Here is a 57,671-nt window from a genome sequence, read left to right as displayed (position 1 = left end):
AATTGCAGCAGCGGTCGTCCGACCTCGGTCGTCGACTTAGTGACCCGTCGCTGCATCGAGCGCGGAAGCGGCATTCGGCTCAACCGCGGTCACTTTCCATACGCAGATTATGAGCCTATGGCGTTCTGGGGCGTCCCTGTCAAATTGAATGAAGCGCGTAACGCTTCACGGGCACGATAGTTTCGCAATGTGACCATTCATGCGCTGAGCTTTGCTCAGAATTCCGACTGCTCTGTGGCGCCTCTACGGCGCTTCAACGACGCTCGACGCTGCCTCGTTTCGCAACGGCTGCAGCAAGTATTCATGCGGCCATTTTATTCAAATTCGGAACGCCAGCGAACGAAGTCTAGCGATCGTACTTTATCGTCAGGCCGATTTGACTTCTGTCCTCGCGCTTAACGCCGTTGACCTCTGCAGGCTCGAGAAAGGCATCGTTCGAAAAAAATAGCGGAATTCCGACGGGGTTCTGAACGGAACTGTCCTTTGCTCGGAAGCTAAGCATTACTTCCTCCGCCACCGTCATATTGTTCATTCTGACTGTAACGGTTTTCCAGTCCGAAAGGTTTGTTGTCGAAAATGCCCCCTCGCCAAGTTTGGCCCATGCGTCGCCCTTTCGGCCGAGCGCTTCCCAATAAACATCATAAGGGGTTGGTTTGTTTCCCCAAGTCGCGACCTGGAATGAAACCGACCTTACAAATGGGTACATGGCGCGAAAACGCTGGCTGATGACTGAAGCTGATGTTACGGGCAGCGCGGTAACGAATGTTCCAGAATAAATAGGAAGCTGCATATGCGCGACCGAGCGATAAGGACCGATCTCTAGCCGAATGAGATCAGCTCTTCTCGCCAGGAAATAGTCCAGATTTGGATACGCTTGCTCACGCGTTTCGGCTGGCTGAATTTCAGTAGAATAATTTTCTGCAAGCCAGTCGTCGTAACTTCCGTATGCGGTGTAAACTTTAATTCCACGGACGTAGCTTACTGTTGTCAAGACAAAGAGAACAGCTAGCGCCGCTCCGTGCCAACGTGCGAACTTTACTTCACTGCGCGCAAATTTCGCGGCATAGTAGAAAACAAGTCCGTAGAGTAGGAATGCCGCGAAAATGCTGTAGCGGCTGGAGGCCGCCGTGCTGATAGCATCGTCACCATGCGCTCGACCCCACGCAGTGACAATGGCGCAAGCTCCGGAAAATGCGGCGAAAGTAATGAATACCCTTGCTTCAGGCCGTGTATGCAGTTCGGTCAGCGACCGCCAAGCGGTGATGCCGCCGGCACAGATGAGGAGTGCGCCACAAATGCCGTTTAGGAAATTGTTATTTGGAGGAGCGATTGTGGCGGAAAACCAGAGAAGACTTCCCAAAGGATTGCCGATGTATACAAGCAGGAAGGCGATAAAGTCGAAGACTGCAGGCCTCGGTCCGTTTGAGAGGGGCACGCCTGGCAAATACAGAATGTAACAAGCGATAAGATTGATGATCCAGAATACGCACCATCTGTCCAGCGCGAATTTGTTTGGTGTCGTCGCCTGATGGAGTAAGATCATGATTGGAAACACGAAAAGACCTTGGCTGTTCGAGTAGGTCGCGACCCAAGTTAGGGTGGCGGCAAATACGTTTGCTGACGCCGACTTCGGCGCGAGAGAGACAATAAGAAGAGCGCTCACAATGCCAAAATGGGCCAATGTCGCGATCAACATTAAAGACCAGACGTGATTGTTTGCTCCGACTGGAGAACATGCCAACGCGCTGACCAAGAGAGCGGCGGTCAATAATGCGATCTCTGACCGACCTGCCAACACCTTCCACAGTGCAAAAAGGAGCGCCAGGAGAGAGCCATAGACGGTCATATATATGTATATGAACTCGGACCGTATATCCCAATTCGTGAGAGCGGCGTTTGCGACGAATATCAGCCGGGGAAACAGTGGCCGCGCCTGATTTTGCGGCTCAATCAAGCTGTGGAACGTCAACGTTCCATCGAAATATTGAACGACCTGTCTGGCGGTCTCGAGATGGTCCCAGAATGGAAAAGTTATTGCGCCATACTGGATCATTAAAAGAAGATACATCGGTGGTAGAAAAATGCCGACCTTGAGGGTTGCGATTATTGCTGATCGACGTGTCACTTTGCTTCCCTAAAGACTACGATGGCTCTTCACTCTCGGATTGATGAGACTGACGGATTATCGGTTGAGCTGAACTTCTGATCTGGCACGCATCGAACATCACTCGACGTGAGATATTACGCCATGTTGGCCAGCTGTATTAACGCGAAAACTCGACGTTAGACCAATAGGTGTGGTCGTATGCTGGGTCAGTTTCTGGCTTCGGCGCGGTTTCGAAAACGAGGTCGATGGGCGAACTGCCGGTTGTTGCTCCGAGGTCGATGTCAGTCAATGGAAGTGTGATTTTGTGAAGCCCGCGGTCCGGGTGGACTATGGCTGGATTCAGGAGTGCGGACCAAATCGGCTTTCGCTTCAGGTCGCCGGCATTGCCGGTTAAGCGCGCATAAAGGCCCAGAAGATTGTTGGTGTTCACAAATAGCCAGCTCCGAGACCCCAGCGAGTAAGGGAGTAGTGTCTGATCGATCAGCATTATTCCCAAGCAGCACAACGCAGATACAGCAAGCCCGAAGCGGCGGCGGATGGTTTGGCGACGTAGCTGAGCATTCCATGATAAGGCAAATAGTATGACGAAGTTGATGAATAGCACCTGCAAGAGCATATTACCGCCGAATGCATATCGGAGGCCGATATACTCAATGCCGAGCACGAAAAGCCCTGCGAGGCACAGGCTTGCTGATTGGCTGCGATATCGAATGGCCTCGCCGAATATCCAGATCGGCGGTAGGGCGATTGCGACATAAAAAAGAGCAATTTGGCGCAAGTTAAAAGGCTCTAGCCAGCCCTTCGGCATCGCATCACCATATCCGGAAGACACTTCCAGTGAGCGCGAAACCCAGAGGGGAAAATTTTCTGGCCGCTGACCAATCAGGCACCATGCGAGCCCGAGGCAAGAGTTGTTGGGTGACCTTCGCGACAGTGGCTTCTTCGATGGGGGAATGCATCTTTTCCAGGGCCTATCACCAATCAAGCTAGCTCGGATGTCGCTCCGGCAAGTTTAGAATTTTCTCGGGAATATCAAGAGGATTCGAGATCCTCAAAGCGATGTCGCAAAGTTTTCCGGCATGATGCCGAAAACAAGCTTTAGCGTAGCACGCATAAAGGTCTTTTGCTATAGATGCACGGGAGGATAGGCGTGGCCTGCTCATGCAATGCGCCTATCTGCTCTGGTTCCATTGCTGACCTGACGGTGCAGGGGGATGGCTTTTTTGGGTTCGATTCCGAAGCCTGGTTGTCTCGCTGAAAGTCCATCTGCTACACAGGAATTGCGCGATTTGTCTAATATTTAATAGATGAAAGAGTTGCCGCGCGGGACGCCTGCTCTCCGCGCGCAGCAATCGCAGTCTTGACATCAAAGTCGAAGCCGCTGTGTCGCTTGTTGACAGCCAGCGGAAATGTTGCGGGCCATATTGATGATAGAGATTTGGCAATGATTCGAAGTGGCGATCTGTTTGAGGACAGCCTGATTTTGTCCGCTCCCAAAATGGCCGTCGTCTTTGATGCCGAATGCACGTTGTCAAAAGGCCTCGATTTACACTGGTGTTAGGTGCGGAATGCGGATAATTCTAACTTTGAAATAGCACCGGTCGTTACCTCGTATGCCTCTCGACTTTCCAGCTGTGCCACCCGCGACGGTTCTTCCGGCTCGCGCGAGACATCATAGCGCGACACTCGATGTAAAGGAGCCGACGGGCACACTTGACGTGAACGTTGCGTTCGTCGCTTCCATCGTGGCTTTTGCTATTTGCGCAGTTACGTTCGCTATTCTGTACATACTGACCCAGTATCCCGTGAGACCCTTCACGGCTTATGATGGTACTCCATTTCCTGGTTATAGCGTAGCACGTCAGTACCTCACTCATAAGGTTGTCGTTGGTTTCATCGCGCTACTCTGTCTTTTCATAATCTTGGCTCCAAGCGGTACTCTCCGTTTTGAGAGACTTACAGCGTCGACGAAGGCAGCTATCCTAGCTGCATTGACGTTCGTTGCAGCCCTTTTTCTGGCTGTGACCGTTTGGCATTTTGCTCGCATTCCTCCGTGGAATGCGCCGATGTTATGGGCAAAGCATTACGCGTTGCACGCGGTGATCTCGCCATTTCAGTCTGGCGTAGCCGGAATTGTTTTCGCTTCCTATCTTATGACCTGCGCCAAAGTAGGCGCGATAAAAAACTCAAAACTTATATGGGGTGCAATTCTTGTATATGCCGGCGTGCTCGTCGCTCCAGGCATGATTTTGCCGATACGGCTCGACAGCCTGCCGCCTGGCGAGATCGAAAGTTCTTTCTTCCACTACTCGGCTCTTTTCAACACTAAAACAATGTTGGCGGGTGGCCAGCAACCTACAGACCTCGGTTATGGCATCGGTTGGAATGTGTTCTTTGCCGCGATAGAGAGAATGTGTGGTAAGTTGTCATGGGCCGACGATATTCGTTTTGTACAAGCGGGAAATGCCGCATACGCGGCCTTAAGTATTCTGACGTTATTTGTCTGGCTTCGAAGCCGTCCGTTGATTGCCTTGGCGACGTCGCTTTTGGTGCTTCCTTGGGTGCATACGCTGCATGCGGGAATATTTTTCCCAAATCAAACGGGCTTTCGATTTATCTTCTTTCCGGCTGTCTTGCTCGCCATCGGTTTGATGCGAAGCACTCCATTGCCGGTGCTCACATGGGCATTGGGTGTTTTCTGTGGACTTTCAGCGCTCTGGAATTTTGAGACCGCCATCGCCCTGTCAGGTGGGCTGATCGTCTATCTCTTTGTTCGACTTTCTTCATTGTCGCTGCGAACGATTGCGCTAACGACAACTTTGTTTCTCGTCGGTGTTCTGACGGCAGCAATTCTTTTCCAGCTAATTGTGGGTTTGGTCTTTGGCTTCGTGATCCCGCCCGAAGTGTTCACCAAGTTTGCCCTTGGTCGTGCAAGTGCGATCAGATACTTTGGTCAGAATCTGACTCCTAATCCGGTCATGATCGTGAGTTTCGCCTTGTCGTCGTGGTTTCTTGTTTACGGCGCAGGGGTTCGAAGTCGCCGACCGGTGTCGATCGAAATAGCTGAAGGCATGGCGTTGGCGACGATTCTGATTCTATGGGCTGCCTATTACTTAGTGCAGCCAGATGAATGGAATTGTTGGAGCTACTTCTTGCCTCTGTCCCTTCTGGCGGTAACCGCGTGGCAAGTTCTAACGCCAGCCAGAGGTTCTCGACTCTCATTCGGAGTCGGACTGGCTGCGATTCTATCCATTGGCATGGCGATCGGGCCGGTCATCTACCGAAATCAACTGTTTGCGATCGCGGCGATCCATTCTTTTATCGGAACAGATGGCCCGCCTGCTTCGGCGCATATTTCCGGAGTTTACATCAACCCAATCGATCGAGAACGGATAGAAACTAGGCTTTCGGAGCTCGGCGACGTCTCAAAGAACAGCATAATTTTCAGTGGGGACACTTATCTCCTTGCCAAATTCACCAACAGATCTCTCAATTTTTGGCTCATCGATCCGGCTTATGTCCTGCAGACGGATGTTGAGTTCGAGGAGTTGATGAGGCAGGTCAAAGCCCAGCGGCCTGATGAAATTCTTTTCGATAAAGCCGAAAGCCAGGCTCTCGATAACCCACATCGTCGGTATTTTGCGTTAATGCGAGCATCGCTGGAAAGTGACTATACCACGTCTGACGAGCGAAAAGGATGGACCCAGTTACGGCGCAAGGACTTGTAAGACATGGTCTCGGACCTGGTCGAAGTCTAGAACGCTCCAACGCTGCGATGGCTCCGAAGTCGAAAGCGTTGCAGTCAGTACTGGGCGAGACAGGCGGTGAGGAGAAGCATTCGGTAATGGAGCCAAATGCAGTCCCATTTCGTTGCATTTATTCGCTCGCATTGAACGTTGATTCCGGGGGGCTAAACAGGCAAGTTGCTGAGCCTATGAATTGGAGGCTCGGCGCCTCCGCGAGCCAGTGAAGCAAAAAAGTGACATCAGATTTTATTCCGTTCAATCGGCCGTACGTGACGGGCAATGAGCTCGACTATGTCGCTGAAGCGCATCGTAACCGTCATCTCTCCGGCGACGGCCCCTTTACTAGACAGTGTCACGATTGGATAGAAAAGCGAACCGGTTGCGCCAAAGCGCTGCTGACGCACTCGTGCACGGCTGCGCTCGACCTCGCTGCGCTGTTATTAAATTTTGCATGCGGCGACGAAGTTATTATGCCGTCATATACGTTTGTATCGACTGCAAACGCGGTCGTGTTGCGCGGTGCAGTGCCGGTGTTCGTCGACATCCGGGAAGACACGCTAAATCTGGATGAAAGTTTGATCGAGGCGGCGATTACGCCGCGTACGCGTGCGATTGTCCCGGTACATTACGCAGGTGTGTCGTGCGATATGGATTCGATCATCGCGATCGCCGAGCGTCATGATCTGCGAATTATTGAGGACGCGGCACAGGGCGTGTTGGCAGGCTACAAGGGCCGTGCGCTCGGCGCCATCGGAGATCTCGGCAGTTTTAGTTTTCATGAAACCAAGAATATTATCTCGGGTGAGGGGGGAAGCCTTCTTGTGCGAGATTCCAACCTGGTGGCGCAGGCTGAAATCATTCGTGAAAAGGGTACCGATCGGGCCAGCTTCTTTCGTGGCGAGGTAGATAAGTATACTTGGCGAGATGTCGGATCCTCACTTCTACCGAGCGAAATTATTGCTGCTTTCTTGTGGGCACAGCTCGAGCAGGCGCAACGCATTACCGAGGAGCGTCTAGCGATCTGGCGACGTTATCATGAAATGCTGGCGCCACTGGAAGCGCAAGGCCTGTTGCGTCGTCCGATCGTGCCGGCCGATTGCCAGCACAATGGACACCTGTACTACATTCTTCTCGCACCGGAGATCGATCGTCATTCTGTCCTCAACGAACTCAGAAAAAATGAGATCAACGCGGTGTTTCATTACGTCCCGCTGCATTCTTCTCCGGGTGGCAAGCGCTTTGGACGTGCGCATGGAGATCTACCGCTGACCACGTCGCTCTCGCAGCGGCTGGTCAGGCTACCGATGTGGCTCGGCTTGAGCGCGGCGCAGCAGCAGCGGGTCACCGATGTATTGGGAGCGATCCTGCGGCAGAAGGCGCGATGATTGCTGCGACCACGATGACACTATGCGGTCCCGTCGCTAAACGACCGATCATCTGTGCAGAAAACATCTGCCTGAATAGATCGACACGATGTCGCAAGGCTCAATCTCGCGAGCCCAAGAAGGTTGTGCGTGCCCATGGTTGATCTCCGATCGGAACAAATACAACGCCTAGGCGCTTCCAGGACATGGCGGACTCAAATATGCCGGAGACGACTGCTAGGGACTGCCGAGCGCTCGGTTCCCCGTGGTGCGACGACCGAAAAATCCGGTTGATCCTCTAAAACCAGTGCGCCGGCGCCGAGCACGCACTGTTTCCCGATGTCGACGTGATCGCGGATCGTGACATTAACGCCGACGAAACTTCCCTGTCCGATGCGGACGCCGCCGGACACCACTACTTGGGAAGCAAGAAAAACGTCGTCCTCGATGATTGAGTGATGACCGATATGGTTGCCGCTCCAGAGCGTTACGTTGGCGTCAATTTCGGCGAAGGGCTGAATGGTATTGTCTTCCAGAATCAAACAATTCTCTTTGAGATCGAATCCAGGAAACACTGTCGCGCGGCGGCTCATATAGGAGACGAGGAGATAGCCTTTGGCGCGTGCTGATGCGACCTTCTCGGCGCGAAGAGCGTTGATTTTCGCGTAGCTAACGGCCACGAAAAATCCGTAGTCCTCCGGCGGAAACTTCTCACTGATTTGCTCGAACGCCACCACAGGGCGTCCGCGAAATTCCTTTTTCTTCAGATAAGCGTCATCCACCGTGAAACCGGCTACTTCGAAGTCGGAGTCTTGATCGAAATAAAAATCCGCCAACTCCGCGATTTCGCCAGTCCCAAAGACGATGATCCGCTTCGTTTTCAATTGATTTGATCCTTACCGGCCAACGGCCTTCCTGGGTCGTGTGTTGTACGCCGAAGTGATAAGGCCATCTCGAGGCTTGACAGCTCTCCGTCCCTTGCACGGACACGAAGCTACAGACCCGTCAGACGTCTCGCAAGGAGCACGTTTTCCTATGTGGCCGAAACACCTCAAAGGAGCACCCTTGGCACCGGCAGCGGTGTCACCAGCATGCCCTTGTAGCCCTTGGCGCGCAGCTTCGGCGCCAATTCATCGGCGATGTGCCAGGACAGGATGATGGCGCAGTCGGGCTGGTCCTCGAACATGCGGCTTTCCTCGACCACCGGGATCAGTGTGCCCGGCATGCATTTACCGATCTTCAGCGAGCCCTCGATCTCGCAGACATAGTCGATGATCGCGGAGTCGAGACCGACATAATTCACCAGCGTCGACGCGCGCGATGGCGCGCTGATGCCGCAAATGCGACCGCCCTTTTCCTTGACCTCGCGAATCAGCGCATGAAGCCGTTCCTTTGAGAGCATCACGTCTTGGCGGAAGCTGGCGAGGCGTTTGCGCATTGCGTCGCCGGTGGGCTCGCTGGCAAGCAACTCCCGCACGCTGGCCTGCACCGGTCGCGTGCCCTTGCGCGCGGCATAGACCCGGATCGATCCACCATGGGTCGGAATCTTGCGGGCGTGAAACACCTCCAGGCCATGCATGCCGAGTAGATGGGCGAGGCTACCGACGGTGTAGTGCCGCAGATGCTCGTGATAGACGGTGTCGTATTGCAGGTCGTCGAGCAGCCCGATCAAGTAATGCGATTCCGAAATGAATACGCCGTCGGGCGCCAGCATTTCCAGTATGCCTTCGACGATCGCATGCACGTCCTCGATATGGGCGAAGCAATTGGCCGCGGTGATCACTTTTGCGGCGCCATACTTCTCCTTCACTTCGCGTCCGACTTTCTTCGAGAAGTAGCGCTGGATGGTCGGAATGCCGCGCTCATTGGCAATCTTCGAGACATCGGTCGGCTCGATGCCAAGAATGCGGTGGCCGCCCTTCTGGAAGTTCGAGATCAGTGTGCCGTCATTGGAGCCAATGTCGATCACCAGGTCGTCCTTGGTGAGGCCGAGCAACTTCGAGGACTCGGCATAGAGGTCGGCGAAGTTCTCGCGCAGGATCCGCGTCATGCCGCTGGTGTAGGGATATTCTGGCGGGAAGATGATGACAGGGTCGACGGCGACGCCGAGCTGCACCAATTCGCAGCTCGAGCAATACATTAGGTTGGTTGGAAACCAGATCTGCTGCTTCTGGACCGCGCCAATCGCGACCATCTGGTTCACCGGCGGCATGTAGCCAAGCGACAGCACCGTCTCCAGGGGCTCATGGCCACAGATCTGGCAGCACTCGACAGGAACACTTCCACCGCTACCGGCGCCTCGCGCAATTTTGGTTGGGAACATGGGAAATCTCCAGAGGGGCGATGGGATTAATGTTTGGGCGCCAGATTGTCGTTGGCCCAGTACCAGTCGACGGTCGGACCGAGACCCTGTGCCAGCGGGACGTTCGGCTGGTAGCCGAGCTTGGTGAGTTTCGCGATATCCGGACACCGGCGCTCGGTGCCGCCGGCCGGCCCGGGCTTTTCGATCAGCTCGATCTCACGGCCGCCATGCGTCGCCACGCGGCTGGCGAGATCGGCGATCGTGATCTCCTCGGTGGTACCGATATGATAGATGCCTAGATGTTCACCCTTGTCGCGCATCACGAGTACGCCGGCGACCAGATCGTCGACATGGCAGAAGCTGCGGGTCTGCTGGCCGTTGCCCTGCATCTCGAACGGCAATTTGCCGACTGGACGCTTAGCTGCGACGTCTTTAACCCGCTTTGCGAATTGTGGAACCACATGCTCCCAGCCCATGTCGGGGCCATAGATATTGTGCGGACGGAAGATCAGCACGCGGTCGAAGAACTTGCGGCCGTAATTGAGCGCCATCAACTCGCTAATGATCTTGCCGCCGCCGTAGGAATAGCGCGGATTGGTTGCGTCGGGCACGATCAGCGGCGCGCTTTCGTCAGTCGGCACGTGCGGCGGCGTCTGATACACTTCCGAGCTTGACGCCAGCAGTAGCGAGCGAACGTTTTCGCTGCGGCAGGCATCAATCACGTTGATCATGCCCTTAACGCCAACATCGAGCACCAGTTCGGGAGCGCTGTAGAAAAACTCAGTGCCGTTGACGAAGGCGAGGTGGTGCACCTCGTCCACGCCGCGCACCGCGCGAGCTACCACCGAGGCGTCGCGGATGTCGCCGCTGATGAATTCGATGTCGCCTTCGACGTCCTTTAGACGCCGCGGCGCTCCGCGCGAATTGTCGTCGAGCACGCGGACAGCATGACCATCTCTCACCAGTGCCTTGACCAGTGCAGAGCCAATGAAGCCGCTGCCGCCGGTGACGAGAATAGAACTCACGCCTGCTTCTCCATGACTTCTGGGCCTGTATCGAGCCAACCGCGGGTGTTATTTGCACGCCGAGCGGTGTCGAGCAAGGTTTGAACGCGGTAGCCTTCGGCAAAACCGGGGCGGGCCGACTGGCCACTCAGGATGGCATCAAGGAAGTCTGCGGCGAGACGGGATACCGGTGCGATCCGACCGTCGGCAGGAAAATCGCGATCCAGGGGATCGGTGATCTCGATCGGAGCCAGGGCCCTCTCAGGGCGCCGAGCCACGCGGAGTTCGAAGCCGCGCATATAGTCCGGGGTTTCGTTGATCAGCGTCAGTGTGCCGTCCTCGCCGTAGAATTCCAGCCGGTGGCCGGAGCCGAGATAGGAGGCGCAGCTCACGGCGAGGCTGCCGGATGCCCCAGAGCCAAACGCCATGCTGACTGCGGCGTTGGTTTCCATCGCCGGCTCGTCAGGCAAGCCTGTCAGCCTGGCGGACAGTCCGGTGATCGGGCCGCATAGCCATTCGAGGTAATGAAAGCTGTGGCTGACGAAGTTTCCCAGCGCGCCGCCGCCAACCTCGCCCATTGCCTTCCAGTTCTTGATCCGCATGCGGGTACCATAATTCTCGACGTTCCAGTTTACGGTGACGTGGCGCAGCCGGCCGATGGCGCCTTCATCCAGCAGCACCCTGGCCTTGCGCCATGCCAGGATCGCGGAAAAATTGAAATCGACCATGGTGGCGCGGCCGCTGGTTGCCGCCTTCTGTGCCATGGCCATGGCGCCCGCCACGTCGGCGGCCATCGGTTTCTCGGCGAAAACCGGCTTGCCCAGTTCGAGCGCACGGATTGCAATTGCCGGCTGCAGGCTCGGCGGTGCCGCGATGGTGACGGCATCCACGTCCGGGTGCTCGACGAGCTCAATCCAACTGCCCAATGCCAGCGGGATGCTGGCGGCCTGCGCCAGCTCCGCGGCGCGTGCGGCGTCGGTTCCGGCAAGCGCGATCACCTCGCAACGCGGATCAAGCCGGAAGGCGGGAAGATGGACGAGGCGACCGTAGTTGCAGCCGACAATTCCGATTCGGATCACGAAGCCTCCTGATGTTTTGCCGGCGTAGCTAGATTGACTGCCAATCTGGTCGGCATGAGGACGGTCGAGGGACGTGGGCGATCGTCTATTTGAGCGAGATGAAGGATCGGAGCTCCGCCAGCAATAGTGCGCCGAGATGCAATTGCTGAATGAATTCGCCTGACTTGATCATGTCAACGAGCTCAGACGGGGTCGCCAATACGACAGTAAGACCCGGCTCTGGCGTAAAATCGGCGATGCGCTCGCCGGTCTGCAAAAAATAGGAATGGATGCGGTTACTTAGACGTCCCGAGCAGGGTGCTGCGATTCCCAATGGGTAGATCGCGCGAGTCGGATAGCCAGTTTCCTCTAGCAGCTCGCGCTTGCAGCCCTCGGCCGGATCCTCCTCGAGCTCGGCCAGCCCGGCCGGCAGCTCCCAGGTAAACGTCTCGAGCGCGGGACGATACTGTCGCACCAGTGGAAAGCGTCCGTCCGGCGTCAGCGCGACGATGGCGAGGTAATCGAGCTGGGCGACCGCATGATAGACCTCCGTCGGTTCGTCGGGCGCGAACTCGACCTCTCGCGCAACGATATCAACCCAAGGCGAGATCGTGGTGGTCTGCCGGGATTTGATCTTCGGCCATGGCTCGTTCATCCGACGCACCCCTTAGATCTGCCGGGATTTCATCGGAACGGTCTGTGGCGAACGGCGCAGGAAGGTCGTTGCGAAGGCATAACGAAACCAGCGCAGATAGTGCGGAAGCCATTTCATCACGCGAAACCGGCTCGTGCCGCGCTGGCGCTCGAACCAGACCGCCGGGACCTCGCCGATGCGCCATCCTAGCCGATGGGCTTTCACCAGCAGCTCGATGCTGTAGCAAAAGCCCTGGTCTGATTCGATTTCAATTTGCTCGATCACGCGGCGCGAGAACATTCGAAAACCGCTGGTCGGATCCCTGGTCGGTAGGGCCGCAACTCGGTTTAGCGTGAAAGCCGCCGTTCTTACCAGCGTGGCTTTCAGCCAAGGGCAGCCCTCCATTTTGCCGCCGGGAAGGAAGCGGCTGGCGCATACTACATCGCATCCATCGCGTACCATCGCGGCCATACTGTCAATAATGCCGGCATTGAAATCGTCATCGGCGGGATAGGCCACGACGATCGGCGCCGTGCTGGAGGCGAATCCGGCCATTACCGCCCCATGCGCGCCGCGGACACGGTTGCGAATGAACGCGACTTCCAAACCCGCATGGACGCCCGGATTGCCGTGTATCGCGGGCAGCGTGTCGTCTTCGTCAAAATCGTAACAGATCAGCACGCGCGCGGGTGTCTTGACCTTGCAGGCTAACGCGCCGAGGGTCGGGAGGATGTTCGAGCCTTCGTTATAAACGGGAATGACGATATCAATTTGAGGTGTCATCGGCTCGGGCTCTTTGCTGCCGACGGGATGGCGGTCAGCCTTCCGAAAACTTGCGTCGATCGCGGCGATCTACAGAAGCAAATCGCCGGAAGGCCTGCGTGCTTAGCAAATCAAGTTCGCGTTCTCAAGCATTCCCCAGACATCAACGACGGGCTTTCCCTTCAGATCAGCGAACCTATAACTGTTGTGCGGTGTGCAGAGGATCAGAACGTCACTGCGCCCGACGACTTCGTCAAGCGGGAGAAGATCAGGATCGGCTGTCACAAACGGATCGGTGGTCAGAACAGCGTGCGCGTAGCCGTTCAGTACCTTCTTGAACTTGTAGCTCAGCGAGGAGCGAACGTCGTCGATTTCCGACTTGAACGCCATACCGAGCAAGCCAACCGTTATCTTGCTAAGGTCGTAACGACGGCGCAGATCGGCGACGATATGCAACGGCAAGCCTTCATTGACCAGCATCGCGGCGTTACCGAGGGTGAACTCGTTACGCGCAAAGGCAGTCAGCTGCATCGTGTCCTTCATCAGGCATGGTCCAGCCGAATATCCCGGCTTCGGAATGTTTTTGGCGCGCGGGTAGTTGTACTTCATCGCCTTGAGAATGCGCTGATAGTCGAGCCCTGCGGATTTGGCGATCAGGTAGAACTGATTGGTCACCGCGAACTCGATGTAGCGGTAGGCGTTGCCAAACAGTTTGGCGAATTCGGCTTCGATCGGGTCGAGAGTGACGATCTCAGGCGCGATAGTGCGGAACAGGCTTGACGCTTCTTCTGCGGCTTCGGGTGTAGTTCCGCTGACGATTTGCGGCATTCGGGCGAGTTCCTCGATGCCGTAGCCCTGCACGATTCGCTCGGGACAGAACGCGACCTTGAGGTTGCGATCCCTGCGTTTCAGATACTCGTTGATCCAGTCCGTGGTGCCGGGATAGAGCGTCGAACGCAGCACCAGAAGCTGGTTATTCTTTAGATACGGCAGCAGCACGTCGATGCAATGCTGGATAACGTGACGTTCCGGATTGAGAAATTCATCGACCGGCGTTCCGATGGTGACAATCACCGGGCCAGAGTTCGAGATCTCGCTCGGTTTACTGGTGAAGATTAAGCGATTCTCGCGCAGCGCAGCCTCCAGCAGTTTTTCGGCGCCGTGCTCGATGAAGGGAAGGCGGCCTGATTTGAGCGCGGAAAGGCTATCGAGGTTGAGGTCGTTAACGTTTACGGTCAGACCTTTGGCCGCGAACGACAAAACCAGCGGGATGCCCACATGTCCCGCGCCGCCAATGACCGTGAGGTCAGCGGTCTGGGTGTCGGTGGTGCGGATGGCAGTCGGAAGATCGACGACGGTCAAGGCTTTTCACCGTACGTTAGGACGAAGGAACGAAGGGGTCTCATGAAACGCGGCGCGAATGCTACGCGGTCGATGGCGTTATAGGCCGGCAATAGCCAACGAAGCTTGGACGACGCCAGATATCGATAGTTTAGGTCCGAAATATAGTCGGTGCCGACTTCGAAGCCTGAGCGCTGAAACACTGACGCAATCTGATGCGCGAGTACCGGTCGTTCGTTCTCCGTCACCCCGACGGAACTATAGAACGGCGAGGAGCGGTCGCGATACAGATACATGAACGGGTTCATCCGGTTGGGATCGAATGCCACGAACGAGCCGCCTGGCTTCAACGCGCGGAAGGCTTCGGCCGCGCAGAGCGTGGGATCGGGAAGGTGATGTACGAGCCCGCTGAGCAAGACGCCATCGAGACTCCCCGTCTCAAACGGCAAATGCTCGACGTCGCCTTCGAGAAACTCGACGTTCGGATATTTGGTCCGGCCGAGTCCAATGAGCTTCGGACTGATATCGAGACCCACCGGAACGTAGCCTTGCTGGCGCAATAGGTCAGTGAAAACGCCCGAGCCGCACCCGAGATCGGCGACCCGAGCGCCCGATTTCAACTTCGCCAGCCGTGTACAGGTCTCGATCAGTCGCATGTTGCTCTCTGGCGTGAAAACATCATAACTGTCGGCGGCAGCGTGGCCGTCGAAGAATTCGATTTCCTTTTGTTTATCTTGGGCGGCGCTGATCATGAGGTTGCCTTTAACACGAAGCTTTTGAACCAGCAACGAAACGAAATATGCATCTGCCGGATATTCGATCGCGGGACTTCCTGTTAATTTCCATGAGAATAACCGCCGCTTAAAGCACCCTACCAGCTATCGGCTTTGCTCGGGAACCCACCGTGCCCCTGGAGTGCTGGCTTCGGGCTAACGATCCATGCCAGTCCGCCAAGCGCACCAACCTGCGCCGAACAGCAGCGAGATATCGACATTTTCCGAGGCCATCGGCCCAGCATAGCCGAAGGCGAGTCATTACGAGGCTGACCGGCGGGATCAGTTCGAAGACCTCGAAAAACGCTACGCGCGCCGCTTCATCGCTGACTTTTCGTCCAAGAGCTCTTGCCCGGCAAATTTAAGTGGTGCGCATCGCAGGGGGAGCGTTGGCACACTACGCCAGCGGACTCACGTTCGCGGCGGTCCTGGTCATCAGATTCCATCGTCTCACCTCCATCTTTGGCATCGCGCCACGGAGTGAGACCTCCAGTGCAGCAGAACGCTACGCAAAGACGCTACACGCCGAGGCGCGACTACCGCGCATCTCGTTCATGTCGGTTCGCTTTCGGATTTCTGAAGCTTGCGGTCGAGCCCGTTGGACCGGATCGCTAGCGCTTACTTACGCATCAAAATCGCAGCCGTCAAACATAATTGGACGCGTGCGATCTGCATTCGGGGCTGAACAGGGTGACTAAGGTCCGATGGGCGCTGCGTGCTAACTTTCGCGTTGGAGCCGCCGCGTTCCCGCAGATCCAGGATCGATTTCCCGTCTCGATTTTGTGGGAATTTGACGGCCAAAGCCTTGTTTTCGGTGGTTTTTCCGTGTGCTCACCTTTATATGGGCGTGGCTTTTGTCGGATTTGCCCTGTTAATTCCCGCTCGAGCGAACCCGCCTCTTTACCGCTCGTCCGCGATCACCTTGCCGTCGTTCGGCAGCGCGCCGGGGCTGACCAGCTCGACCGTGCCACCCAGTTTCGTCACCGCGCGCAAGGTGCCGGCGATCTCCTCGCGTAGCGCGTCGCTCGACGTGCTCGTCTCCGCTCTCAGCGTCATCGCGTCGCTCTCGCCCTGTCGCCTGACGACCAGGCGCAATCTCCCGAGCGCGGGATGGCGCTTGCCGATCTCGGCAACCTGCTCGGGGCGGACGAACATGCCCTTGACCTTGGTGGTCTGGTCGGCGCGGCCCATCCATCCCTTGATGCGCATGTTGGTGCGGCCGCATTTGCTCGAGCCCGGCAACGCCGCGGTGAGGTCGCCGAGCGCAAGCCGGATCCAGGGATGGTGGGGATCGAGCGAGGTCACCACGATCTCGCCGACATCCCCGGGGGAGACGGGATCGCTGGTGCCGGGTTTGACGATCTCCATGATCAGATCCTCGTTCACGACCATGCCGTCGCGCGCCTCGGTCTCAAACGCGATGAGGCCGAGATCGGCGGTGCCGAAGGCCTGGTAGGCGTCGATGCCGCGCGCCTTGATCTCGGCCTGGAGTGAGGGCGGGAATGCCGCGCCGGAGACCAGCGCGCGCTTGATCGAGGAGGCATCGCGGCCCGCGGTCACTGCTGCATCAATCAGGATCTTCAGGAAATCGGGGGTGCCACTGTAGCCGACGGGACGGTAGGCCTCGATCAGCTCGAACTGCTGCTCGGCGTTGCCGGGGCCGGCGGGGATCACCGCGCAACCCAGTGCGCGCGCCGAGGCGTCGAAAATGAAGCCGCCAGGGGTGAGGTGGTAGCTGAAGGTGTTGAGCACGATGTCCTCGGGGCGGAACCCGGCCGCGAATAGTGCACGCGCGCCGCGCCAGGGATCGGTCTGCCGCCCCTCCGGCTCGAAGATCGGCCCCGGGGAGGTGAAGAGGCGGGCAAACGACCCCGGGGCCGCCGCCACGAAGCCACCGAAGGGCTGAGAGGCCTTGTGCAGGGCGGGCAGTTCCGACTTGCGCAGCACGGGAAGGCCCGCCAGCGCCGTCCTGGAGGTCACCGAGGCGGGATCGATGCCCTTCAGCCGCTCGGCATAGGCCGGCGCGCTCATCGCGCTGCGCAGGACGCCGGGCAGGCGGGCGAACAGCTCGGCCTCGCGCGCCGCTGGCTCGCGCGTCTCGAGGGCGTCGTAATGGGCGGTCATGGCAGATCTTTCATGGCAGGTCTTTTCGGGTTGGCATCCATTGCACGCCGCCGCTTGCATGGGTAACAGACGGCCATTGGCGGGGCGTGGAGAGAACGCAATGGCGGACGAGAGCATCATTCCGGCGGAAGAGGCGACCGACGTCGTCGCGCGCCTGAAGCGCCGGATGATCGAGGACGCGATCCCGCTGTGGTCGACCGTCGGCTGGGACCATGAAGCAGGCGGCTTCATCGACCGGCTGCATCGCGACGGCACGGCGGATACGGCCGCGCCGCGGCGGGTGATGGTGCAGGCCCGCCAGATCTATTGCTACGCCAAGGCGGCACAGATGGGCTGGTATCCCGAGGGGCGCGCCATCGCGCTGAAAGGGCTCGAGCACCTGCTGGCGAAGGCCAAGGCGCCGGATGGCAAGCCCGGCTACGTGCACCGGATGGCGCCGGACGGTTCGGTGCTGGACGCGCGGCGAGATGCCTACGACCACGCCTTCATCCTGTTTGCGCTGGCAGCCGTCTTTGCGCTCGACAAGGACGCGCAGATTCGTGCCGAGATCGACGCGCTGCTCGCCTTCCTCGACGGCCATCTGCGTTCGCCGCATGGCGGCGTGCACGAGAGCCTGCCGGTCTCGCTGCCGCGCCGGCAGAATCCGCACATGCACCTGTTCGAGGCGATGATCGCGTGTTTCGACGCGACCCACGATCTGTCGTTCCAGAATCGCGCCGGCGAATTCTTCGCGCTGTTCCTCGCCAATCTCTACGACAAGCGGAAGTGTGCGCTCGGCGAATATTTCGAGGAGGACTGGTCGAAGATCGAGCCGATCAGCGTCGAGCCCGGCCACCAGGCGGAATGGGTCTGGCTGCTGAAGGGATTTGAACGCATCACGGGCTGCCCAACCGGACAGCGGCGCGCAGAGCTGCTTGCGACTGCGCTGCGCTATCGCGACACGGCCACCGGCTGCCTCGTCGACGAGGGCGATGACACCGGCAACATCCGTCGCGCGACGCGCCGGCTGTGGCCGCAGACCGAGATCGCGAAGGCGTGGATCGCGCAGGCCGAGTCCGGCGAGGCGGGCGCGGCGGACGAGGCGCGCGCGGCACTGGTGCGGCTCGAACGGCATTACCTCAGCCATCCCGTGCGGGGCGGCTGGTACGACCAGTTCGACAGCGACGGCAAATCGCTGATCGACACCATTCCTGCGTCGTCGTTTTATCATGTTCTCTGCGCAGTCACGGAAGCGGAGCAGGTCCTCGGCTGAGAATTAAAGCCAGCGCTTGCGCCGCTTGAAGCTCTTGAGGTTTTTAAAACTCTTGCGCTGGTCGCCGGCGCCGCCGAGGTAGAACTCCTTGACGTCCTCGTTGTCGCGCAACTCGTCTGCGGTGCCGTCGAGCACGACCTTGCCCTGTTCCATGATGTAGCCGTGGCTTGCCACCGACAGCGCGGCGCGGGCGTTCTGCTCGACCAGCAGGATGGTGACGCCGAGGTCGCGGTTGATCTTCTGGATGATCGAGAACACCTCCTTCACCAGCAGCGGTGACAGGCCCATCGACGGCTCGTCCATCAAAATCATCTTCGGGCGCGCCATCAGCGCGCGGCCGATCGCGAGCATCTGCTGCTCGCCACCGGAGAGATAGCCGGCCAGTCCCGTGCGCTCCTTCAGGCGCGGGAAATAGTTGAAGACCATGTCGAGGTCGGCATCGACCTCGCGATCCCTGCGGGTGAAGGCGCCGAGCTTGAGGTTTTCCAGCGACGTCATATCGGAGACGATGCGCCGGCCCTCCATGACCTGGAAGATGCCGCGGCGGACGATCTTGTCGGGATCGATGCCGTTGATCCGCTCGCCCTCGAACAGGATCTCGCCGCGCGTGACCTCGCCGTCCTCGGTCTTGAGCAGCCCCGAGATCGCCTTCAGTGTGGTCGACTTGCCTGCACCATTGGCGCCGAGCAGCGCCACGATCGCGCCCTTGGGTACATCGAGGCTGAGGCCACGGAGCACCAGGATGACGTCGTCATAGACGACCTCGATGTTGCGCACGCCGAGGAGCGGCGGGGCGGGGACGATGCTTGCCGAGGGGCGCTCGATGTGAGCCGCTTCACTCATGGTCAGTTACTTTCTCGGTGTCGTCACCCGCGAAGGCGGGTGACCCAGTATTCCAGAGACGCCGGACGTTCCACGAGGAGTCGCGGCGTACTGGATCCCCCGCTTTCGCGGGGGATGACAGTTATGCGTGTGGTCAAAGCCGGGCTCACCAGCCCAGCAATTCCGGCTTGCGCGGCAGCTCGACGGTCTTGACCTTCTCGAGCTTGATCGTGCCCTTGGCCATGAGGTCGTTGAGATCGCCGTCGGTCGCGCCCGAGATCTTGGTGCGATAGAGCTCGACCTTCAGCGTGCCGCGATGGTCCTTGTCGGTCCAGGTCGAGGGCGCGCAGACGCCTTCCATGCCAGCCGGCACCCAATCCTTCTTCTGATAGAAACCCTTCGCGACGTTGTCGCCGGTGGCGCCCCCGTTCTTGGTGGCCCAGTCGAGCGCCTCCTTCATGTAGAGCGCCGAGCAGACGGCGGCGATGTAGTGCACGGGGCGATAAACCTTGCCGGTGGGGTCGGACATCTTGGAGATCTCCATCACCGTCTTCATGCCGGGCGCATCGCCACCCCAGCTCACCGCGGTGCGCAAGGGGAAGATCACGCCGTCGGCGGCGTCGCCTGCGGTTTTGGCGGCGTTCTCGTCCATGCCCCAGACATTGCCCATGAACTGAATGTCGACGCCGGCGGTCTTGCAGGCCTTCATCACCGAGATGTTGGAAGCGGCGGTGTTGCCGAGATAGGCATAGTTGGCGCCCGAGGATTTCAGGCTCAGGCACTGGGCGCTGTAGTCACCCGGCGCGAGCGCGAACACCAGCGGCGGCAGCACCTCGAAGCCGAGCTCCTGCGCCATGGCTTCGCCGGCGGCCTTTGGCGCGTTCGGATAGGGATGGTTAGCGCCCATATGCACGAATTTCGGCTTGCCGGGCTTGCCCTTGGCCTTCCAATCCTCGGCCGCCCAGATCAGCATCGCGCGCAGCGAGTCTGAATAGCTCGGGCCGTAGAAGAAATTGTAGGGCGCGGGCTTGGCCTTGCCGCTGGTGCCTTCGGGATCGGTCAGGGCCGCGGCATAGGAGCCGGAGAGGTCGGGGATCTTGTCCTGGGCGAGGAAGCCGGTCAGGGCCTCGGTGTCAGCCGTGCCCCAGCCCATGATCGCCGCGACCTTGCTGTCCGGTGCCGACCACTTCTTGTAGAGCGCGATCGCGCGCGGCACCTGGTAGCCGTAATCGTTGGTGTCGACGCTGAGCTGCTTGCCGCCGATGCCGCCATTCTTGTTGACCCAGGCGAAGGCGTCGGCGACGGCCTGGCCGTAGGGCGTGCCGACGTCGGAGGTGCCGCCGGAATAATCGGCGAGATGCCCGATCGCGATCTGCGCCTGCGCGCTCGCGGAGAATGCCGCGATCACAAGCACGAGCGATGCGGTGCTCAAAAGGGATTTCGTCTTCATTGGTTGCTTCCTCCTGTTATTGTTTAAGTGACTTTGCCGCGCTCAGTGCGAGAACGGGTAGAGTTTCCAGTACGCCTTGATCTGCCGCCAGCGATGCGCGAGCCCGTCCGGCTCGAACATCAGGAATGCGATGATGATCACCCCGATCGCGATCTCGCGCAGGAAGGTGATGTTGTTGTTGAGCGAGAGCGCCTTGTCGATCGCGCCGCCCTTCAGGGAGAGGCTGATGAACTCCATCGACTCCGGCAGCAGTACCACGAAGGCGGTGCCCATCAGCGTGCCCATGATCGAGCCGGTGCCGCCGATGATGATCATGGCGAGGAACAGGATCGAGCGTTCGATGCCAAAACCTTCCTGCGAGACCACGAGTTGGTAATGCGCATAGAGCGCGCCGGCGATGCCGGCGAAGAAGGCGGCGAGCCCAAACGACAGCGTGCGGTATTTGGTGAGGTTGATGCCCATGATCTCCGCGGAGAGATAATGATCGCGGATCGCCACCAGCGCGCGGCCGTCGCGTGTGCGCATCAGATTGGTGACGAGGACGTAGCTCGCGACCACATAGGCCAGAACGACGTAGAAATATTGCCTGTCGCCGCGCAGAGCGAAGCCGAAGATCGAGAACGGCTCGGCGCTGGCCGGCACCGATCCGCCGGTGAACCACTCCGCGCGAGAAAAGAAGTCGAGCAGGATATATTGCGCGGCCAGCGTCGCGATGACGAGATAGAGCCCCTTCAGACGCGCCGCCGGAATGCCGAAGATCAGCCCGACCAGCGCGGTGACGACACCCGCGAGCGGGATCGCGAAGAACACCGGGATCGGCGCGTTGTTGGAGATGTAGGCCGAGGTGAAGGCGCCGAGCAGGAAGAAGGCGGCGTGGCCGATCGAGATCTGACCGGTGAAGCCGACCAGGATGTTCAGCCCCAGCGCCGCGATCGAGAAGATGCCGATCTGGATCAGAATACTGAGCCAGTAGCCGCCGAGGACTTGCGGCACGAGGCAGAGCGACAGCACGCCAAAAATCGCAAAGTTGCGGCTGGTCGTGGTCGGGAAGATCGTGGTGTCCGCGGCATAAGAGGTGCGGAAATCACCAGCAGGGATGAGGGCAGGACCGGCCATGGATCAGATCCGCTCGATGTCGTGGGTGCCGAACAGGCCGTAAGGCTTGATCATCAGCACGATGATGAGGACGTAGAACGGTGCGATCTCGTAGAGATTGCCCCAATGCAGGTATTCGCTGTCGACATATTGCGCGATATTCTCGAGCAGCCCGATGATGATGCCGCCGAGCACCGCTCCGCCGACGGAATCGAGCCCGCCGAGGATCGCCGCCGGGAACACCTTGATGCCGTAGGCGGCAAGGCCCGAGGACACGCCGTTCACCACGGCGACCACGACGCCCGCGACCGCGGAGACGGTGGCCGAGATCGCCCAGGCCATCGCAAACACGCTCTTCACGGAAATGCCGAGCGACTGCGCCACTTGCTGGTTGAACGCGGTGGCGCGCATCGCAAGCCCGTACTTCGAGGCGCGGAAGAACCAGGCCATGCCGATCATCATCGCGACCGAGACGACGAGGCTCATGACGTAGACGGTCTGGATCTGGAGGCCGAACAGGCCGACCGACTGGCTTTCGAACACGCGCGGGAACGGTTGCGGATTGACGCCGAACATCCATTTCAGCGTCGCCTGCAGCACGGTGGAGAGGCCGATCGTCACCATGATCACGGAGATGATGGGTTCGCCGATCATCGGCCGCAGGATCAGGACCTGGATCGCGATGCCGAACACGAACATGAACACCAGCGTCATCGGCATGCCGATCCAGAACGGCACCTGGTATTTGGCGAGCAGCGTCCAGCACACCCAGGCGCCGACCAGCAGCAGTTCACCTTGCGCGAAATTGACGACTTGCGTCGCCTTGTAGATCAGCACGAACGACATCGCGACCACGCCGTAGAGCGTGCCGACCACGAGGCCGTTGACCAGGAGCTGAATGAGGAAGGCGGTGTTCATGTGATACTATCCTTCCCCTCTCCGCGCCTGCGCAGGGAGAGGTGGATCGATTGCCGGCTCTGTATCGGAAGCGATTTCACTCAGCAGCCTCCGCCATAGGGCCATGTCCGGCCAGATCAACCACCCGCAGCGTGGTCCGCACCCGCTGCGTGGTGCCGTCCTGGAAGCGGATCACGGTGTCGACGGGGATGTCGGCGGTGCCGCGGTAGACGGCGTCGATGATGCCTTCGTATTTCTCGTTGATGACGCTGCGGCGCACCTTGCGCGTGCGGGTGAGCTCGCCGTCGTCGGCGTCGAGCTCCTTGTAGAGCAGCAGGAAGCGCGAGATGCGCTGCGCCGGCGGCAGCGTGGCATTGACGGTCTCGACTTCCTTGCGGAGCAGCGCATAGACCTCAGGCCGTGAGGCGAGATCGCTGTAGGTGGTGAACGAGAGCCGGTTCTTCTCCGCCCATTTCGAGATGATGGAGTAGCGGATGCAGATCATCGCCGCGAGCGCGTCGCGGCCAGCACCGAGCACGACCGCTTCGGCGATGTAGGGCGAAAACTTCAGCTTGTTCTCGATGAATTGCGGCGAGAAGCGCTCGCCGCGCGACGTCTCCGCGAGATCCTTGATGCGGTCGATGACGACGAGCTGGCGGTTCGCGTTGAAATAGCCGGCATCGCCCGACAGCATCCAGCCGTCGCGGATGTCGGCGACGCTCGCTTCCGGGTTCTTGTAATAGCCAAGGAACATGTTGGGGTGCCGCACCACGATCTCGCCGACGCCATGGACGTCGGCATTGTCGATGCGAATCTCGACGCTGTCCGCCATCGGCACGCCTGTCGTGTCAGGGTCGACCTTGCCCGCGGGATGCAGCGTGTAGGCCCCCAGCAGCTCGGTCTGGCCGTAGAGCGTGCGCAGCGGCACGCCCATGGCCTGGAAGAACTTGAAGGTATCGGGGCCGAGCGCTGCGCCGCCGGTGGCGGCCGAGCGCAGCCGCGTGAAGCCGAGCCGGTCGCGCAAGGCTCGGAACAGGATCGCGTCGGCAAAGCCGGAGCGCTTGCCCTGCTCGAGTGAAGCGAGACCGCTTTTCATGCCGACATCAAACAGGCGCTGCTTGAACGGCGTGGCGTCCATTACCTTGGCGCGAACGTCGGCGGCGATCGATTCCCAGACGCGCGGCGCGAACAACACGAACGTCGGTGCGATCTCGCGCAGATCGTTCATCATCGTATCCGGCTCTTCGACGAAGTTGATCTTCATCCGGCAGAGCAGGCCTTTGCCGAGCACATAGACCTGCTCCATGATCCAGGGCAGCGGCAACACCGAGACGTATTCGTCGTCGGGGCCCTTCGGGTCGAACGCGAGGTAGGTCGCGCAATGGCTGAGCACGCGACCGGCGGCGAGCATCGCGAGTTTTGGTTGAGATGTGGTGCCTGAGGTCGTGCAGAGGATCGCGACGTCCTCGCCCTTGGTGGCGTCGACCAGCTTGTCGTAAAGTTCCGGCTCGCGTGCGGCGCGGGCACGGCCGAGCTCGGCGAATTTCTCCGCCGACATCAGCCGCGGGTCGTCATATTTCCGCATGCCGCGCGGGTCGGAATAGATGATGTGCTTCAGCCGCGGCACGCGCTCGGCCAGCAGCAGCAGCTTGTCGACCTGCTCCTCGTCCTCGGCGAAGACGAGCTGGGCTTCACCGTAGTTGAGGAGATAGGAGGCCTCTTCGTCCAGCACGTCGCGATAGAGCCCGAGGCTCAATCCGCCGATCGCGTGGGTGGCGACTTCCGCCGCAACCCAGTCCGGCCGGTTGTCGCCGATGATGCCAACGACATCGCCGCGGCCGAGGCCGAGTTCGATCAGCCCGAGCGCGAAATCGCGCACGCGGGTCTGGTAATCGCTCCAGGTGAACGGGCGCCAGAGCCCGAGATCCTTTTCGCGCAGCGCGATCTCGTTGCCGTGCTCTTTTGCATTGAGCCGGAGCATCTTTGGATAGGTGTCGGCCTGGGCGACGCGGCCTGCATAATCCATCATGCCGCGCTCTCCTGCGCCGGCGGCGCATCGTCGGGATCGACCAGCACCTCGTCCTCCTCGCCGAGATAGGCGCGCCTGACGTGGGGATCGGCGAGCACGGCGGCGGGATCGCCTTCGGCGATCTTGCGGCCGAAATCCAGCACCATGACGCGATGGGAGATGTCCATCACCACGCCCATGTCGTGCTCGATCATCACCACCGTCATGCCGAACTCCTCGTTGAGATCGACGATGTAGCGGGCCATGTCCTCCTTCTCCTCGAAATTCATGCCGGCCATCGGCTCGTCGAGGAGGATGAGGCGCGGCTCCAGCGCCATGGCGCGCGCAAGCTCAACGCGCTTGCGCAGGCCGTAGGAGAGGGTGCCGGCTTGCGCTTTCCGTACCGATTGGAGGTCGAGGAAGTCGATGATCTCTTCCACCTTGCGGCGGTGCTCGAGTTCTTCCTTGCGCGCGCCGGTGAGCCAGTAGAGCGAGCCCGTGAGGAAATTGTTCTTCAAGAGGTGATGGCGGCCGACCATGATGTTGTCGAGCACGCTCATGTGGTGGAACAGCGCGAGGTTCTGGAAGGTGCGGCCGATGCCGAGCGTGGGACGCGCATTCGGCGTCAGGCCGGTGATGTCGCGGCCGCGGTAGAACAGCTGGCCTTCGGTCGGCTTGTAGCGGCCGGAAATGCAGTTCACGATCGAGGTCTTGCCGGCCCCGTTGGGGCCGATGATCGAGAACAGCTCGCCCTCATTGATGGCGAAGCTGACATCGGTCAGCGCGCGAACGCCGCCGAACCGCAAGGACACGCCGCGCACTTCGAGACTGGTAGCCACCAAACAAATCCCTCCCGGTGATGGCGCGTTCAGCGGCGCTCTTCGTCCGTTCCTCCCGGGCAATCCTAGTACGGTCGTGCCGGTGAGGCCATGCAGCACATGGTCCCGACCGGAGCCGCGCCACTTTCGTACCCGTTTGGGATCAAAAGCCGCATCACCCGAGGTGGCTCTCAATAGGGGAAAGCGCTATTTTGAAATGTCTCCGGCCTGACAATTCTGCGACAAAGTTTTGGGACGGCAGCGGCGTACGTCTTTCGTCGGATGGTGGCCGGAATGATCGTGCTGCAGTGCAGCAGAGAGGTGGAGTGACGAAACGGTGCGGCTGGCCTCTCGATCATGATTTCAGAGGATCAACTGAAGCGTGTGGCCGCCTGGTCGCGGGAGCTCACGCCAGCGGAGATCGAGATGGCCCGCGCCGGGATCACGGAGCGGTCCTACGGCACCGGTGAGACCGTGTTCATGCGCGGCGACAAATTCGACTATTGGGCTGGCATGGTGAGCGGCCTTGCCCGCATGGGCGGGGTTTCGCGCGACGGCAAGGAGACCAGCCTTGCGGGGCTTACGGCGGGCGCATGGTTCGGCGAAGGCAGCGTGCTCAAGAACGAGCCGCGCCGCTACGATGTGGTCGCGCTGCGCGACAGCCGGGTTGCGTTGATGGAGCGCTCCGCCTTCATGTGGCTGTTCGAGAACAGCGTCGGCTTCAACCGCTTCCTGGTGCGTCAGCTCAACGAGCGGCTCGGCCAGTTCATCGGCATGCTCGAGGTCAACCGCACGCTCGATGCGACTTCGCGTCTTGCCCGCAGCATCGCCTCGCTGTTCAATCCGATCCTCTATCCGGAATCGACCGCGCATCTGGAGATCACCCAGGAGGAGATCGGGGCGCTCTCCGGCATGTCCAGGCAGAACGCCAACCGCGCGCTGAACCGGCTGGAGAAGGAGGGACTGCTGCGTCTGGAATACGGCGGCGTCACAATTCTCAATGTTGAGCGGCTGCGCGGATACGGGGATTAGCGCGCATTGGCGGGCGCGTGTATCGGCCAGAGGTCGGCGCGCCAGCGGATGGCGATGGCCAGCATCGCGATGAATCCAGCGGCGGCGTAGAGCGACCCCGTCGCGGAAAAGCCGATGATATCGATCAGGCTACCGGCCGCGAGCAATCCGATCGGCAGGCCGTAGATCACCATCATGCGCACCCCCATCACGCGACCGCGAAGGTGTGCGCTGGCTGTCCGCATCAGGATCACGGCAGCAGAAATCATCGACATGCTCTGGGCGATGCCGGTGAGCAGGAGGCAGGCCATGGCCACCGGCATGGTCCTGATTTCGACGAACACGAGCAACATTGTGTACCACGCCAGCGTCGCGCCGATCAGGAGCCGGGCAATGCGCAGGCCGCTGACCAGACTGAGCGTGACGGAGCCGATCAGCGAGCCCAAGGCGAAGCTCGCCGAGAGATAACCGAGGCCGGTCTGGTCGGTATGAAAGATGTCGCGCGCGATGTAGGGCAACAATCCATTTGTCAGCGGAAATGCGGTGAGATTGGCCAGGAACGCAACGCAAAGCGCTGCCAGCATGGCCGGCCCGTTCCAGGAATACACGATGCCTTCCTTGAGATCGCGCAGCAGCCGCGAGCCCGAATGGCTCTCAACCGCGCGATGCTCGGCGGACTTCGCCGGTCGGGTCAGGCACAGCATCAGTATAGCGGCCACAAAATAAAGGCAGGCGATCACTGCATAGACTTTACCGATGCCGAAGGTCGCGAATAGTCCGGCTCCCGTCAGTGCCCCGGAGATGCGCGCGCTGTCCTGGGTCGTGCGTGACAGGCTGATCGCCCCCACCAGCAACTCGGCCGGCATGATGTCGGCGAGAAGCGCGCTACGAAGGCCGAGATCCGAGGAGCGGATCAGGCCCATGATCGTCACAATGATCATCACCTTGAGCGGCGCCAGATGACCGGTCATCGCCAGCACCATGATGGTCGAGGCAAGTACCGTATAGGTGAGACGCAGCACGACAAGAAGATCGCGGTGACCCATGCGATCACCGAGCATCCCGAGCACCGGAGCAATCAGCGTTCCGACATATTGCAGCGACGCGAGAACGGTGAGCAGCAGTACCGAGCCCGTCTCGACCAGGATGTACCAGCCGAGCACAAGCGTCTCGATCTCGAACGCCCAGGAGGTGAGCAGGTCGGACGGCCACTGGAAGCGGTAGTTGCGGATGCGGAATGGTGCGAGCGCAGAACGCCGCGCGGTTGTGCTCACAACGCGATGACTCGTGTCACGGCGATTCCTGCCCTTGTTGTTTCTTCTTGCTGTTCGGCAAACTAGCGCCGACGATCCGCGTGTCAATCACAGCTGCCGCGGGCCGCCCCTGCGCCCGGCACTTACCTCACTGCTGCTCTCGGCTTTCGCTCTGCGAGCGCCGCAGCCATCGCCGAGATCAGTGGACGCATGAAATAGGCGTCGTCCGCGGGCGAGATGTCGGTGCGCAGGCCGTGCGCGGCAAGCTCACCTGAGACTGCCGGTCCCACTGAGGCGATCAACGTGCGCTCGAATCCTGCGCGTAACTTCGCCTCGCTGCCATGGGCCCTGGCGGCCTCGATCAGGCGGCGGACCTGGCCGAGATTGGTCAACGCAACGGCATCGATTCGTCCCGCCGCCATCTCGTCGATGGCGGCGACGATGTTGGCGTCGGCTGCCTTGGAATCGTAGGCGTAAGGCAATACGGTATCGACCTCGGCACCTTGCGCGGCCAACGCACCAGTCAGCGCGCTGTGATCCTTGTCCGGATAAAGCTGTAGCCCGAGGCGGCGTCCCCTGAGGTCGAGCTTGCCCAGCATCTCGATCACGCCCTCGGTGGTCGGCTTCTCTGTGGTCTGCTGGGCCTCGAGCGAGACCTCGCGTAGCGCCTTGCCGGGCTTCGGCCCGCGCGTGAATTTTCGCGATTTGGCCAGCGCCGCGACAAAGCCCAGGTCGAGGCCGCGTGCGCGCGCGAGTTTCATGATCCGCCGCAGGCCTTCACCGGTCATCAGCACGAGGTCGTCAAGCGGCTTGTCGATGGCGCGGCGGATCCAGGCCTCGACCGGCGCGGGGTCTGGCGCGTCCTGGATGGTGAACATTGGGCACTGCACGACCTCGGCGCCTTGCTCGGCCAGGAGTTTTGAAAACTGCGCCTCCTCGCGGGTTTCCAGGATCAGGATGCGGGTGCCGGTCAAACGGTCGGCCATGGGCGTGCTCCGGTCAGTCAGAATCGCCCATTCATCCTGACTCCCTCGCCGGGATTGGCGCAAGGGAGGGGTGGTGCTAGAGCAGAGCGCAAATCGCGGGGTATTCCGCGCACCACTCCCCAAACCTTCATCATGAGCCATGCTCGATAATCAATACGTTCTGACCCTGTCCTGTCCGGATCGCCCCGGCATTGTCTCGGCGGTGTCGACCTTCCTGGCCCATAACGGACAGAACATTCTTGACGCCCAGCAGTTCGACGACGTCGAGACCAAGAAATTCTTCATGCGTGTGGTGTTCACCGCGGCCGATCTCGCCGTGGAACTGGCCGCGCTCCAGACCGGCTTTGCCGCGATCGCCGAGCGCTTCAGCATGGAGTGGCAGATGCGCGACCGCGCCGCGCATCGCAAGGTGATGCTGCTAGCGTCGAAGTCCGACCACTGCCTGGTCGATATCCTCTATCGCTGGCGCACCGGCGAGCTGCCGATGACCCTGGCCGCGATCGTCTCCAACCATCCGCGCGAGGTCTATGCCGGGCTCGATTTCGGCAGCATCCCGTTCCACTATCTGCCGGTCACCAAGGAGACCAAGCGCGAGCAGGAGGCGCAGATCCTCGACCTCGTCGGCAAGACCGAAACCGATCTCGTGGTGCTCGCCCGCTATATGCAGATCCTGTCCGACGATCTCTCGGTAAACTTGTCAGGGCGCTGCATCAACATCCATCACTCGTTCCTGCCGGGCTTCAAGGGCGCAAAGCCCTATCACCAGGCCCATGAGCGCGGCGTGAAGTTGATCGGCGCCACCGCCCATTACGTTACGCGCGACCTCGACGAAGGTCCGATCATCGACCAGGACGTCGAGCGCATCAGCCATCGCGACACGCCGGAAGATCTCGTCCGCAAGGGCCGCGACATCGAGCGCCGCGTGCTGGCGCGCGCCATCCGCTATCACCTCGACGACCGCGTCATCCTCAACGGCCGCAAGACCGTGGTGTTTGTGGATTGAGTTGCTCTAACTGTCCTCTCTTGCTGGGAGAGGTAACGCACCGGCCTAGCGCACCGCGTCGCCAGACGTCGATCCGGTCGCGCCCTTCTGCGCCTGTTCTTCCTTCTCGCGATCGACCGCCGGCATCAGCCGCTTCTGCTCCCGTTCCTTCATCCACGCGTCGTATTGCGGCGTGCCCGGTCGCGGTGGGGCGTCGGCGGGCAGGCCGCCGGCCCATTGCGGGACATAGTCGCCCATGCCGGCCGACAGCTTCTCGTTGACGGTGCCGCAGCCGGACAGCCCCGCGGCAAGCCCGACGAGAAGCAGGAGAGAATGGTAACGCATGGACATCGTGCGGGCGCCGGGTTCGGAGCGGGGGTGATCGGACGCCGGATAACCAGCGGGTCAGCAACGATAGCCTTCAACAAGGTAAAATTGGCTTATTCGAGGTGGGTATCAAAATACCAAATAGGATGAGCGGCGCGTTTGCCAATGTTCAAATTCTGCAAATGAAAGACGAAATCCTCCATCCACCCGCCGGGTCGCATTTCTAGACTGCGGCCATCGGCTCGCGACAATCTGGCTTGTCCGGCGAGGGGGCTTTTTCGTTGACAGGTCCATTTTATTTGTACAATCGTACAAATACAGCGACCGGGATCGAGGTGCTCGGGTTACCCCGGCGTAACCGCGACATCGCACTCCACGCTTGGTCATCGGGACGCGCGGCTTGCGCCGAATGGTCGCCAAACGTCCGATTGACAATGAGGGCGCGAAAGACGCCTTGTGACGCGCGAAATCGCTCGTGTGTGGGTTAAGGTGAGGCAAGGACCGGGCACTCGGTCCGGCGCACAAGAGGTCAGGAATGAAGGGGAGGGACATCTGATGTTCGAACGCAAACAGTTTACGCAAACGGTCTCTTGGGTGGCCGCGCTTGCTGCCATCGCGGGCCTTGCGGCCGTCGCACCGGCCAAGGCGGAAGACACCGTCAAGGTTGGCCTGATCCTGCCGATGACCGGCGGGCAGGCTTCGACCGGCAAGCAGATCGAGAACGCGATCAAGCTCTATATGCAGCAGAAGGGCGACACCGTCGCCGGCAAAAAGATCGAGATCATCCTCAAGGACGATGCGGCGATTCCGGACAAGACCAAGACCGCAGCGCAGGAACTGATCGTCAACGACAAGGTCAATTTCATCGCCGGCTTCGGCGTGACGCCGGCAGCGCTGGCCGCGGCGCCGCTGGCGACGCAAGCCAAGATTCCGGAAGTCGTAATGGCGGCCGGCACCTCCATCATCACCGAGCGCTCGCCCTATATCGTGCGCACCAGCTTCACGCTGGCGCAGTCCTCCACCATCATCGCCGACTGGGCGGTGAAGAATGGCATCAAAAAGGTGGCGACGCTCACCTCCGACTACGCGCCCGGCAATGACGCGCTGAACTTCTTCAAACAGAATTTCACCGCCGGTGGCGGCGAGGTGGTCGAAGAGGTCAAGACGCCGCTTGCCAATCCGGACTTCGCGCCGTTCCTGCAGCGTATGAAGGATGCCAAGCCCGACGCGATCTTCGTGTTCGTGCCGGCAGGTCAGGGCGGCAACTTCATGAAGCAGTATGCCGAGCGCGGCCTCGACAAGGCCGGCATCAAGGTGATCGGGCCGGGCGATGTCACCGACGACGATCTCCTCAACAACATGGGCGATGCCGTGCTCGGCACGGTCACCGCGCATCTCTATTCGGCGGCGCATCCCTCGCAGATGAACAAGGATTTCGTCGCGGCCTACAAGAAGGCCTACGGCACCCGCCCGGGCTTCATGGCGGTGAGCGGCTATGACGGCATCCACCTGATCTATGAGGCGCTGAAGAAGACGGGTGGCGACACCGACGGCACCAAGCTGATCGAAGCCATGAAGGGTCAGAAGTGGGAGAGCCCGCGCGGCCCGATCTCGATCGATCCGGAGACGCGCGACATTGTGCAGAACATCTACATCCGCAAGGTCGAGAAGGTCGACGGCGAGCTCTACAACGTCGAGTTCGCGACTTTCGAAGCCGTCAAGGATCTCGGCAAGACCAAGAAGTGACCCGCGCAAGCGGGTCATCCCGGAGCTCTTTCCTTACCTCTCCCGCTTGCGGGAGAGGTCGGCGCGAAGCGCCGGGTGAGGGCTTTCTCCTCACCGGGAGTCTCTCCTTGGAGACACCCTCACCCCAACCCTCTCCCGCAAGCGGGAGAGGGAGCGCAGCACGACCCTCGGCCAAACCTGAGATGATCCTCGACCTTCGATGACCTCAATCCTCACCAACCTGTTCGATGGCGTTGCTTATGGCATGCTGCTGTTCGTGCTGGCCTGCGGGCTCGCGGTCACGCTCGGCCTGATGAACTTCGTCAACCTCGCCCATGGCGCCTTCGCCATGGCCGGCGGCTATGTCTGCATGGTGCTGGTCAACCGGATGGGGTGGCCGTTCTTCGCCGCGCTGCCGCTCGCCTTCGTCTCCGCAGCAGCGATCGGCATCGTGCTGGAGCGCCTGCTCTATCGCCATCTTTACGCCCGCAGTCATCTCGACCAGGTGCTGTTCACGATCGGTCTGACCTTCATGTCGGTCGCGGCCGTCGACTACATCCAGGGCTCGTCGCGGGTTTTCATCAATCTGCCGGCCGCGCTGCAGGGCCAGTTCGACGTGTTCGGCGTCGGCATCGGCCGCTACCGGCTGATGATCATCGTGATCTGCGGCCTGCTCACTATTGGTCTGCAGATGGTGCTGGCCAAGACCCGCTTCGGCAGCCGCCTTCGCGCCGCCGTCGATGATCCCCGCGCCGCGAGCGGTCTCGGCATCAACGTGCCGCAGGTGTTCGCCTTCACCTTTGCTTTTGGATGCGGGCTCGCCGGTCTCGGCGGAGCGCTCAGCGCCGAGATCCTCGGCCTCGATCCGTATTTCCCGCTGAAATTCATGATCTACTTCCTGATCGTGGTGACCGTCGGCGGCTCGTCCTCGATCACTGGACCGTTCCTCGCCTCGCTCCTGCTCGGCATCGGCGACGTCGCCGGCAAATATTACGTGCCGAAGATGGGACCCTTCGTGATCTACACCATGATGATCGTGATCCTGATCTGGCGCCCGAACGGCCTGTTCGGCCGCACGGCTGCGCGTTGAGTTCGCCGATGAGCGCTTCTTCCGACGTCGGTTATCACGCCCAGCGGCAGGCGCGCTGGCACTATGGCGAGGCCGCCTTCTGGCTCGTCGTGCTGGCCTGCGGCTTCGCATTTCCCACGCGCTATCTGATCATGACCGACATCCTGCGGCTGGCGCTGTTTGCGATGTCGCTCGATCTCATCCTCGGCTATGCCGGTATCGTCTCGCTCGGCCACGCCGCCTTCTTCGGCGTCGGCGCCTATGCCGCGGGGTTGCTAGCGCTGCACGGCATCATCAACGAGCCGGTGCTGGCGTTGATTGCCGCAGGCCTCGCCGCGATGGTGCTTGGCTTCGCCACCAGCTTCCTGGTGATCCGCGGCGTCGACCTGACCCGGCTGATGGTGACGCTCGGCATCGCGCTGCTGCTGGAGGCGCTCGCCGAGCGCTTCTCCAACATCACCGGCGGCACCGACGGCCTGCAGGGTATCGAGATGCAGCCGATCCTCGGCGAGATCCCGTTCGACATGTTCGGCAAGGCCGGCTTCTTCTATTCACTGGCCGTTCTGTTCGTGCTGTTCCTTCTTGCCCGCCGCATCGTGCATTCGCCGTTCGGCCTGTCGCTGCGCGCGATCAAGAACAATCCGCTGCGTGCCGCTGCCATTGGCATCCCCGTCAATCGCCGCCTGATCGCGATCTATACGCTCGCGGCGTTCTATGCAGGCATCGCAGGCGCGCTGTTCACGCAGACCACGGCGATCGCCTCGCTCGACGTGTTTGCCTTCGACCGCTCCGCCGATCTGATGCTGGTGCTCGTCATCGGCGGCACCGGCTATCTCTATGGCGGGCTGATCGGCGCCGTGATCTTCCGCATGCTCCAGGAAGTGTTTTCCACCATCACCCCGCAATATTGGCAGTTCTGGATCGGCCTCGTGCTGGTCGTGATCGTTTTGGTTGGCCGCCAGCGCTTGCATCGGTGGGTGCTGTATGTGCCGAACCTGATCATCAAGCAGGTCGCCGGGCGAAAAGCCGCCGTCGCCGTGCCGGAGAGCGACGCATGACCATCGCGCTCGAAACCCAGAACCTCGAAAAGCAGTTCGGCGGCCTGCGCGTCACCCGCGACCTGTCCCTGAAGATCGAGCAGGGCGCCCGCCACGCGCTGATCGGTCCGAACGGCGCTGGCAAGACCACGGTGATCAATCAGCTCACGGGCGTGCTCAAGCCGAACTCGGGCCGCATCCTGCTCGAAGGCCAGGACATCACCGATCTGCCTGTGCACAAACGCGTGCTGCGCGGTCTCTCCCGCACGTTCCAGATCAACCAGCTTTATCCTGATCTCACCCCGCTCGAGACCATCGGCCTTGCCGTGTCCGAGCGCCTTGGCCATGGCGGCGACTGGTGGCGGCGGATGGGCACGCGGAGCGACGTCAATGACGAGATCGCCGATCTCCTGACGCGCTTCCATTTGCTCGACGTCATGAACGAGGAGACCGTGACGCTGCCTTACGGCAAGCAGCGCCTCCTCGAGATCGCGGTCGCGATCGCCGCCAGGCCGCGGGTGCTGCTGCTCGACGAGCCGGCCGCCGGCGTGCCGGAGAGCGAGCGCCACGATATTCTCGCGGTCGTAGGCAGCCTGCCGCGCGACGTGACCGTGCTGCTGATAGAGCACGACATGGACCTCGTGTTCTCCTTCGCCGACCGCATCTCGGTGCTGGTCTCCGGCGCGCTGCTGACCGAAGGCCCGCCCGACCAGGTCGCGCGCGATCCGCAGGTGAAGGCGGTCTACCTCGGCGAGGAGGCGGTCAATGTCTGACCTGCTCGCAATCGATTCACTTCGTGCCGGCTATGGCGAGGCCGTGGTGCTGCCCAACATGTCCCTGCGCCTTGCCGAGGGGCAGGTGCTGGCGCTGCTCGGACGTAACGGCACCGGCAAGACCACGCTGATCAATTCCATCGTCGGCGTCACCCGCCGCTTCTCCGGCAACGTCACCCTCGGCGGCACCGACGTCACGACCATGCGGCCGGACCAGCGGGCGCGCGCCGGCATTGGCTGGGTGCCGCAGGAGCGCAACATCTTCCGCTCGCTGACGGTGGAGGAGAACATGACCGCGGTGGCCCAGCCCGGTCCCTGGACCGTCGAGAAGGTCTACGAGATGTTTCCGCGGCTGAAGGAGCGGCGGAGCAACTTCGGCAACCAGCTCTCCGGCGGCGAGCAGCAGATGCTGGCGATCGGCCGCGCGCTGACCCTCAACCCAAAGGTCCTGCTGCTGGACGAACCGACCGAGGGCCTTGCCCCGATCATCGTCGACGAGCTTCTGAAGGCGATCGGCACCATCACCCGGGCCGGCGGCATCTGCTCGATCATCGTCGAGCAGAATGCGCAAAAGATTCTCGGGCTCGCCGACCGTGTTGTGATATTGGAGCGCGGAACGATCGTCCACGACGCCCCGAGCGCCGCGCTGAAGGCCGACCCGTCGGTCCTGGAGCGCCACCTCGGCGTCGCAGGGGCGGCGGCCCACTAGGTTTGTTTGACGCGTTTTCTTAACGCGAACCGGTACCCACTTCGCTTGAAAACGCTATAGAAAATTCTCGGGAGTTCAAGAATGCAGCGAACCAAAGCCCCCTTCCGCGCCGACGAGGTCGGTAGCCTCCTGCGCCCCGCCAAGATCAAGGAAGCCCGCGCCAGGCTCGAGAAGGGTGAGATCTCGGCCGACGATCTGCGCAAGATCGAGGACATGGAGATCGAGAAGGTCGTGCACAAGCAGGCCTCGGTCGGTCTGAAGCTCGCGACCGACGGCGAATTCCGCCGCTCCTGGTGGCATTTCGACTTCCTGGCCAAGCTCACGGGCTGCGAAATGTTTCACCCCGACACGGGCATCCAGTTCGCAGGCGTCGAGACGCGGCATGACGCGGTCCGGGTGATCGACAAGCTCGACTTCCCCGATGACCACCCGATGCTGGATCACTTCCGCTTCCTGAAGAAGTCCGCCGACCAGGCCCACGTCACCGCCAAGATGACGATCCCCTCGCCCGCCGTGCTGCACTTCCGTGGCGGTCGCAAGGCGATCTCCAAGGACGTCTATCCGGATCTCGACGCCTTCTACGAGGATCTCGGCAAGACCTACCGCAAGGCCGTGAAGGCGTTCTACGACGCCGGCTGCCGCTATCTGCAGTTCGACGACACCGTGTGGGCCTATCTCTGCTCGCCGGACGAATTGCAGAAGGCGCGCGAGCGCGGCGACAATCCGGAAGGCCTGCAGCAGATCTACGCGCGTATCATCAACTACGCGCTGGCCGAGAAGCCCGCGGACATGGTGGTGACCACGCATGTCTGTCGCGGCAATTTCCGCTCGACCTGGATTTCTTCGGGCGGCTACGAGCCGGTGGCCGAGACCATGCTGGCCGGCACCAATTACGACGGCTACTTCCTCGAATACGACAGCGACCGCGCGGGCGGCTTCGAGCCGCTGCGCTTCCTGCCCAAGGGCAACAAGGTCGTCGTGGTCGGCGTCATCACCTCGAAGTTCGGTGAGCTCGAGAAGAAGGACGACATCAAGCGTCGTCTGGAGGAAGCCTCGAAGTTCGCACCGCTGAAGCAGCTCGCGCTCTCGCCACAGTGCGGCTTCGCCTCGACGGAAGAGGGCAACATCCTCTCCGAGGAAGAGCAGTGGGCCAAGCTCAGCCTTGCGGTCGAGATCGCAAAGGAAGTGTGGGGGCAGTAGCCCACGCGGTCTGCCGTATGATTGACGAGTAGCTGGCGCCACATTCTCTCGGTGCCGTCAGCTATCCCGTTCGCATCATCGGCCCCAGCATCTCGTGGACATCATAGGTCATGACCGCGAGCAGGGCCGCGAGCGCAAGATACGCGCCGCCATATTCGAGCTTGGTCTGGAGCGGCACGCCGTAATAGGCGATATTCTCGGGCGCGTTCGGATCGTATCGCCACGCGCTAATCAGTTGCGGGGCCGCCAGGATCGCAACGATGAGCAGCATCGGGCTTGGCCGGTATAGCGTCAGCGCGACCAGGATCGGCACGCCAACGAACCAGATCCGCGGGCTGAGGACAGCCGTCACCCGGCCGCCGTCGAGCGGCGAGATCGGCAGCAGGTTGAACAGACTGAGGAACAGCCCGGCGTAGGAGATCGCGAGCAAGAGCCCGCTGTCTTCCGATCTCGCCCACAGGTACACCGCGAGCGCGGCGACCGTCCCGACAACCGGGCCTGCGATTGCGATATAGGCTTCCGTCTCCACGTCGACCGGCTTGTCCTTCAGTGCGATCCAGGCGCCGACGAACGGAATGAAGGCCGGCGCGCCCACGTCGAGGCCGCGTTGCCGCGCGGCAACGTAGTGGCCCATTTCGTGTGCGAACAGCAACGCAATGAAGCCCGCCGCATAACGCCAGCCCCATATTGACGCATAGACCGCCAGCGATAGCAGCATGCTGCCGCCGCTGGTGGCGAGCTTTCCCCATTTCAGGCCGGAGAACAGCAGCAGAAAGAGAGTCTTCATGCGGCGCCGCCGGCGGAATCGTCGCGCGGCTTACGGCGGAAGAATTTCACCACGCCTTTGCCGAACACGGCCGCACCGACGAAGATGACTTGGCGAATTTGAGCACGAAGGCGAGCAGCACGGCGAGCAGGCCGAGCTTCTTGGCGGCGACGCCGCCGACCAGCGCGAGCAGCCCGTATTCGGCGATCCGATCGGTCGAGGCGCTGAAGTCCTCGTAGCGCTTGCCGGATTGATAGGTGAGGTTGGCCAACAATTCATGGGCGGCGGACTTGTCGGTTGCGATCCTGGTCGAGTCCGACAGCAGGTTCAGGCTGAAATAGCCTTCGCGTCCCAAAGCATAGGTGTTGTAGTTGACGTCCTTGCGGACATCGTCTGCCGCGCCCTTGTCCTTGCCGAGCACCGACCATACCAGACGATGGGATGCGGCATCATAGTTCGGCGACTCGATCCAGCCGATCACTTCCATCTCGGGGAATCCGCGGGCCGCGCGATCCTTGTTGGATTCGTCGACACCCTCCTTGAGATTCTTCAGAAGGTCGTCGGGGTTCCAATCCTTGGCGGCGTCATCCTTGATGTAGCCTTCTTTGATGTAGGTGATCACGACCAGCCAGCGGTCGTTCTGCCTTGTGCCGAGCACGAGACCGACGAAATTCGGATTGTGAACCGTGTTGCCGAGCGCGCGCATCACACGCATGCCCTCTGCCTTCGGCACGAAGAAGTCGCCGGCCGGCAGTTTCAGCGTCGCCTGGTCGATCAACGGAAGGTCTGCGGGACCGGCGGTGCCGGCATTGCTAGCCGCTTGCCACGCGGCGGCCAGCTCTGCCTTGCGGGCCGCTTCGCTGGAAGGAGCCCCTTGGGAAAAGCAAGACTGCGTGCCCAAAATGGCAAGCAGGATCACGCCGACGGCGGCAACGAATTTTCTCACGCTATCCCCCAGCAACCAACCCACCGATAATCGGCGTTGCGGGTACTGTAAGATAACGATATGCGACAGAATAGAGCAGCCGCAGGTTGCGTTCGACTATCTCGTGAGCTGTTGCAATTTTGGCGCGTCGGCGTGCGGTGCGCCGGCTTCCTCACTTCTCCGCCAGATAGACCTCGCCCAGCAGCGACGAATTCGACCACGGCACCTGCTTGTTCTTCGTGCCCGAGACCACCTCGGCCCGTACCCGTGTCAGCATCTGCTGCACCTCCAGCCCCGGCGTGCCGAGATGGTGGGACAGCGCCGCGGAGAAGGGTGAGTTGGCACCCTCGCCATCGAGCGCCACCTGGCCCGGCGCGGTCGCGAATGCGATCAGCGTGCCGGCCCCTAACGTCGCGCCGGACCCGAGGCTCGACGGCGCGGCGAGACCTGATGCGCCCTCGATGGCGCGACTGCTGCCGGCGCTTGCGACCTGCTGCGCCATCGGATTGTTGCGGCAGGCATCGAAGATCAGAATGTTGGTACGAACCTGGTCGTCGAGGCCGGCCATGATCGTGTCCATGTCGATCATCGCCTCGGTCATGCCAGTACCCGGCTTGAGCTCGACATCGACGGGAATGAGGTAGTTGCGGCCGTCGACCTGCACGCCGTGACCGGCATAGTAGACGACCGCGACCTGCGCTCGTGCCGCATCACGCAAAAACTCGCGCGTCATTCTCTGCATCGCTGCGCGGTCGAGATCGACGCCCTCCGACACGATGAAGCCGATGTCGCGCAGGCTCTTCGCGACGGCGCGCGCGTCGTTGGGCGGGTTGGGCAGTGCCTTCACATGGGCATAGGCGCCGTTGCCGATCACGAGCGCCATGCGCTTGCCGGGCGTTGCGGGGGCAGGCGAAAGCGCAGGCGCGGCGTTAGCCTGCTGCTGCGTGGGCGTGGTCTGCTGTTGTCCTGACGGGGCGGGCGCATCGCGCGGGATCGGTGCGGTGGCGTCCGTCACCAGCGACAGCCGCACTTTTGCGGTGGCCTGATTGGCCTTGCTGCCGGCGTCCGAGGCCACGATCGCGAGCGAGGCGCTGTAGTCGTCTTTCGCCCGTGCGTAGTCGCCCTTGGCCTCATAGGCCAGCGCGCGATGGGTGTAGGCGGAGATCAGCACACTGTTCGGCGGCGTCATGATGTTGACCGGCGGCTTGTCCTTCGCGAGCCGGATCGCCTCGCTGCCGTCGGCGATGGCCCGGTCGAGATCGTTCTTCGCGCGCCAGATCGCGGTGCGGTTGATCAGCGGCTGCGGCAGCGTCGGATCGAGCCGGATCGCCTGGTTGATGTCGTTGAGCGCGCCGTCGAGATCGCCGAGCGCTTCCTTCGCGATGCCGCGGTTCTGGAACGAGAACGCCGATTTCGGATCGGCTTTGATCGACATGTCGTAATCGGCGATCGCCTTGGCGTAGTCGCCTTTGCCGCGCCACGCATTGCCGCGGTTATGGAAGATGGTGCCGCTCGGCGGCCCGAGCTTCAGCGCATCGTCGAAATCCGCGATCGCGATGTCGTAGTCGCCCTTGTCGTAATAGGCCGAGCCCCGCATGTTGTAGACCGCCTGGCTCGGCTGCAGCCGGATCGCCTCGGTGGTATCGGCTATGACACGGGCGTAGTCGCCCTTCTTGTTCCAGCCCACCGCGCGCCAGAAATAGACGGTCGCGAGCTGCTCGCCCTTGAAGACCTTCAGCGCGATGATCTTGCTGCAGGCCTCGACCATCTGGTCCGCCGGCGTGGTCTCGGTGGTGCAGAGCGGCCCGAGCTGGCTGCGCGATTGGGCGGAGCAAGGCGCCGACCATAGTGCGGCGGCGAGCAGGCAGAATGCCAAGAACAGGCGGCGCATGGGGCCTCGGATGCCGGCGACGTGACAGAAAAGGGGGCGTGCCCCTTTTGTCTCCCCTGAAGCACCCTCGGTTCAGATCCTGCGCTTGCGGATGCTGGCTTACTTCTTCGATTGGCGGGTGCGGACCTCGATGACGCCGCCAGCCATTTGGACTTCGAATCGTGACAGGAAGCTCATGCCGAGGAGACCGTCGACGCCGGCACCGAAGCTCTTGTCGTCCGTGGTCTGAATTGCCACGGGCACGTTGGTTGCCTCCAGCTTGCCGAGCGCAACCCTGTCGGCCCTGGAGAGCTTTGCCTTGCCTTGGCCGTTGGCCGTTACGAGCATAATCTCACTGGCGCCTGCGTCGGAGATTTTGGCGCGGCTGGCAAACGCGGCCTTTACGGACACGTAGCTCGCGCCGGTATCGAGGACGAACAGTCCGGAGACGCCGTTGATCGCAGCCTTCACCGTGACGACGTCCTTTCCCCCGCGCAGAGGGAAGCTTTCCTTGCGGGATCCGGTCGAAGCGACGCAGTTGCCCTGGCTCTCGTAGTCCGCGATGATTTTCCGCGTCTGGCTGGTATCGCGGGCGGCCGGATCGAGCGCGACCCATAAACTGATTGGCGCTGTTGCCTCGCAGAACTGTTTGAGAGCGGCATAGGCGCCTGCCATGCGCAGGAAGACACGGCTCGAGATCGATTTCTTGTCCGTGCCATAGAGCTCGATGGCATCGGAATAATCGGCCAGCGCGCGGCGGTAGTCTTGCACGCCTTCAAGCGCGACGCCCCGCAAGTAATGCGCGTCGTGATTGGTCGGTGCGCGCCGGATGAACTCGTCGGCAACCTCGACCGCTCGGGGATAATCCGTGAGCTTCAGATAGATGTTGATCGAGCGATGCAGTGCCGTGATCGGCGCGCCGCAATTCATGACGAATTTGTAGAGCCCGTCAGCGGCCTGTCGCCGGTAGCCGAGCTTGTCCAGCATCAGCGCGAGATCGCCGATGCTTTTCTGGTCGCACGGCTCGCGCTTCAGCTCTTCCAGACGCAGCCAGACAAATGGGTCGCGCGCCGCCGCCACGGGCAGGGCGCCGATCCTTTCATAGACCGATGCGAATAATTCGTCGGGGTTCTCGTCCAAGTAACCTGCACGCGCGCCGCCCGATACTGCCGCCAGAAGACAAGCGGCGAGCCAAATCACCCTGAACATATCCAGCCCCGAACTTCCCCGTTCGCCACCTATACCGATAAGTGTGGGTGCGGCCAAATGCACGATGGGGTGTATCCGGAGGGGAGTCCGGACCTGGAGCAATTCGAGAGGGTATTCCCTGAGTGGGCAGAAGCTGCTAGGAGACAGGTCCCAACTTTTCTGCCCACCGCCGTCCCACTCCATGAAAAACGACGAAATCCTGAGCCAAATCACCGAGTTCTGCCGCAAGGCGGACATGGCGGAATCGACGTTTGGCCGGCGCGCTGTGAACGATGGGAAGCTCGTGCACCGGCTGCGCGAGGGCAAGCGCATCACCATCGACACGCTGGATCGGATCCAGGCCTATATCGCTGCGTCGACGACGGGCGGCCTACCGCCGCCGCGGGGGCTCCAGGTGCCCCCGGAAAAGCGCGATCCGCGCGGCAATTTCCGCTTCTTCGAGAACCGGCAGAAATACCTGCTGTTCGTTCACACCTGCAGCGAGAAGCGGGTGGTTGCGGAGCGCGTCGCGCTGGAACTCGCCAGCATCCATCCGCGTCCCCCGGCGCTGCGCATTTTCGATGCCGGCGTCGGCGATGGTACGGTGCTGGCGCGGGTGCTGCGCGCCACGCACCAGCGCTACCCGCATATGCCGTTCTATGTGGCCGGCAAGGAGCTCAGCCTCGAGGATCTGCGGCTGACGCTGGAGAAGGTTCCGGACCGCATTTTCGAGCATCCGGCGTCGGTTTTCGTCTTCACCAACATGTTCTACTCGGAGGCGCCCTGGCTCACGCCGGCCTCGCCCGCGGCTGCCGCAGCCACGGTCTGGCATGAGGTCCCGCTGCGGGGCGCCTCATCGGGCGAATTCGAGCAGCAGATCGCCGAACTGCGGCCGTTCCTGGAGCAGAACTGGCGGGCCGCGATCAGCCCGCGCACGGCCATGCCGCTGTATGAGCGGCCGGTCGTGCTGGTGCTGTACCGCGAGGACCACCGGTTCCTGCTGGATTCGACCATTCCGCGGCCGGGGCAGACCGAGGCCAATTTCGACCTTGTCATCGCATCCCAGCCATACCGGGCGCTGTCCTCGGTCAATTTCCGGGCCAAGCGGATCATTGCACCGCTGGCTAAGGCCTTGCGGCCGGGCGGTCGCCTGATCGGTATTCACTCCCACGGTCACGATCCCGGCATGGAAATGATCCAGGCGATCTGGCCCGGAGAAAATCCTTTCTCGGTGAGCCGTCATGAGCTATTGCGCGCCGTCAAGTATGAGCTTGGCTCGTTGGGCCGCGACTTAAATTTTAATGCTTACGCGGATAACCGTTCGATCTTCAGGTATGATATGGAAGCGCTGCCCAACGAGGTGACGGGTACCATCGGAACCTCGACGGCCTTTGCAGCGTGGAATGCGGCGGTGTATGTCGCTCAGATTGAGGACGACCGGTTGACAGATATGACTCAAAACGGCCGCACTCTGGATGCCGCCAGGGATGTGCTGCGAAAGTACAACGGGCTCTGGTTTCTCGACGAATCCTACGTCATCTCGCGCCGGCGTGATTGACATAATCCAAGGGTAAACATCGCAAACTCCGCCTGAAGCGGCGGAACAAGGGGTTACTGATGCGCGCGTCCTATCTTTTCACCAGCGAGTCCGTGTCCGAAGGCCATCCGGACAAGGTCTGTGACCGGATTTCCGACGAAATCGTCGACCTGTTCTACCGGGAAGGGCCGAAGGCCGGCATCGACCCGTGGGCAATCCGCGCGGCCTGCGAGACGCTGGCCACCACCAACAAGGTGGTGATCGCCGGTGAGACCCGCGGTCCGTCGTCCGTCACCAACGAGCATATCGAGAGCGTCGTGCGCGACGCGATCAAGGACATCGGTTACGAGCAGGACGGCTTCCACTGGCAGAAGGCCGACATCGAGATCCTGCTGCATCCGCAGTCGGCCGACATCGCACAGGGCGTCGACGCGCTGCAGCCGGGCGAAGTCAAGGAAGAGGGCGCTGGCGACCAGGGCATCATGTTCGGTTACGCCACCAACGAGACGCCCGACCTGATGCCGGCGCCGATCTTCTACGCCCACAAGATCCTGCGTCTCATCTCCGAAGCTCGCCACTCCGGCAAGGAGAAGGTGCTCGGTCCGGACTCCAAGAGCCAGGTCACCGTGCAGTACGAGAACGGCAAGCCGGTCGGCGTGCGCGAGATCGTGGTGTCGCACCAGCATCTGGTCGAGGACATCTCGTCGAAGCAGATCCGTGACATCGTCGAGCCCTATGTGCGCGAGGCGCTGCCGAGAGACTGGATCTCGCCGAAGACCATCTGGCACATCAACCCGACCGGCAAGTTCTACATCGGCGGTCCCGATGGTGACTCCGGCCTGACTGGCCGCAAGATCATCGTCGACACCTACGGCGGTGCGGCGCCGCATGGCGGCGGCGCGTTCTCCGGCAAGGATCCGACCAAGGTCGACCGCTCTGCCGCTTACGCAGCGCGCTACGTCGCCAAGAACATCGTTGCGGCCGGCCTTGCCGACCGCTGCACGCTGCAGCTCGCCTACGCCATCGGCGTGGCGCGTCCGCTGTCGATCTACATCGACACCCATGGCACCGGTAAGGTGTCCGAGGATCAGCTCGAGAAGGCCGCCGCCAAGGCGATGGACCTCACCCCGCGCGGCATCCGCAGCCATCTCGATCTCAACCGCCCGATCTACGCGCGCACCTCGGCCTACGGCCATTTCGGCCGCACGCCGGACAACGAGGGTGGCTTCTCCTGGGAGAAGACCGATCTCGTCGAAGCGCTCAAGCGCGCGGTCTGATTTTTGTGCGTCATTCCGGGTTCGTACGCGACCCCGGAATCCTTAATCCTCACGTCGCGATTCCGGGGCCCCTCTTGGAGGCGTCCCGGAATGCCCGTTCAACCATAGGACACTCGCAATGAACGCGAAGCCCGGCTTCACCGATTACATCGTCAAAGACATCTCGCTCGCCGATTTCGGCCGCAAGGAACTCTCGCTGGCCGAGACCGAGATGCCCGGCCTGATGGCCACCCGCGAAGAGTACGGCCCGAAGCAGCCGCTGAAGGGCGCGCGCATCGCAGGCTCGCTGCACATGACGATCCAGACCGGCGTGCTGATCGAGACGCTGGCAGCGCTCGGCGCCGACATTCGCTGGGTCTCCTGCAACATCTATTCGACGCAGGACCACGCGGCCGCTGCGATCGCCGCCGCCGGCATTCCGGTGTTCGCGGTCAAGGGTGAGACGCTGACCGAATACTGGGACTACACCGCAAAACTGTTCGACTGGCACGGTGGCGGTCACCCGAACATGATCCTCGACGACGGCGGCGACGCCACCATGTACGTCCATCTCGGTCTGCGCGCCGAGAACGGCGACACTGCGTTCCTGGACAAGCCGGCTTCGGAAGAAGAGGAAGTCTTCTTCGCGCTTTTGAAGAGGCAGCTCAAGGAAAAGCCGAAGGGCTACTTCGCCGAGATCGCCAAGAGCATCAAGGGCGTCTCTGAGGAGACCACCACGGGCGTGCATCGTCTCTATGACATGCAGAAGGCCGGCACGCTGCTGTGGCCCGCCATCAACGTCAACGACAGCGTCACCAAGTCGAAGTTCGACAACCTCTATGGCTGCCGTGAATCGCTGGTCGACGGCATCCGCCGCGGCACCGACGTGATGATGTCGGGCAAGGTCGCGATGGTCGCGGGCTTCGGTGACGTCGGCAAGGGTTCGGCGGCATCGCTGCGTCAGGCCGGCTGCCGCGTGATGGTATCGGAAGTCGATCCGATCTGCGCGCTGCAGGCGTCGATGGAGGGTTACGAAGTCACCACCATGGAAGACGCCGCGCCCCGCGCCGATATCTTCGTCACCGCGACCGGCAACAAGGACATCATCACCATCGAGCACATGCGCGCGATGAAGGATCGTGCCATTGTCTGCAATATCGGTCACTTCGACAACGAGATCCAGATCGCGTCTCTGCGCAATCTGAAGTGGACCAACATCAAGCCGCAGGTCGACGAGATCGAGTTCCCCGACAAGCACCGTATCATCATGTTGTCGGAAGGCCGCCTCGTGAACCTCGGCAACGCGATGGGCCATCCGTCCTTCGTGATGTCGGCGTCCTTCACCAACCAGACGCTGGCGCAGATCGAGCTGTTCGCCAACAACAAGGACGGCAAGTACAAGAAGGAAGTCTACGTGCTGCCGAAGACCCTCGACGAGAAGGTCGCGCGCCTGCACCTCGCCAAGATCGGCGTCAAGCTCACCGAGCTGCGCAAGGACCAGGCCGACTATATCGGCGTGAAGCAGGAAGGTCCGTACAAGAGCGACCACTACCGGTACTGAGTTAAAAAAAGGCCCCGGAGCGATCCGGGGCCTTTTCCATGGCGGTCATGGTTGCGCGTACGGGGGGCGTTGAGTCTCGCGGCTTGTTAACCAGGCTCTAATGAGCCTTGTTGCATGTTCGGTCCGAACATGCGGCATACCAACTCATGACGTCAGCAGCTCAGCCGGCAAAGCCTCCTGCTCCGCAGCTGCGGGCGCCTGTCACGAAGCTGCTTAATCCGGAACGGCTCCGTCTCGTCGCGTATTGCTGGATAGTCATTGCGGCAATCACCGTCGTGGTCGATCTGGTTGCCCGGACCCGCGTGGGTCCGGCGGATGGCATTGGCGATCCGATCTGCGCGGACTTCATCAACTATTGGTCGGGCGCCTATCTGGCCCTGCATGGCCGCGCAGCCGGGGTCTACGACTTCGTCGCCTTCCATGATTTCGAGACCTCGTTGACCGGGTTTCAGATCGATTTCCATCACTATTCCTACCCGCCGGTTCTCCTGTTGCTCACCGCGCCGCTCGCGCTCCTTCCCTACGTGCCTGCGTTCTTCGTATGGCTCGTGTCGACCTGGTACGGCTTTTATCGCGCCCTGAAGCTCGCTGCAGGCGACAAGGCATTGGTGCTCTCGCTCGCGGCGCCGGCCGTGTTCGTCAACGTGTTGACCGGACAAAACGGTGCATTGACGGCAGCCCTCCTGGGTGGCGGGCTCCTGCTGGTCGACCGCCGGCCGGCAATGGCGGGAATTCTGTTTGGCCTGCTGATCTATAAACCACACCTCGCATTGATGCTGCCTGTTGCAATGATCGCGGGCCGGCGTTGGCGGGTGATCGGTGCGGCCGGCGCCACCGCGCTCCTGCTGATCGCGGCCAGCATTGTGATCTTCGGTCCCGCCGTCTGGGTGGAGTACCAGCACAATCTGTCGGTGCTGCGCACAGTGATCCTCGAGGATGGCGCCGGGGTCTGGCACCGCATGGTTTCGGTGTTCGTGTTGGTTCGGCGTCTGGGAGGCGGGGTCGAATTGTCCTACGCGCTGCAGACGGTCTGCGCGGTCGTGGCGGCTCTTGTCGTTGGTTGGAGTTGGCTGCGCAACGATCCTGCGCACATTCGCAACGCCCTGGTCCTCGTCGGGACCTGCCTCGCCACGCCCTATCTGCAGGACTACGACCTCGTGTTCGGAGCATTCGTGGTCGTGTGGCTCAAGAACGCTCAGCAGGATTCGCAAATCGGCGCTCAATGGTTCGATGCCGGGGCGGCGATGGTGCTGCTGCTACCCTTGGTGGCCGCCTCGCTGGCCAGCTTCACCGGGCTGGCCCTTGGGCCGTTGTTCCTGATTTTGCCATTTGTGCTGCTCTGCGCTGTCGCGGCGGAGCAGCGTCGAGCGTCCTTCTCCGTCATGGTCGGTTGACTGGCCCCTGCAACGGTCGGACAATCCCTCCCGGCGGAGGAAACCATGCAACAAGAACATTTCGACGTGCTGATCGTCGGTGCCGGCCTGTCCGGCATCGGCGCGGGCTATCACTTGCAGAGCAAGTGCCCCGGCAAGAGCTACGTCATCCTGGAGGGGCGAGACTGTATCGGCGGCACCTGGGACCTGTTTCGCTATCCCGGCATTCGCTCCGACAGCGACATGTTCACGCTCGGCTATTCCTTCAAGCCTTGGACCGATCCGAAGGCGATCGCGGACGGGCCGCAGATCCTCAACTATGTGCGGGAGACCGCGGCCGAGAACGGCATCGAGAAGCACATCCGCTTCCGCCATCGCGTCAAGCGCGCGGCGTGGTCGACGCCGGAGGCGCGCTGGACCGTCGAGGTCGAGCGTATCACGGGAGAGGGTGAGACCGAGCTCGTGCGCTTCACCTGCAATTTCCTGTTCATGTGCTCGGGCTATTACAAATACGAGGCGGGCTATACGCCGGAGTTCAATGGCGCGGCTGATTTCGCCGGCTGCATCGTGCATCCGCAGAAATGGAGCGAGGACATCGACTACGCAGGCAAGCGCGTCGTCGTGATCGGCTCGGGTGCGACCGCGGTGACGCTTGTGCCGGAACTCGCCAAGAAAGCGGCGCAGGTCACCATGCTGCAGCGGTCGCCGACCTATGTGGTGTCGCGTCCGGCACAGGATCCGGTCGCCAACAAGCTCCGCCGCAATTTGCCGACGCGGCTGGCCTATCACGTCATCCGCTGGCGCAATGTGATGTGGGGGATGTTCTTCTTCCAGCTCAGCCGGCGGCGGCCGGACAAGGTGAAGAACCTGATCCTCGGTGGCGTGCGGATGGCGCTCGGGCCGGACTACGACATCGCCACGCATTTCACGCCGCGCTACAACCCCTGGGACCAGCGGCTCTGCCTCGTGCCCGACGGCGATCTGTTCAAGGCGATCCGCGAAAAGCGCGCCGCCGTGGTCACCAATGAGATCGACAGCTTTACCCGCGACGGCATCCGCCTGAAGGACGGCAGTGAGCTTGCGGCCGACATCATCGTGACGGCGACGGGCCTGGTGCTCCAGGTCGTCGGCGGCCTCGAGATCAGTGTCGACGGCCGTGCCGTCGATTTCGCCAACACGCTGACCTACAAGGGCATGATGTATGCCGACGTGCCCAACATGGCGTCGGCCTTCGGCTACACCAACGCGTCCTGGACGCTGAAATGCGATCTCACCTGCGAATATGTCTGCCGTCTCATCAACTACATGGACCGGCATAATTTCCGGCAAGCCGTGCCGCACAATGACGACCCCGAGATCACCGCGCAGCCGTCGCTCGATTTCACCTCGGGCTATGTGCAGCGCTCGGTCGCAAAAATGCCGAAGCAGGGCTCGAAGCAGCCGTGGCGGCTGTACCAGAACTACGCCCTCGACATCGTCTCGTTGCGCTTCGGCCGGATCGACGACGGCGTGATGCGCTATTCCTGATCTTGCCACGTATGATACCGGAGTAGTCTCACGTTCGCTTGAGACGAATCACGACTTGCGGTAGTATTTTTTTGCGCTGCAAGATTTTATTCGACAACGTCTGAGTTCCGCGTCGTTGCCATCTTGAGGAGAGCGCGGAACATGTACGTCCTTGCTCTGGTCACGCAAAAAGGCGGAAGCGGCAAGAGTACGCTGTCCGTTGGACTGGCGGTGGCAGCGATGCAGCGCGGAGAGCGCGTCGCTCTTATTGAAGCGGACGCGCAAGGCACGATCTCGAAATGGAAGGAGCGGCGAGCTGGTGCCTATCCTTGCGTCGATTGCGTCGCCGATCCCGCCGAAATCGAGCCGGTGATAGCCCGCCTCAAGGCCCAAGGGGTCTGGCTTGCAATCATCGACACAGCCGCCACGAACAATGCCTTGGCGACGCGCGCCATTGCCAGTGCCGATCTTTGTCTCATCCCGGCTCGTCCGAGCCCGGCCGATATCGAAGCCGCAATACCGACGCTGATCGCTATTCGCAGGCTCAATCGCCGGTTTGCCTTCATCCTCAATCAGACGCCCACACGGGGGGGCCGGCTGAGCGAAGCTGCCACGTCGCTCAACTCGCTCGGCTTGCTTGCGCTCCCCTTCATTGGACAGCGTAACGATCACCAGGATGCGCTCGGGGCAGGGCTGGGCGTGACCGAGTTCGCGCCGGAGGGAAAAGCCGCAGAGGAAATTGTGGCCCTGTGGAGTTGGATCTCGGAGTGCCTTATCGTGGAGTCGAATGATCATGAGCAAGCCGCGCTCAAGACAGCCTGCTGACGTTGCACGCGCCGGGCGTCGCTCGCTGGTGGAGTTGGCGGCGGAAGTGAGCCGTGCCGTCGACGAGGGCTTGGCCAAGCCGTCGGACCCGGTCACCGTCTTGCTTCAGGATGCGCCGCAGATCGCGCAAGCAGCGCCTGCTCCGATGACTGTTCCGGTACAAGAAGCGGCCAGCGTCGTCGTTGCAAGACCTGAAGCAAGACCTGAACCTGCGAGCAGCACCACCATTGATCTCATCGTGGACATGGCCAAGGATTGTCAGGCCCGTGCTTTGGACGGCATGAAGACTGGTGCTCACGCTGCGCTGGATTATGCCAAGGACCTTGCCAAGCCACGGCTTGCCGGTGGAACATCTGAGGCCGATGGAGACGCTGCCGCGGAAAGCCACCTCATCGAGGTGATTGGAACGGCCGCTGAGTGTCGCGCCGTCGTGCTCGAACTGATGAAAGTGAATGCGGGCGCGACCTTGGAGTATGCGCGGGAGTTGGGCCGTGCGAGAACGTTGGCGGAATTGGTTGAGCTCTCGAGCACCCATGCGCGAAAGCAATGTGAGTTAGTCCTGAAGCAAACCGAGTTGCTGAGATCGCTTGCTCAAAACATGACAGAGCCCGGCGCCAGGTAGCTGTCGTCATGCGCTCAGGATCTGCGCGAGACAATCAGGGTGAGGCCGAGGTCGATCGCGAGTGCGAGCACCACGGCACCGCCGCCGAGAGCGAACAGGACGAGATAATCGCCGCCGGTGTTCGCGTAGATCCAGGAGAAGCCGTAAGCTGCGGCCGCCTGGAACAGCGCAAAGCTCGTGGTGGCGTGGCTCCATGTCGCGCGCTGCTGCTCGCTCGCGTGCGGGACAAGCTCATGGATACGTCCGAGCACCAGCGGCACGATGCCCGGCGTGAAGCCGCCGACCACGACGCTCGACACGATCAGCGAGACCGGCGCGGTGCTGACGGTCGGGAGCAGCACGGCGGCCGCCTCGATCAGAAAGGCCGCGCGCAACGCCGGGCCGAAGCCGGATCGATCGCCGAGCTGGCCGGTGACGAGCGGACCGACGATCGCGCCGAGGCCATAGAGCACCCAATAGCGCGATCCCGCGGCAATGCCCTGGCCGAGGCCGCGTGCCACGAAATCGACGAGAAAGACCATGTGCGGCACCAGCGCCACCGCGTTGAGGCCGTACTGGATCAGCAGCGCTCGTTCGGCAGGTGACGCACGATGACGCTTGGTGTGATGCGGTTCAGGTGCGGTTGCAGCCTTCGCCTCCGCAGGCCAGTTCCACCAGCTCGCAAGCGTCAGCACGGCCGAGAGCACGCCGAGGCCATACCAGCTCTGCTGCAAGCCCTGTTGCAGCAACAGCGGCACCAGCGTGCCCGATGCGGCGACGCCGAGACCGACGCCCGCAAAGATCACGCCGCCGACAATGCCGCGCCGGGCGGGCGAGGTGTGCGGCAGAATGACGGAGGCCGCCAGCACCATGATGATGCCGCCGGTGAGGCCGGAGAGGAAACGCCAGGCGAAGAACCACATGAACGACACAGGCGTTGAGCTCGCAAAGAACGAGAGCGTTGCGAGCAGCATCATCGCACGCAGCGCGTTCACCGCGCCGACACGAGCGGCGACGGCTCGCGCCGCCAGCGCGCCGGCGAGATATCCGGCAAGGTTCGCGGCGCCGAGATAGACAACGTCGGATGCGCTGAACCACTTTGCCGCGATCAACGCGGGAATGAGCGGCGTGTAGGAGAAGCGGGCGAGGCCGAGTCCGACAAGCGATGCGGACAAGCCCGCGACCGCATATCGCCAAGTCTTCCGGGACGTCGTCTGCTGGGACGTCGATCCCGGCCGCTGGTGCGGCCGAGACTGGTGCTTGGTACCTGCGCTGAGTTCAGTCATGCCATCCTCCTGCGCGGGCTCAATGGCCGGCGCTCTGGCCGCCGTCGACATGCAGGATCTCGCCGGTGACGAAGGAGGCTCCCTCGAGATAGAGCACGGCGTCGACGATGTCGGACATCTCGCCCATGTGACCGACCGGGTGCATCGCACCGAGCTGGGCGTGCGTCGCGACCGGGTGCATCGGCGACTTGATGATGCCGGGCGCAACCGCGTTCACGCGAATGCCGCGCTTGGCGTATTCGATCGCGAGCGACTTGGTCGCGGCGTTCAGTCCGCCCTTGCTCAGCGAGGCCAGCACCGAGGGGACGTTGGAGTTGGCCTGATCGACCAGGGTGGTTGTGATCTGGACGACGTGGCCAGACCCCTGCCTCTCCATCTCGGCGATGGCGAGCTGCGTGATGTTGAAGAAGCCGGCAACGTTGGTGCCCATCACCGCCGCATAGTCCTCGGCGGTATACTGCGTGAACGGCTTTGCCAGGAAGATGCCGGCATTGTTGACCAGCGTATCGACACGGCCAAAGCGGGCGACGGCCTGCGCAATAACCCGCTCGGCGGTCTTCCGGTCGGCGATGTCGCCGGGAACGGCGAGGACATCATCGTTGCCCGACGGCTTGACGGAACGCGCGGTGGCGACCACGCGATAATTGCGATCGCGAAAACCCCTGGACCAGGGCGGCGCCGATGCCCTGCGATGCACCGGTGATGATGGCAACCTTCTGCTCCATACCCATGACGGGCTCCTGTTGTTGATCGATGCCAGCATCGGCTGGCTTGGGTGCTGAGGTACGTCGCGGCGGTCCGGCTGCGAATACGCGCTGTCCGGCAGACACTCTTTCGCGGCGCGTATGAATGCCGGATCGCTGTCCGGCGGCAGTTGTCGCGGTTCGGGCAAACGCCTAGCTTCCCAATGGAATTTCAGCGGGGTGGCGGGAAGGCATGGATCGTCTGGACGCGATGAAGGTGTTCGTCCTTGCAGTGGACGAGGGCAGCCTGGCGGCGGCAGGCCGCAAGCTCGGTCGGTCGCCAGCGGCGGTGAGCCGCGCCATCGCCTTCCTGGAGGGGCAGGTCGGCGCCGAACTGCTGCACCGGACCACAAGGTCGATCAAGCTGAGCGAGGAGGGCGAGCGCTATGTCGCGATCTGCCGGCGCGTGCTGACCGAGCTCGAAGAGGCAGACGCCATTGCGGCCGGCCCGCGCGCGGCGCCGCGTGGCCTGCTGACGATCACGGCGCCGGTTGTGTCAGGCGAGATGGTGCTGCGTCCGATTCTGGATTCGTTTCTGGACGTCTATCCGACCGTTTCGGCAAAGCTGCTGCTGTTCGACCGTGCGGTCAACCTGATCGAGGAGGGGTTCGATATCGCGCTCCGCATCGGCCCGCTTGCGGATTCGGCGATGGTGGCGATGCGTCTCGGCGAGGTGCGACGGGTCGTGGTCGCGGCGCCGCGCTATCTGAAGCAGCATCCGCGCATCGCGGAGCCCGGCGATCTCGCCAAACACCAGATCGTGGCGATGGCGCATCTGCCGAATTCATGGACTTTCGCGCCGCCGAAGAACTCGACGGTGCCGCGCACGGTTCAGTTCACGCCGCGCCTGATGGTCAACAGCACCTATGCGGCGGTTGCCTCCGCGGTGGCTGGGCGCGGCATCGCGCGGATGTATTCCTATCAAGTTGCCGAGCAGGTCGCGCGCGGCGAACTCGAGGTCTTGCTGGCCAGCGACGAGGATCCAGAGATGGCGGCCAACCTGATCTCTCCGCAAGGTAGGCTCTCGGTGCCGAAGGTGCGTGCCTTCACCGATTTTGCCGTGCCCCGTCTGAAGAAGCACTTTGCGCAGTTCAAGAAGAGCATTGGCGCTGGCTGAGGTGCCGCGCCGCCCCTGCCAATGCGTTGTTTTGCGTATACGGCCGCCGGGCTGAATCGGCGATGGTTCTGGACGGTTAACGCCGGATTAACGGATGAGTCCTAGCCTGTCTCGGCCGGGGTTACTCGCAAGGCCGAGGTTTGCCCAATGGAAGCCCAGAAGATCGCGGTCGACGCCGTCGTCGCGCTGACCGATTGCGACCGCGACGCCGTCATCGCTTTTATTCGCCGGCTCTATCTCGCCGGCGTCACCGACCCTAAGCGCCTGACCTTCAAGGGTCTTCAGGCGCTGTCGCGGGCCTGATCCGGCTCGTTTTGGTCCGTTTCGGCCCGATCTCTCGTCGGGTGTTCTCCCCAGAGTGACCGCAACCCAGCGGTGAATATCTTGCCGCTCGGGCTGGGTCGCGTTAGATCACGTCCCCGGTTGGGTCACTCGGGATTTGGGGAAATGCTGAAGCAGCTTTTTGCACCGCAACTCGTCATTTTGTATGTGCTCGCGGTTTCGACGATTTACGTTCACTTCCGCGGCAAGCAGCGGCTGCGCTTCGCGCGCCAGCTCGGCGATCACTCGACCTATCTCGCACCCTACAATGTGCTGATGTATGCGGGCTCGGCGGTGCCGAACAAGCCCGTCATCTCCGTCGAGCAGTTTCCGGAGCTGAAGCCGCTCAGCGAGAACTGGGAGACCATCCGCGACGAGGCCGTCCGCCTGTTCGACGAAGGCTTTATCCGCGCTGCCGCGAAGAACAATGATTGGGGCTTCTACTCGTTCTTCAAGAGCGGCTGGAAACGCTTTTACCTGAAGTGGTACGACGACTTCCTGCCCTCGGCGAACACGCTGTGCCCGAAGACGGTGGAGCTGCTCAAGTCGATCCCGAGCGTGCACGGTGCGATGTTCGCGATGCTGCCGCCGGGCGGCAAGCTCGGCGCGCACCGTGATCCCTTTGCCGGATCGCTGCGTTATCACCTCGGTCTCGTCACGCCGAACTCGAACAAGTGCCGCATCCTCGTTGACGGCGTCGAATGCGTCTGGCGCGACGGCGAAGCCTTCATGTTCGACGAGACGTTCATTCACAGCGCGGAGAATGCGACCGACGTCAACCGCATCATCCTGTTCTGCGACGTCGAGCGTCCGATGAAGTACGGCTTCATGACCGCGATCAACCGTTGGGTCAGCCATCACATCGTCAAGGCGTCGGCGACCCAGAACGTCGACGGCGAGAGCGTCGGCGTGCTCAACAAGGTATTCGGCAAGCTCTACGAGATCCATCTCGGCAGCCGCAAGGTCAAGGAGTGGAACCGTAACGTCTACTACACGCTGAAATATTCGCTGACGGCGCTGGTCCTGGGCCTCATCGTGCTCTCGGCGTTGCGATAGGGCGTAGTGTGTTTTCTAGACCTTGCCGTGGTGTCACACCGGCTTCGCACCGGTGTTGATGATCGACCCCACATGCTGCCCGCGCAGCGCCGCGCTGATCCGGCCCGGCACGAGGCCGTTGACCACCTGCACGCGCGCGATGTGGCGTGAGTTCGCCATCACCTCGAGCAGCGCGGGATCGAACGGCAGCGTGCCCTTCAGCTTCGCAAGCTCGGCGAAGCTGGTCTCCTCCAAGAGCTCGGCCTTCTTGCCATCGGCGCCATTGGGGTCGGTGGTGTAGACGCCGTCGACGTCCTCCACGATCGTCAAGCCCGCGGCCCCGAGTGCGTCGGCGAGCAGGAAGGCGCCGGTGTCGGCGCGATGCAGTGGGATGCGCGCGGTCGGGAACTCGTGATGGTGGTAGGGCGGGAAGGCGCTGCCGACAACCGCGCGCGCCGCAGAGAGATGGATCGCGAGCTGGCTTGCGATGGTCGGATGCTCGACATACGAGACGCCCTCGGGCGCGAGCAGGCTTGCAAGGATGTGGCCGTTCTGGCCGGCCTCGCTGGCGGCGAGCGGCGCGAGCGAGCCGGCCGGCAGGCCGAGGTCGAGACCCACGCTGTAGAGATGGCGGGCGCGGATGCCGGCGCCGGTCAGGATGAGCAGGCGATGCTCCGGCAGCAGCGCGCGCAGTTCGTCGACGAGTGGCAGGATCGCTTCATGGCCGCGGTCCATGATGCGGCCGCCGATCTTGATGACCTGCAGCCAGGGCAGCAGCTTGATCGGGCGATTGCCGGCGACGGGGCGGGTGAGATCGCTGTCCAGAAGTGTCTGGCGCGCGAGCGGTGAGGCGACGTGCTTGATCTGGTTGGTGTCAGCCATGACGGTTCGCCCCTCAGTTCGCGGTGATGATGGTGCCGACATGTTCGCCCGCGAGCGCGCGGGTGAGATTGCCGGGGACGAGGCCGTTCACGACCTGCACCTGGCGGACGTGGCGCGCTGCGGCGAGGAGATCGAGCACCGGAAATTCCAGGATCGAATCCTGCAGGCCCTTGGCCTTCATTTCCGCCACCGAAATTTTCGGAATGAAGGTCGCGTTCTTCGACGTCTTCGGGTTCGCGGTGTAGAGGCCGTTCTCGTCCTTCACATAGATCATCGCCTTGCAGCCGAACTGCTCGGCGACGAGGAAGCATCCGGCGTCGGTGCGGTAGGGCGGGATCACGCCTTCGGCCGCGGGTCGCATCCACAGGCTATAGGGCGGCATGCCCGCGAAGATGACGGCGTTCACCTCGGCGAGAAACAGCGGCACAGATGAGAGCCCGGCGCTGCTGACGGCGGAGATGCCGTGCTTGGCAAGCAGCTGTCCGAGCATCGCGGCGTTCTGGTCGGCCACGCAAGCGCCGAGCTGCGACAGCACGCCGGCCGGCAGGCGAAGGCCTGCGGCGATCGAATAGAGATGCCGCGCGCGGGTGCCGGCGCCGGTTCCGATCAGGAGCTTGTGGTTTTTACGGGCCGCGACGATCTCCTCGACGATCGGATAGACCGCGGCGCGACCGCGATCGATCATGCTCTGGCCGCCGATCTTGATGACGGTCGCATCCGGCAGGATGCGGAAGTCCGAAGCTTTCTCCGCGGCCGCGACAAGTTGTGGGTCGGTGAGCGAGCGCTGCATCAGCAGCCCCTCGAGCTCCGTGATCGTGTTCGACATCCGAGACGTCCTCTCGTTTTATGATGCAGTCCCTGCGGCAGACCCACCGGCCTCGACTCGCGAATCTTGCTGCACTGGTCGGTTCATGGCAACAAGGTTGCCGCGATTTAGCGACCTAACCTGGAGCAGGCAATGGCCCCGTTGCCGATCTCCGGGGCTTTTTCTCTGTCTGAAGAGCGGGACGTGAGGCATATTTGGGTTAGCCTCCGCGCGGAGCGCTAGCCCCGTGGAAGGTTAGGCCCGGCGCTGGCTTACGGACGGCGACCGGGCCGCTTCGGTCAGGCCCCTGGATCGCTCGCATTCGGATAGAAGAGCTGTTGCCCTTCGATCTTGTAACCTGCGATCGCGTTCTGTCCCTCCGGCGAGATAATCCAATCGATGAAGCGTTGGCTTGCTTCCTTCTTCACCGTCGGATGCTTCGCTGGATTGACCAGCATCACCCCGTATTGGTTGAAAAGTCGCTTGTCGCCTTCGACAAGGATCGCCAGGTCACCGCGATTCTTGAAAGCTAGCCAGGTGCCGCGGTCTGCAAGTACGTAGGCATTGGATGCCGATGCGACGTTGAGTGCGGCTCCCATTCCTTGACCGATCTCCTTGTACCAGCTGCCGCGATCCGTTGTGACGTCGACGCCCGCGTCTTTCCAAAGTGCAAGCTCGGCTATGTGCGTGCCAGATCGATCTCCACGGGAGATGAAGGGAGCGGCCTTCGTCTTTATGGTCTGGAGCGAGGCGACCACGTCAAGACCTCGGATCCCGGCAGGATCGCTCTTCGGCCCAATGAGAATGAAGTCGTTGTACATGACCGGGTAGCGCTTGACGCCAAACCCCTCGGACAGGAATTTTTCCTCGGCTGACTTGGCATGAACAAACACGACGTCTGCATTGCCACGCCGCGCCGTGTCGAGCGCCTGCCCGGTGCCTTGCGCGAGGACCTTGACTTCAACGCCGGTCTTTTCTCGAACGATCGGCAACAGGTAGTTGAACAATCCCGAGTCCTGCGTTGAGGTCGTCGACGCAACGACGATGGCCTGATCTTGTGCCGAGACAGGAGCACACAACAAGGCCAACAAGATTGCTGTTCGGGCGGCAATCGAGCTGAGCCATCGACCCATGGGCGAACCTCCTTGCAATAGTTCATTTGCGAGCTCAGCGCCGCAGGGCGCGTCCGAAGACATGGCTAAACGTGCTGACGGTCATCGACAGAACGATGAGGATTATGCCAAGCGCAAGAGCGAGGCTCAACTCACCCTTGCTCGTCTCTAGCGCGATGGCGGTCGTCATTGTTCGCGTGTAGCCTTGGATGTTGCCCCCAACGATGATTATTGCGCCGACCTCCGCAATCGCGCGCCCGAACGCAGCAAGAAACGCGACGATGAGCCCCTCGCGGCCTATGTTCATGAGTGAGGCCGCGGCTCGGACGTGTG

At 61.6% G+C, this 57,671-nt stretch carries 51 protein-coding genes and 1 pseudogene (2 of these 52 running past the window's edge); 22 read left to right on the top strand and 30 right to left on the bottom strand.

Features of this window, described 5'->3' with window-relative positions; all coding sequences use genetic code 11:
- Nucleotides 1-180 carry the 3' end of an NAD-dependent epimerase/dehydratase family protein gene (locus V1280_RS14610; protein WP_334524942.1) on the top strand. It extends 681 nt beyond the left edge of the window, so the window shows 180 of its 861 coding nt (coding positions 682-861); its start codon lies beyond the left edge, outside the window; it ends in the stop codon at nt 178-180.
- 166 nt (nt 181-346) lie between these two features.
- On the opposite strand, the gene V1280_RS14605 is transcribed toward V1280_RS14610, so the two are convergent.
- On the bottom strand, nt 347-2,125 hold the full coding sequence (locus V1280_RS14605) for a hypothetical protein (RefSeq protein WP_334524940.1): 1,779 nt from the start codon (nt 2,123-2,125) through the stop codon (nt 347-349).
- 139 nt (nt 2,126-2,264) lie between these two features.
- Nucleotides 2,265-2,915, bottom strand: coding sequence for a hypothetical protein (locus V1280_RS14600; protein WP_334524937.1), 651 nt, complete (start codon nt 2,913-2,915; stop codon nt 2,265-2,267).
- A 910-nt stretch (nt 2,916-3,825) separates the two neighbouring features.
- Here V1280_RS14600 and V1280_RS14595 point away from each other — a divergent pair.
- Nucleotides 3,826-5,835 carry a hypothetical protein gene (locus V1280_RS14595; protein WP_334524935.1) on the top strand — a complete coding sequence of 670 codons (2,010 nt, stop codon included), beginning with the start codon at nt 3,826-3,828 and terminating at the stop codon, nt 5,833-5,835.
- A gap of 251 nt (nt 5,836-6,086) precedes the next feature.
- A complete protein-coding gene (gene rffA / locus V1280_RS14590) occupies nt 6,087-7,238 on the top strand; it encodes a dTDP-4-amino-4,6-dideoxygalactose transaminase (protein ID WP_334524932.1) in 1,152 nt (383 codons plus the stop codon).
- 194 nt (nt 7,239-7,432) lie between these two features.
- On the opposite strand, the gene V1280_RS14585 is transcribed toward rffA, so the two are convergent.
- From V1280_RS14585 to V1280_RS14545, 9 genes are all read right to left on the bottom strand, one after another.
- The gene (locus V1280_RS14585) at nt 7,433-8,101 is read right to left on the bottom strand and encodes an acetyltransferase (RefSeq protein ID WP_334524929.1); all 669 of its coding nucleotides are present in this window, start codon (nt 8,099-8,101) and stop codon (nt 7,433-7,435) included.
- A gap of 167 nt (nt 8,102-8,268) precedes the next feature.
- Entirely contained in the window at nt 8,269-9,540 is a 1,272-nt protein-coding gene (locus V1280_RS14580) for a class I SAM-dependent methyltransferase (RefSeq protein WP_334524926.1), read from the bottom strand.
- A gap of 26 nt (nt 9,541-9,566) precedes the next feature.
- Nucleotides 9,567-10,544, bottom strand: coding sequence for an NAD-dependent epimerase/dehydratase family protein (locus tag V1280_RS14575; RefSeq protein ID WP_334524924.1), 978 nt, complete (start codon nt 10,542-10,544; stop codon nt 9,567-9,569).
- Nucleotides 10,541-11,602, bottom strand: coding sequence for a Gfo/Idh/MocA family protein (locus V1280_RS14570; protein WP_334524921.1), 1,062 nt, complete (start codon nt 11,600-11,602; stop codon nt 10,541-10,543). The genes V1280_RS14575 and V1280_RS14570 overlap by 4 nt, the downstream gene beginning before the upstream one ends.
- Nucleotides 11,603-11,687: 85 nt before the next feature.
- Complete coding sequence (locus V1280_RS14565) at nt 11,688-12,236, bottom strand: NUDIX hydrolase (RefSeq protein ID WP_334524919.1); 549 nt, start codon at nt 12,234-12,236, stop codon at nt 11,688-11,690.
- Between the two features lie 12 nt (nt 12,237-12,248).
- Nucleotides 12,249-12,998 carry a glycosyltransferase gene (locus tag V1280_RS14560; RefSeq protein WP_334524917.1) on the bottom strand — a complete coding sequence of 250 codons (750 nt, stop codon included), beginning with the start codon at nt 12,996-12,998 and terminating at the stop codon, nt 12,249-12,251.
- A gap of 102 nt (nt 12,999-13,100) precedes the next feature.
- Nucleotides 13,101-14,339 carry a nucleotide sugar dehydrogenase gene (locus tag V1280_RS14555; RefSeq protein WP_334524914.1) on the bottom strand — a complete coding sequence of 413 codons (1,239 nt, stop codon included), beginning with the start codon at nt 14,337-14,339 and terminating at the stop codon, nt 13,101-13,103.
- Nucleotides 14,336-15,070, bottom strand: a complete 735-nt coding sequence (locus tag V1280_RS14550; RefSeq protein WP_334524911.1) for a class I SAM-dependent methyltransferase — start codon at nt 15,068-15,070, stop codon at nt 14,336-14,338. Before V1280_RS14550 ends, V1280_RS14555 begins: the two co-directional genes overlap by 4 nt.
- 921 nt (nt 15,071-15,991) lie before the next feature.
- Nucleotides 15,992-17,215 (bottom strand): phenylacetate--CoA ligase family protein, encoded by a 1,224-nt coding sequence (locus V1280_RS14545; protein ID WP_334524908.1) that lies wholly within the window; start codon nt 17,213-17,215, stop codon nt 15,992-15,994.
- Between the two features lie 100 nt (nt 17,216-17,315).
- On the opposite strand from V1280_RS14545, the gene V1280_RS14540 reads away from it, so the two are divergent.
- Nucleotides 17,316-18,467: an AGE family epimerase/isomerase gene (locus V1280_RS14540; RefSeq protein WP_334524905.1), complete on the top strand. Its 1,152-nt coding sequence runs from the start codon at nt 17,316-17,318 to the stop codon at nt 18,465-18,467.
- Between the two features lie 3 nt (nt 18,468-18,470).
- On the opposite strand, the gene V1280_RS14535 is transcribed toward V1280_RS14540, so the two are convergent.
- From V1280_RS14535 to V1280_RS14510, 6 genes are all read right to left on the bottom strand, one after another.
- Nucleotides 18,471-19,310 (bottom strand): ABC transporter ATP-binding protein, encoded by an 840-nt coding sequence (locus V1280_RS14535; RefSeq protein ID WP_334524902.1) that lies wholly within the window; start codon nt 19,308-19,310, stop codon nt 18,471-18,473.
- A 145-nt stretch (nt 19,311-19,455) separates the two neighbouring features.
- Nucleotides 19,456-20,739 carry an ABC transporter substrate-binding protein gene (locus V1280_RS14530; RefSeq protein ID WP_334524899.1) on the bottom strand — a complete coding sequence of 428 codons (1,284 nt, stop codon included), beginning with the start codon at nt 20,737-20,739 and terminating at the stop codon, nt 19,456-19,458.
- Nucleotides 20,740-20,781: 42 nt separating this feature from the next.
- Entirely contained in the window at nt 20,782-21,855 is a 1,074-nt protein-coding gene (locus V1280_RS14525) for a branched-chain amino acid ABC transporter permease (protein ID WP_334524896.1), read from the bottom strand.
- 3 nt (nt 21,856-21,858) lie between these two features.
- Complete coding sequence (locus tag V1280_RS14520) at nt 21,859-22,752, bottom strand: branched-chain amino acid ABC transporter permease (protein WP_334524893.1); 894 nt, start codon at nt 22,750-22,752, stop codon at nt 21,859-21,861.
- 76 nt (nt 22,753-22,828) lie between these two features.
- Nucleotides 22,829-24,760 carry a long-chain fatty acid--CoA ligase gene (locus tag V1280_RS14515; RefSeq protein ID WP_334524890.1) on the bottom strand — a complete coding sequence of 644 codons (1,932 nt, stop codon included), beginning with the start codon at nt 24,758-24,760 and terminating at the stop codon, nt 22,829-22,831.
- On the bottom strand, nt 24,757-25,578 hold the full coding sequence (locus V1280_RS14510; protein ID WP_334524887.1) for an ABC transporter ATP-binding protein: 822 nt from the start codon (nt 25,576-25,578) through the stop codon (nt 24,757-24,759). Before V1280_RS14510 ends, V1280_RS14515 begins: the two co-directional genes overlap by 4 nt.
- Before the next feature lie 336 nt (nt 25,579-25,914).
- Between V1280_RS14510 and V1280_RS14505 the strand changes: the two genes are divergently transcribed.
- Entirely contained in the window at nt 25,915-26,589 is a 675-nt protein-coding gene (locus V1280_RS14505) for a Crp/Fnr family transcriptional regulator (protein ID WP_334524884.1), read from the top strand.
- Here V1280_RS14505 and V1280_RS14500 read toward each other — a convergent pair.
- A complete protein-coding gene (locus V1280_RS14500) occupies nt 26,586-27,842 on the bottom strand; it encodes an MFS transporter (protein WP_334524881.1) in 1,257 nt (418 codons plus the stop codon). The genes V1280_RS14505 and V1280_RS14500 overlap by 4 nt on opposite strands.
- 122 nt (nt 27,843-27,964) lie before the next feature.
- Nucleotides 27,965-28,807, bottom strand: a complete 843-nt coding sequence (locus V1280_RS14495; protein WP_334524878.1) for a uroporphyrinogen-III synthase — start codon at nt 28,805-28,807, stop codon at nt 27,965-27,967.
- 139 nt (nt 28,808-28,946) lie between these two features.
- Here V1280_RS14495 and purU point away from each other — a divergent pair, with 139 nt between their 5' ends.
- Nucleotides 28,947-29,810: a formyltetrahydrofolate deformylase gene (gene purU / locus V1280_RS14490; protein WP_334524876.1), complete on the top strand. Its 864-nt coding sequence runs from the start codon at nt 28,947-28,949 to the stop codon at nt 29,808-29,810.
- A 45-nt stretch (nt 29,811-29,855) separates the two neighbouring features.
- On the opposite strand, the gene V1280_RS14485 is transcribed toward purU, so the two are convergent.
- Complete coding sequence (locus V1280_RS14485) at nt 29,856-30,140, bottom strand: hypothetical protein (protein ID WP_334524873.1); 285 nt, start codon at nt 30,138-30,140, stop codon at nt 29,856-29,858.
- Between the two features lie 531 nt (nt 30,141-30,671).
- Here V1280_RS14485 and V1280_RS14480 point away from each other — a divergent pair.
- From V1280_RS14480 to V1280_RS14455, 6 genes are all read left to right on the top strand, one after another.
- Nucleotides 30,672-31,862, top strand: a complete 1,191-nt coding sequence (locus tag V1280_RS14480; RefSeq protein ID WP_334524870.1) for an ABC transporter substrate-binding protein — start codon at nt 30,672-30,674, stop codon at nt 31,860-31,862.
- 199 nt (nt 31,863-32,061) lie between these two features.
- Nucleotides 32,062-32,931 carry a branched-chain amino acid ABC transporter permease gene (locus V1280_RS14475; protein WP_334524867.1) on the top strand — a complete coding sequence of 290 codons (870 nt, stop codon included), beginning with the start codon at nt 32,062-32,064 and terminating at the stop codon, nt 32,929-32,931.
- A gap of 8 nt (nt 32,932-32,939) precedes the next feature.
- Nucleotides 32,940-33,968, top strand: a complete 1,029-nt coding sequence (locus tag V1280_RS14470; RefSeq protein ID WP_334524864.1) for a branched-chain amino acid ABC transporter permease — start codon at nt 32,940-32,942, stop codon at nt 33,966-33,968.
- A complete protein-coding gene (locus tag V1280_RS14465) occupies nt 33,965-34,720 on the top strand; it encodes an ABC transporter ATP-binding protein (protein WP_334524861.1) in 756 nt (251 codons plus the stop codon). Before V1280_RS14470 ends, V1280_RS14465 begins: the two co-directional genes overlap by 4 nt.
- Nucleotides 34,713-35,429, top strand: a complete 717-nt coding sequence (locus V1280_RS14460; RefSeq protein ID WP_334524857.1) for an ABC transporter ATP-binding protein — start codon at nt 34,713-34,715, stop codon at nt 35,427-35,429. Before V1280_RS14465 ends, V1280_RS14460 begins: the two co-directional genes overlap by 8 nt.
- 81 nt (nt 35,430-35,510) lie before the next feature.
- Nucleotides 35,511-36,629 (top strand): cobalamin-independent methionine synthase II family protein, encoded by a 1,119-nt coding sequence (locus V1280_RS14455; RefSeq protein WP_334524854.1) that lies wholly within the window; start codon nt 35,511-35,513, stop codon nt 36,627-36,629.
- Nucleotides 36,630-36,690: 61 nt separating this feature from the next.
- Here V1280_RS14455 and V1280_RS14450 read toward each other — a convergent pair whose 3' ends face one another.
- From V1280_RS14450 to V1280_RS14435, 4 genes are all read right to left on the bottom strand, one after another.
- On the bottom strand, nt 36,691-37,416 hold the full coding sequence (locus V1280_RS14450) for a site-2 protease family protein (protein WP_334524851.1): 726 nt from the start codon (nt 37,414-37,416) through the stop codon (nt 36,691-36,693).
- A gap of 46 nt (nt 37,417-37,462) precedes the next feature.
- Nucleotides 37,463-38,341, bottom strand: a complete 879-nt coding sequence (locus tag V1280_RS14445; RefSeq protein WP_334524848.1) for a DUF2167 domain-containing protein — start codon at nt 38,339-38,341, stop codon at nt 37,463-37,465.
- 151 nt (nt 38,342-38,492) lie between these two features.
- Nucleotides 38,493-40,211: a caspase family protein gene (locus V1280_RS14440; RefSeq protein WP_334524845.1), complete on the bottom strand. Its 1,719-nt coding sequence runs from the start codon at nt 40,209-40,211 to the stop codon at nt 38,493-38,495.
- A 99-nt stretch (nt 40,212-40,310) separates the two neighbouring features.
- Nucleotides 40,311-41,636: a retroviral-like aspartic protease family protein gene (locus tag V1280_RS14435; protein ID WP_334524842.1), complete on the bottom strand. Its 1,326-nt coding sequence runs from the start codon at nt 41,634-41,636 to the stop codon at nt 40,311-40,313.
- Here V1280_RS14435 and V1280_RS14430 point away from each other — a divergent pair.
- From V1280_RS14430 to V1280_RS14400, 7 genes are all read left to right on the top strand, one after another.
- On the top strand, nt 41,581-42,936 hold the full coding sequence (locus V1280_RS14430; RefSeq protein ID WP_334524839.1) for a hypothetical protein: 1,356 nt from the start codon (nt 41,581-41,583) through the stop codon (nt 42,934-42,936). The two genes, V1280_RS14435 and V1280_RS14430, sit on opposite strands and share 56 nt — an antisense overlap.
- A gap of 59 nt (nt 42,937-42,995) precedes the next feature.
- Complete coding sequence (metK, locus tag V1280_RS14425) at nt 42,996-44,192, top strand: methionine adenosyltransferase (RefSeq protein WP_334524837.1); 1,197 nt, start codon at nt 42,996-42,998, stop codon at nt 44,190-44,192.
- A gap of 118 nt (nt 44,193-44,310) precedes the next feature.
- Complete coding sequence (ahcY, locus tag V1280_RS14420; protein WP_334524835.1) at nt 44,311-45,732, top strand: adenosylhomocysteinase; 1,422 nt, start codon at nt 44,311-44,313, stop codon at nt 45,730-45,732.
- A gap of 146 nt (nt 45,733-45,878) precedes the next feature.
- Nucleotides 45,879-47,126 carry a glycosyltransferase family 87 protein gene (locus tag V1280_RS14415; RefSeq protein ID WP_334524833.1) on the top strand — a complete coding sequence of 416 codons (1,248 nt, stop codon included), beginning with the start codon at nt 45,879-45,881 and terminating at the stop codon, nt 47,124-47,126.
- 45 nt (nt 47,127-47,171) lie between these two features.
- Nucleotides 47,172-48,632 carry a flavin-containing monooxygenase gene (locus V1280_RS14410; protein ID WP_334524830.1) on the top strand — a complete coding sequence of 487 codons (1,461 nt, stop codon included), beginning with the start codon at nt 47,172-47,174 and terminating at the stop codon, nt 48,630-48,632.
- Between the two features lie 141 nt (nt 48,633-48,773).
- Nucleotides 48,774-49,436, top strand: a complete 663-nt coding sequence (locus tag V1280_RS14405; protein WP_334524827.1) for a nucleotide-binding protein — start codon at nt 48,774-48,776, stop codon at nt 49,434-49,436.
- A complete protein-coding gene (locus tag V1280_RS14400; RefSeq protein ID WP_334524824.1) occupies nt 49,405-50,058 on the top strand; it encodes a phasin family protein in 654 nt (217 codons plus the stop codon). The genes V1280_RS14405 and V1280_RS14400 overlap by 32 nt, the downstream gene beginning before the upstream one ends.
- A gap of 14 nt (nt 50,059-50,072) precedes the next feature.
- Here the strand turns inward: V1280_RS14400 and V1280_RS14395 are convergent, their stop codons facing one another.
- Both V1280_RS14395 and V1280_RS14390 read right to left on the bottom strand, forming a co-directional pair.
- Nucleotides 50,073-51,323, bottom strand: coding sequence for a YbfB/YjiJ family MFS transporter (locus V1280_RS14395; protein ID WP_334524821.1), 1,251 nt, complete (start codon nt 51,321-51,323; stop codon nt 50,073-50,075).
- Between the two features lie 19 nt (nt 51,324-51,342).
- A pseudogene (locus V1280_RS14390) lies at nt 51,343-52,054 on the bottom strand (SDR family NAD(P)-dependent oxidoreductase).
- A gap of 205 nt (nt 52,055-52,259) precedes the next feature.
- Here V1280_RS14390 and V1280_RS14385 point away from each other — a divergent pair.
- The 3 genes from V1280_RS14385 (at nt 52,260) to V1280_RS14375 (ending at nt 54,560) form a co-directional block, all read left to right on the top strand.
- Nucleotides 52,260-53,183: a LysR family transcriptional regulator gene (locus V1280_RS14385; RefSeq protein WP_334524818.1), complete on the top strand. Its 924-nt coding sequence runs from the start codon at nt 52,260-52,262 to the stop codon at nt 53,181-53,183.
- Nucleotides 53,184-53,330: 147 nt separating this feature from the next.
- Nucleotides 53,331-53,486 carry a hypothetical protein gene (locus tag V1280_RS14380; RefSeq protein WP_014493894.1) on the top strand — a complete coding sequence of 52 codons (156 nt, stop codon included), beginning with the start codon at nt 53,331-53,333 and terminating at the stop codon, nt 53,484-53,486.
- Nucleotides 53,487-53,630: 144 nt separating this feature from the next.
- Nucleotides 53,631-54,560 (top strand): aspartyl/asparaginyl beta-hydroxylase domain-containing protein, encoded by a 930-nt coding sequence (locus V1280_RS14375; protein ID WP_334524812.1) that lies wholly within the window; start codon nt 53,631-53,633, stop codon nt 54,558-54,560.
- Nucleotides 54,561-54,593: 33 nt separating this feature from the next.
- On the opposite strand, the gene V1280_RS14370 is transcribed toward V1280_RS14375, so the two are convergent.
- The 4 genes from V1280_RS14370 to V1280_RS14355 all read right to left on the bottom strand — a co-directional run.
- Nucleotides 54,594-55,421, bottom strand: a complete 828-nt coding sequence (locus V1280_RS14370; RefSeq protein WP_334524809.1) for an amino acid kinase family protein — start codon at nt 55,419-55,421, stop codon at nt 54,594-54,596.
- A 13-nt stretch (nt 55,422-55,434) separates the two neighbouring features.
- Nucleotides 55,435-56,247, bottom strand: a complete 813-nt coding sequence (locus tag V1280_RS14365; protein ID WP_334524806.1) for an amino acid kinase family protein — start codon at nt 56,245-56,247, stop codon at nt 55,435-55,437.
- Between the two features lie 278 nt (nt 56,248-56,525).
- Complete coding sequence (locus tag V1280_RS14360; protein ID WP_334524803.1) at nt 56,526-57,359, bottom strand: substrate-binding domain-containing protein; 834 nt, start codon at nt 57,357-57,359, stop codon at nt 56,526-56,528.
- A gap of 34 nt (nt 57,360-57,393) precedes the next feature.
- Nucleotides 57,394-57,671, bottom strand: partial view of an ABC transporter permease gene (locus V1280_RS14355; protein ID WP_334524800.1) — the end only. The gene runs 418 nt beyond the window's last position; 278 of the gene's 696 nt are visible here — the last part of the coding sequence; its start codon lies beyond the right edge, outside the window; the stop codon is at nt 57,394-57,396.

This window comes from Bradyrhizobium sp. AZCC 2230 (assembly GCF_036924495.1).
GTDB lineage: Bacteria > Pseudomonadota > Alphaproteobacteria > Rhizobiales > Xanthobacteraceae > Bradyrhizobium > Bradyrhizobium rifense.
This window is presented reverse-complemented; position numbering and strand designations above follow the sequence as displayed.

Coding starts and splice junctions, on each gene's coding strand:
- V1280_RS14580 (WP_334524926.1), bottom strand. CDS start 9,540: ATGTTCCCAACCAAAATTGCGCGAGGCGCCGGTAGCGGTGGAAGTGTT.
- V1280_RS14435 (WP_334524842.1), bottom strand. CDS start 41,636: ATGTCCGCCTTGCGGCAGAACTCGGTGATTTGGCTCAGGATTTCGTCG.
- V1280_RS14430 (WP_334524839.1), top strand. CDS start 41,581: ATGAAAAACGACGAAATCCTGAGCCAAATCACCGAGTTCTGCCGCAAG.
- V1280_RS14360 (WP_334524803.1), bottom strand. CDS start 57,359: ATGGGTCGATGGCTCAGCTCGATTGCCGCCCGAACAGCAATCTTGTTG.
- V1280_RS14410 (WP_334524830.1), top strand. CDS start 47,172: ATGCAACAAGAACATTTCGACGTGCTGATCGTCGGTGCCGGCCTGTCC.
- ahcY (WP_334524835.1), top strand. CDS start 44,311: ATGAACGCGAAGCCCGGCTTCACCGATTACATCGTCAAAGACATCTCG.
- V1280_RS14405 (WP_334524827.1), top strand. CDS start 48,774: ATGTACGTCCTTGCTCTGGTCACGCAAAAAGGCGGAAGCGGCAAGAGT.
- V1280_RS14475 (WP_334524867.1), top strand. CDS start 32,062: ATGACCTCAATCCTCACCAACCTGTTCGATGGCGTTGCTTATGGCATG.
- metK (WP_334524837.1), top strand. CDS start 42,996: ATGCGCGCGTCCTATCTTTTCACCAGCGAGTCCGTGTCCGAAGGCCAT.
- V1280_RS14450 (WP_334524851.1), bottom strand. CDS start 37,416: ATGAAGACTCTCTTTCTGCTGCTGTTCTCCGGCCTGAAATGGGGAAAG.
- V1280_RS14465 (WP_334524861.1), top strand. CDS start 33,965: ATGACCATCGCGCTCGAAACCCAGAACCTCGAAAAGCAGTTCGGCGGC.
- V1280_RS14365 (WP_334524806.1), bottom strand. CDS start 56,247: ATGTCGAACACGATCACGGAGCTCGAGGGGCTGCTGATGCAGCGCTCG.
- purU (WP_334524876.1), top strand. CDS start 28,947: ATGCTCGATAATCAATACGTTCTGACCCTGTCCTGTCCGGATCGCCCC.
- V1280_RS14520 (WP_334524893.1), bottom strand. CDS start 22,752: ATGAACACCGCCTTCCTCATTCAGCTCCTGGTCAACGGCCTCGTGGTC.
- V1280_RS14565 (WP_334524919.1), bottom strand. CDS start 12,236: ATGAACGAGCCATGGCCGAAGATCAAATCCCGGCAGACCACCACGATC.
- V1280_RS14540 (WP_334524905.1), top strand. CDS start 17,316: ATGGCGGACGAGAGCATCATTCCGGCGGAAGAGGCGACCGACGTCGTC.
- V1280_RS14395 (WP_334524821.1), bottom strand. CDS start 51,323: ATGACTGAACTCAGCGCAGGTACCAAGCACCAGTCTCGGCCGCACCAG.
- V1280_RS14505 (WP_334524884.1), top strand. CDS start 25,915: ATGATTTCAGAGGATCAACTGAAGCGTGTGGCCGCCTGGTCGCGGGAG.
- V1280_RS14600 (WP_334524937.1), bottom strand. CDS start 2,915: ATGCCGAAGGGCTGGCTAGAGCCTTTTAACTTGCGCCAAATTGCTCTT.
- V1280_RS14550 (WP_334524911.1), bottom strand. CDS start 15,070: ATGATCAGCGCCGCCCAAGATAAACAAAAGGAAATCGAATTCTTCGAC.
- V1280_RS14375 (WP_334524812.1), top strand. CDS start 53,631: ATGCTGAAGCAGCTTTTTGCACCGCAACTCGTCATTTTGTATGTGCTC.
- V1280_RS14385 (WP_334524818.1), top strand. CDS start 52,260: ATGGATCGTCTGGACGCGATGAAGGTGTTCGTCCTTGCAGTGGACGAG.
- V1280_RS14400 (WP_334524824.1), top strand. CDS start 49,405: ATGAGCAAGCCGCGCTCAAGACAGCCTGCTGACGTTGCACGCGCCGGG.
- V1280_RS14495 (WP_334524878.1), bottom strand. CDS start 28,807: ATGGCCGACCGTTTGACCGGCACCCGCATCCTGATCCTGGAAACCCGC.
- V1280_RS14370 (WP_334524809.1), bottom strand. CDS start 55,421: ATGGCTGACACCAACCAGATCAAGCACGTCGCCTCACCGCTCGCGCGC.
- V1280_RS14440 (WP_334524845.1), bottom strand. CDS start 40,211: ATGCGCCGCCTGTTCTTGGCATTCTGCCTGCTCGCCGCCGCACTATGG.
- V1280_RS14515 (WP_334524890.1), bottom strand. CDS start 24,760: ATGATGGATTATGCAGGCCGCGTCGCCCAGGCCGACACCTATCCAAAG.
- V1280_RS14480 (WP_334524870.1), top strand. CDS start 30,672: ATGTTCGAACGCAAACAGTTTACGCAAACGGTCTCTTGGGTGGCCGCG.
- V1280_RS14485 (WP_334524873.1), bottom strand. CDS start 30,140: ATGTCCATGCGTTACCATTCTCTCCTGCTTCTCGTCGGGCTTGCCGCG.
- V1280_RS14560 (WP_334524917.1), bottom strand. CDS start 12,998: ATGACACCTCAAATTGATATCGTCATTCCCGTTTATAACGAAGGCTCG.
- V1280_RS14455 (WP_334524854.1), top strand. CDS start 35,511: ATGCAGCGAACCAAAGCCCCCTTCCGCGCCGACGAGGTCGGTAGCCTC.
- V1280_RS14530 (WP_334524899.1), bottom strand. CDS start 20,739: ATGAAGACGAAATCCCTTTTGAGCACCGCATCGCTCGTGCTTGTGATC.
- V1280_RS14535 (WP_334524902.1), bottom strand. CDS start 19,310: ATGAGTGAAGCGGCTCACATCGAGCGCCCCTCGGCAAGCATCGTCCCC.
- V1280_RS14415 (WP_334524833.1), top strand. CDS start 45,879: ATGACGTCAGCAGCTCAGCCGGCAAAGCCTCCTGCTCCGCAGCTGCGG.
- V1280_RS14460 (WP_334524857.1), top strand. CDS start 34,713: ATGTCTGACCTGCTCGCAATCGATTCACTTCGTGCCGGCTATGGCGAG.
- V1280_RS14545 (WP_334524908.1), bottom strand. CDS start 17,215: ATGACCGCCCATTACGACGCCCTCGAGACGCGCGAGCCAGCGGCGCGC.
- V1280_RS14380 (WP_014493894.1), top strand. CDS start 53,331: ATGGAAGCCCAGAAGATCGCGGTCGACGCCGTCGTCGCGCTGACCGAT.
- V1280_RS14470 (WP_334524864.1), top strand. CDS start 32,940: ATGAGCGCTTCTTCCGACGTCGGTTATCACGCCCAGCGGCAGGCGCGC.
- V1280_RS14525 (WP_334524896.1), bottom strand. CDS start 21,855: ATGGCCGGTCCTGCCCTCATCCCTGCTGGTGATTTCCGCACCTCTTAT.